Annotated in this window: 45 protein-coding genes, 1 tRNA gene and 2 pseudogenes; 25 read left to right on the forward strand and 23 right to left on the reverse strand. The window is 71.4% G+C overall.

What is annotated here, in order from left to right; genetic code table 11:
* Positions 1–83: 83 nt before the first annotated feature.
* Together ABZ714_RS25535 and ssd are read right to left on the reverse strand one after the other, a co-directional pair.
* Positions 84–902, reverse strand: a pseudogene (locus ABZ714_RS25535) (TadA family conjugal transfer-associated ATPase); the annotation flags it as partial.
* Positions 899–2,017, reverse strand: coding sequence for a septum site-determining protein Ssd (gene ssd, locus ABZ714_RS25540; RefSeq protein WP_358827659.1), 1,119 nt, complete (start codon positions 2,015–2,017; stop codon positions 899–901). The pseudogene ABZ714_RS25535 and the gene ssd, both read right to left, overlap by 4 nt.
* A 466-nt stretch (positions 2,018–2,483) precedes the next feature.
* Between ssd and ABZ714_RS25545 the strand changes: the two genes are divergently transcribed.
* The gene (locus ABZ714_RS25545) at positions 2,484–3,410 is read left to right on the forward strand and encodes an HAD-IB family hydrolase (RefSeq protein WP_358827660.1); all 927 of its coding nucleotides are present in this window, start codon (positions 2,484–2,486) and stop codon (positions 3,408–3,410) included.
* 364 nt (positions 3,411–3,774) lie between these two features.
* On the opposite strand, the gene ABZ714_RS25550 is transcribed toward ABZ714_RS25545, so the two are convergent.
* Positions 3,775–4,614, reverse strand: coding sequence for an oxidoreductase (locus tag ABZ714_RS25550; RefSeq protein ID WP_358827661.1), 840 nt, complete (start codon positions 4,612–4,614; stop codon positions 3,775–3,777).
* 101 nt (positions 4,615–4,715) lie between these two features.
* On the opposite strand from ABZ714_RS25550, the gene ABZ714_RS25555 reads away from it, so the two are divergent.
* On the forward strand, positions 4,716–5,711 hold the full coding sequence (locus ABZ714_RS25555; RefSeq protein ID WP_358827662.1) for an ATP-binding protein: 996 nt from the start codon (positions 4,716–4,718) through the stop codon (positions 5,709–5,711).
* Here ABZ714_RS25555 and ABZ714_RS25560 read toward each other — a convergent pair.
* On the reverse strand, positions 5,689–7,140 hold the full coding sequence (locus ABZ714_RS25560; protein ID WP_358827663.1) for a hypothetical protein: 1,452 nt from the start codon (positions 7,138–7,140) through the stop codon (positions 5,689–5,691). The genes ABZ714_RS25555 and ABZ714_RS25560 overlap by 23 nt on opposite strands.
* An 859-nt stretch (positions 7,141–7,999) precedes the next feature.
* On the opposite strand from ABZ714_RS25560, the gene acs reads away from it, so the two are divergent.
* The 5 genes from acs (at position 8,000) to ABZ714_RS25585 (ending at position 14,255) form a co-directional block, all read left to right on the forward strand.
* Positions 8,000–9,955 carry an acetate--CoA ligase gene (gene acs, locus ABZ714_RS25565; RefSeq protein ID WP_358827664.1) on the forward strand — a complete coding sequence of 652 codons (1,956 nt, stop codon included), beginning with the start codon at positions 8,000–8,002 and terminating at the stop codon, positions 9,953–9,955.
* Between the two features lie 463 nt (positions 9,956–10,418).
* Positions 10,419–11,987, forward strand: a complete 1,569-nt coding sequence (nhaA, locus tag ABZ714_RS25570; RefSeq protein ID WP_358827665.1) for a Na+/H+ antiporter NhaA — start codon at positions 10,419–10,421, stop codon at positions 11,985–11,987.
* 83 nt (positions 11,988–12,070) lie between these two features.
* Complete coding sequence (locus tag ABZ714_RS25575) at positions 12,071–12,538, forward strand: phage holin family protein (protein WP_358827666.1); 468 nt, start codon at positions 12,071–12,073, stop codon at positions 12,536–12,538.
* Between the two features lie 165 nt (positions 12,539–12,703).
* Positions 12,704–13,633 carry an alpha/beta hydrolase gene (locus ABZ714_RS25580; protein WP_358827667.1) on the forward strand — a complete coding sequence of 310 codons (930 nt, stop codon included), beginning with the start codon at positions 12,704–12,706 and terminating at the stop codon, positions 13,631–13,633.
* Positions 13,634–14,066: 433 nt separating this feature from the next.
* On the forward strand, positions 14,067–14,255 hold the full coding sequence (locus ABZ714_RS25585; RefSeq protein ID WP_358827668.1) for a hypothetical protein: 189 nt from the start codon (positions 14,067–14,069) through the stop codon (positions 14,253–14,255).
* Positions 14,256–14,607: 352 nt separating this feature from the next.
* Here the strand turns inward: ABZ714_RS25585 and ABZ714_RS25590 are convergent, their stop codons facing one another.
* The 3 genes from ABZ714_RS25590 to nth form a co-directional block, all read right to left on the reverse strand.
* Positions 14,608–15,807 carry a MarP family serine protease gene (locus tag ABZ714_RS25590; RefSeq protein ID WP_358827707.1) on the reverse strand — a complete coding sequence of 400 codons (1,200 nt, stop codon included), beginning with the start codon at positions 15,805–15,807 and terminating at the stop codon, positions 14,608–14,610.
* Positions 15,808–16,076: 269 nt separating this feature from the next.
* Positions 16,077–16,718 (reverse strand): CoA pyrophosphatase, encoded by a 642-nt coding sequence (locus tag ABZ714_RS25595; RefSeq protein ID WP_358827708.1) that lies wholly within the window; start codon positions 16,716–16,718, stop codon positions 16,077–16,079.
* 429 nt (positions 16,719–17,147) lie between these two features.
* Entirely contained in the window at positions 17,148–17,942 is a 795-nt protein-coding gene (nth, locus tag ABZ714_RS25600; protein ID WP_358827709.1) for an endonuclease III, read from the reverse strand.
* Positions 17,943–18,373: 431 nt separating this feature from the next.
* Here nth and ABZ714_RS25605 point away from each other — a divergent pair, with 431 nt between their 5' ends.
* Positions 18,374–19,048 (forward strand): Crp/Fnr family transcriptional regulator, encoded by a 675-nt coding sequence (locus ABZ714_RS25605; RefSeq protein ID WP_006347667.1) that lies wholly within the window; start codon positions 18,374–18,376, stop codon positions 19,046–19,048.
* A gap of 219 nt (positions 19,049–19,267) precedes the next feature.
* Here ABZ714_RS25605 and ABZ714_RS25610 read toward each other — a convergent pair whose 3' ends face one another.
* The 4 genes from ABZ714_RS25610 to ABZ714_RS25625 form a co-directional block, all read right to left on the reverse strand.
* Complete coding sequence (locus ABZ714_RS25610; protein WP_358827669.1) at positions 19,268–20,098, reverse strand: MBL fold metallo-hydrolase; 831 nt, start codon at positions 20,096–20,098, stop codon at positions 19,268–19,270.
* Positions 20,095–21,024, reverse strand: coding sequence for an NUDIX hydrolase (locus ABZ714_RS25615; RefSeq protein ID WP_358827670.1), 930 nt, complete (start codon positions 21,022–21,024; stop codon positions 20,095–20,097). Before ABZ714_RS25615 ends, ABZ714_RS25610 begins: the two co-directional genes overlap by 4 nt.
* 206 nt (positions 21,025–21,230) lie before the next feature.
* Positions 21,231–21,713: a RidA family protein gene (locus tag ABZ714_RS25620; RefSeq protein ID WP_358827671.1), complete on the reverse strand. Its 483-nt coding sequence runs from the start codon at positions 21,711–21,713 to the stop codon at positions 21,231–21,233.
* Positions 21,710–21,871 carry a DUF4177 domain-containing protein gene (locus ABZ714_RS25625; protein WP_358827672.1) on the reverse strand — a complete coding sequence of 54 codons (162 nt, stop codon included), beginning with the start codon at positions 21,869–21,871 and terminating at the stop codon, positions 21,710–21,712. Before ABZ714_RS25625 ends, ABZ714_RS25620 begins: the two co-directional genes overlap by 4 nt.
* Positions 21,872–22,047: 176 nt before the next feature.
* Here ABZ714_RS25625 and ABZ714_RS25630 point away from each other — a divergent pair, with 176 nt between their 5' ends.
* A complete protein-coding gene (locus ABZ714_RS25630; protein WP_358827673.1) occupies positions 22,048–23,064 on the forward strand; it encodes an ArsA-related P-loop ATPase in 1,017 nt (338 codons plus the stop codon).
* A complete protein-coding gene (locus ABZ714_RS25635) occupies positions 23,061–24,491 on the forward strand; it encodes an ArsA family ATPase (RefSeq protein WP_358827674.1) in 1,431 nt (476 codons plus the stop codon). Before ABZ714_RS25630 ends, ABZ714_RS25635 begins: the two co-directional genes overlap by 4 nt.
* A 256-nt stretch (positions 24,492–24,747) precedes the next feature.
* Here the strand turns inward: ABZ714_RS25635 and ABZ714_RS25640 are convergent, their stop codons facing one another.
* On the reverse strand, positions 24,748–25,092 hold the full coding sequence (locus tag ABZ714_RS25640) for a WhiB family transcriptional regulator (RefSeq protein ID WP_358827675.1): 345 nt from the start codon (positions 25,090–25,092) through the stop codon (positions 24,748–24,750).
* A gap of 493 nt (positions 25,093–25,585) precedes the next feature.
* Here ABZ714_RS25640 and ABZ714_RS25645 point away from each other — a divergent pair, with 493 nt between their 5' ends.
* Complete coding sequence (locus ABZ714_RS25645; RefSeq protein WP_358827676.1) at positions 25,586–27,928, forward strand: transglycosylase domain-containing protein; 2,343 nt, start codon at positions 25,586–25,588, stop codon at positions 27,926–27,928.
* Between the two features lie 150 nt (positions 27,929–28,078).
* On the opposite strand, the gene ABZ714_RS25650 is transcribed toward ABZ714_RS25645, so the two are convergent.
* Positions 28,079–28,543, reverse strand: a complete 465-nt coding sequence (locus tag ABZ714_RS25650; protein ID WP_358827677.1) for a GatB/YqeY domain-containing protein — start codon at positions 28,541–28,543, stop codon at positions 28,079–28,081.
* A 153-nt stretch (positions 28,544–28,696) separates the two neighbouring features.
* On the opposite strand from ABZ714_RS25650, the gene ABZ714_RS25655 reads away from it, so the two are divergent.
* From ABZ714_RS25655 to ABZ714_RS25675, 5 genes are all read left to right on the forward strand, one after another.
* The gene (locus tag ABZ714_RS25655; RefSeq protein WP_358827678.1) at positions 28,697–29,623 is read left to right on the forward strand and encodes a metallophosphoesterase; all 927 of its coding nucleotides are present in this window, start codon (positions 28,697–28,699) and stop codon (positions 29,621–29,623) included.
* A 77-nt stretch (positions 29,624–29,700) separates the two neighbouring features.
* Positions 29,701–29,774, forward strand: a tRNA-Pro gene (locus tag ABZ714_RS25660).
* Positions 29,775–30,185: 411 nt separating this feature from the next.
* Entirely contained in the window at positions 30,186–31,043 is an 858-nt protein-coding gene (locus ABZ714_RS25665) for a hypothetical protein (RefSeq protein ID WP_358827679.1), read from the forward strand.
* A gap of 114 nt (positions 31,044–31,157) precedes the next feature.
* Entirely contained in the window at positions 31,158–31,859 is a 702-nt protein-coding gene (locus tag ABZ714_RS25670; RefSeq protein WP_358827680.1) for a hypothetical protein, read from the forward strand.
* A gap of 377 nt (positions 31,860–32,236) precedes the next feature.
* A complete protein-coding gene (locus ABZ714_RS25675; protein ID WP_358827681.1) occupies positions 32,237–35,569 on the forward strand; it encodes a S8 family serine peptidase in 3,333 nt (1,110 codons plus the stop codon).
* Between the two features lie 219 nt (positions 35,570–35,788).
* On the opposite strand, the gene ABZ714_RS25680 is transcribed toward ABZ714_RS25675, so the two are convergent.
* The gene (locus tag ABZ714_RS25680) at positions 35,789–36,958 is read right to left on the reverse strand and encodes a glycosyltransferase family 4 protein (RefSeq protein WP_358827710.1); all 1,170 of its coding nucleotides are present in this window, start codon (positions 36,956–36,958) and stop codon (positions 35,789–35,791) included.
* Positions 36,959–37,186: 228 nt separating this feature from the next.
* A pseudogene (locus ABZ714_RS25685) lies at positions 37,187–38,380 on the reverse strand (glycosyltransferase 87 family protein); the annotation flags it as partial.
* A 244-nt stretch (positions 38,381–38,624) separates the two neighbouring features.
* Here ABZ714_RS25685 and ABZ714_RS25690 point away from each other — a divergent pair.
* From ABZ714_RS25690 to ABZ714_RS25700, 3 genes are all read left to right on the forward strand, one after another.
* Complete coding sequence (locus tag ABZ714_RS25690; RefSeq protein ID WP_358827682.1) at positions 38,625–40,136, forward strand: histidine kinase; 1,512 nt, start codon at positions 38,625–38,627, stop codon at positions 40,134–40,136.
* Positions 40,130–40,795 carry a response regulator transcription factor gene (locus ABZ714_RS25695; RefSeq protein WP_358827683.1) on the forward strand — a complete coding sequence of 222 codons (666 nt, stop codon included), beginning with the start codon at positions 40,130–40,132 and terminating at the stop codon, positions 40,793–40,795. Before ABZ714_RS25690 ends, ABZ714_RS25695 begins: the two co-directional genes overlap by 7 nt.
* A gap of 69 nt (positions 40,796–40,864) precedes the next feature.
* The gene (locus ABZ714_RS25700; protein ID WP_358827684.1) at positions 40,865–42,118 is read left to right on the forward strand and encodes a hypothetical protein; all 1,254 of its coding nucleotides are present in this window, start codon (positions 40,865–40,867) and stop codon (positions 42,116–42,118) included.
* Positions 42,119–42,221: 103 nt separating this feature from the next.
* Here the strand turns inward: ABZ714_RS25700 and ABZ714_RS25705 are convergent, their stop codons facing one another.
* Together ABZ714_RS25705 and ABZ714_RS25710 are read right to left on the reverse strand one after the other, a co-directional pair.
* Positions 42,222–42,695, reverse strand: a complete 474-nt coding sequence (locus ABZ714_RS25705) for a hypothetical protein (RefSeq protein ID WP_358827685.1) — start codon at positions 42,693–42,695, stop codon at positions 42,222–42,224.
* A gap of 146 nt (positions 42,696–42,841) precedes the next feature.
* Entirely contained in the window at positions 42,842–44,200 is a 1,359-nt protein-coding gene (locus ABZ714_RS25710) for a hypothetical protein (protein ID WP_358827686.1), read from the reverse strand.
* Between the two features lie 218 nt (positions 44,201–44,418).
* Between ABZ714_RS25710 and ABZ714_RS25715 the strand changes: the two genes are divergently transcribed.
* From ABZ714_RS25715 to ABZ714_RS25730, 4 genes are all read left to right on the forward strand, one after another.
* A complete protein-coding gene (locus tag ABZ714_RS25715; RefSeq protein WP_358827687.1) occupies positions 44,419–46,020 on the forward strand; it encodes a chloride channel protein in 1,602 nt (533 codons plus the stop codon).
* A gap of 223 nt (positions 46,021–46,243) precedes the next feature.
* Positions 46,244–46,819, forward strand: coding sequence for a TerD family protein (locus ABZ714_RS25720; RefSeq protein ID WP_358827688.1), 576 nt, complete (start codon positions 46,244–46,246; stop codon positions 46,817–46,819).
* 152 nt (positions 46,820–46,971) lie between these two features.
* Entirely contained in the window at positions 46,972–47,754 is a 783-nt protein-coding gene (locus ABZ714_RS25725) for a 4'-phosphopantetheinyl transferase superfamily protein (RefSeq protein WP_358827689.1), read from the forward strand.
* 3 nt (positions 47,755–47,757) lie between these two features.
* Positions 47,758–48,075 (forward strand): DUF6191 domain-containing protein, encoded by a 318-nt coding sequence (locus ABZ714_RS25730; RefSeq protein ID WP_358827690.1) that lies wholly within the window; start codon positions 47,758–47,760, stop codon positions 48,073–48,075.
* Between the two features lie 110 nt (positions 48,076–48,185).
* Here the strand turns inward: ABZ714_RS25730 and ABZ714_RS25735 are convergent, their stop codons facing one another.
* Positions 48,186–49,016 carry a class I SAM-dependent methyltransferase gene (locus ABZ714_RS25735; RefSeq protein ID WP_358827691.1) on the reverse strand — a complete coding sequence of 277 codons (831 nt, stop codon included), beginning with the start codon at positions 49,014–49,016 and terminating at the stop codon, positions 48,186–48,188.
* A 69-nt stretch (positions 49,017–49,085) separates the two neighbouring features.
* Between ABZ714_RS25735 and ABZ714_RS25740 the strand changes: the two genes are divergently transcribed.
* Both ABZ714_RS25740 and ABZ714_RS25745 read left to right on the forward strand, forming a co-directional pair.
* On the forward strand, positions 49,086–51,005 hold the full coding sequence (locus ABZ714_RS25740) for a prolyl oligopeptidase family serine peptidase (protein WP_358827692.1): 1,920 nt from the start codon (positions 49,086–49,088) through the stop codon (positions 51,003–51,005).
* 27 nt (positions 51,006–51,032) lie between these two features.
* Entirely contained in the window at positions 51,033–51,947 is a 915-nt protein-coding gene (locus tag ABZ714_RS25745; RefSeq protein WP_358827693.1) for an SURF1 family protein, read from the forward strand.
* 43 nt (positions 51,948–51,990) lie between these two features.
* Here the strand turns inward: ABZ714_RS25745 and ABZ714_RS25750 are convergent, their stop codons facing one another.
* The 5 genes from ABZ714_RS25750 to ABZ714_RS25770 all read right to left on the reverse strand — a co-directional run bounded on the left by ABZ714_RS25750 (position 51,991) and on the right by ABZ714_RS25770 (position 57,463).
* Positions 51,991–52,350 carry a hypothetical protein gene (locus ABZ714_RS25750; protein WP_358827694.1) on the reverse strand — a complete coding sequence of 120 codons (360 nt, stop codon included), beginning with the start codon at positions 52,348–52,350 and terminating at the stop codon, positions 51,991–51,993.
* A 76-nt stretch (positions 52,351–52,426) separates the two neighbouring features.
* Positions 52,427–53,836, reverse strand: coding sequence for a hypothetical protein (locus tag ABZ714_RS25755; RefSeq protein ID WP_358827695.1), 1,410 nt, complete (start codon positions 53,834–53,836; stop codon positions 52,427–52,429).
* Positions 53,833–54,534, reverse strand: coding sequence for a SigE family RNA polymerase sigma factor (locus ABZ714_RS25760; RefSeq protein WP_358827711.1), 702 nt, complete (start codon positions 54,532–54,534; stop codon positions 53,833–53,835). Before ABZ714_RS25760 ends, ABZ714_RS25755 begins: the two co-directional genes overlap by 4 nt.
* A 506-nt stretch (positions 54,535–55,040) precedes the next feature.
* Entirely contained in the window at positions 55,041–56,195 is a 1,155-nt protein-coding gene (locus tag ABZ714_RS25765) for an aspartate-semialdehyde dehydrogenase (RefSeq protein ID WP_358827696.1), read from the reverse strand.
* Entirely contained in the window at positions 56,192–57,463 is a 1,272-nt protein-coding gene (locus tag ABZ714_RS25770; protein ID WP_358827697.1) for an aspartate kinase, read from the reverse strand. The genes ABZ714_RS25765 and ABZ714_RS25770 overlap by 4 nt, the downstream gene beginning before the upstream one ends.
* Positions 57,464–57,671 lie beyond the last annotated feature (208 nt).

The following is a 57,671-nucleotide window of genomic DNA, read 5'->3' on the forward strand; positions in this document are numbered from 1 at the left end:
AGAGGCGAGAGATCATCGACATGCTTCGCCTCGGCAGAAATGCCCGAAATAGTGCGTAAAAGTATTGGTGCTTAACAGGGGGTAAGCTCGGTCACCTCGGCGCCGCGCACCTCTCCCACGACGAGCCGGTCGGGGCGCATCCGCAGCGCCTGCCGGACCAGATCCCGCAGGGTGACCACGCCCGCGCCCTCCTGGTTGGCGGGCCTCGATTCGAGGCGCACCACATGCGGGTGGTCGGGCCGCAGCTCCGACGAGTCCTCGGCGAGTACGATCCGTTCCCGCTCGCCGACCAGCCCGAGCAGGGTCGACAGCAGGGTCGTCTTGCCCGTCCCCGTACCCCCGCTGATCAGGAACGAGAGCCGGGCGTCGAGCAGCGCCCGGAGGATCCGGTCGCCGCCGGGCGGTACCGTGCCCGCTGCCGTCAGCTCCGCCAGGGAGAAGGCCCGGGGGCGCGCCACCCGCAGCGACAGACAGGTCGAGCCGACGGCGACCGGCGGGATCACCGCGTGCAGCCGGGTCCCGTCGGGCAGCCGGGCGTCCACCCAGGGGCGGGCGTCGTCCAGGCGGCGGCCCGCGACGGCGGCGAGGCGCTGGGCGAGCCGCCGCACGGACGCCGCGTCCGTGAACGTCACCCCGGTCCGTTCGAGCCCCCGGCCCCGGTCGATCCAGACCCGGTCGGGCGCCGACACCAGCACGTCCGTCACGGCGGGGTCGGCCAGCAGCGGCTCCAGCGGTCCGGTGCCCACCAGTTCGCACCGGAGGGACTCCGTCCCGCCGAGGATCTCCGCGTCGCCGAGAAGGGCGCCCTGGGCCCGCAGGGCGGCGGCCACCCGGGCCGGGGTGGGGTCGGCGCCGCTCTCGGCGAGGCGCTGCCGCACCGCGTCCAGCAGTCCGGAGCTCATCCGGTCACCTCCCCGGCGAGGGCGCGGTCCCAGAAGGCGGTACAGAACCGGGCCAGCGGCCCGTCCGTCCCGCCGGGCGGCACGGATGCCTCCCGGCCCGGCGGCGGGCCGGGCTCGCCCGGCAGCTCACCGGCGAGGGGCAGCCCGAGGGCGGCGGCGATCCACTCCTCGTCGAGCCCGGCGGCGTACGGCCCGCGGGCGACGATCCGCAGGTCCTTCAGGGCCGGTCCGACGGCCGCCGCCACCCGGCCGGCCGCGGCGACGGCCCGCGGCTCGCCGGGGACGACCAGCAGTCCGACGTCCAGCTGGGCGAGGGCCTCGGCCGTGCCGTCGTCGAACCGGCGCGGCAGATCGACGACGACGGCGCCCCCGCGCCGCCTGGCCGCGGCGAGGACGGACCGCATGGCCTGCGGCGGTACGGCGACGGACTCGCCCCGGTCCCAGCTGAGCACCCTCAGGCCGTGCAGCTCGGGCAGGGACTCCTCCAGCGCGCCACCGGCGACCCGGCCCTTGGAGTCGACGAAGTCGGGCCAGCGCAGGCCCTCGGCCCGCTCGCCGCCGAGCAGGACGTCGATCCCGCCGCCGAGCGGATCGCCGTCGACCAGCACGGCACGCTCCCCGGCCCGGGCCGCGCGGATCGCGAGCGCACAGGCCAGGGTGGAGGCCCCGGCGCCGCCCCGGCCGCCGACGACCCCGACCGTGAGCGCCTGCCGCCCGGCGCCCTCCACGACATCGGCGATCCGCCCGACCAGCCAGCTCTCGGCGTCCGGCAGCCGCAGGACGGAGTCGGCGCCGATCTCCACCGCCCGCCGCCAGACCGACGGGTCGTCGAACCCGGCGCGGTCCCCGCGGTCCCTGACCACGAGCAGTACCCCGCTCCGGCGCGCCGCGCCCCGGCAGCGGGCCGCCGCGTCCTCCCCGACGAGCACCAGCGGGGCGTCGTCCCAGCCCCCGCCGCGCTCCGGCGTCCCGTGGTGGACTTCGGGCTCGGCCCCGGCGGCGGCGCACAGCCGCAGCAGATCGTCGAGCAGTTCCCCGTCCTCGGTGAGGATCAGGGGCCCCGGACGGCGTCCTTCGGCGGCCGGCCGCCGATGCGATGTATGAGATCCGGCCACGATCTTCCCCCTTGATTGCCGCGATCCCGCAGCGATACGGGATCGGTGATTCCTGAAGCCGCGAACTACGCGGGTGGAATCACGGTCCGGCACACCGGAAAAACGTGTGGATCTTGCTGAAAAACTGTGGACAACTCACCACTTGTGAATAACTCGGTCGCCCATACCGGTGACTCCCCCTACGCACCTCTTCCATCACGGACAGTGACGATGCAGAGTGGTCCCAGGAGCCCGCCGCCGCGGGGGACGAGAGAGAAGGATCGAGGCGGTGGATCTTGCCGTGGCGGGAAAACCCGTCCGGACATGCGACGACCCCCGCCGGGGGGGAGAGCGGGGGTCGCCTCTCCGGCCGACTCGGGGGGGGGGAGGAGCCGGACCGGGTTAGCACGGTCGCGAACGATCCGTGACTTCCATGGTGTACCCGAGAGCCTTCTCAGGCAAACCCACACGCCCGACGGTACGCCGAATGGAGGCCACCTATGCTCAGGGCGTGGAAAACCACTCCTTGCCCCGCACAGCCGCGTTCTTCGACCTGGACAAGACGGTCATTGCGAAGTCTTCGACGCTGACCTTCAGCAAGTCCTTCTACCACGGCGGCCTGATCAACCGCCGGGCCGTACTGCGGACCGCGTATGCCCAGTTCGTTTTTCTCGCGGGCGGCGCCGACCACGACCAGATGGAGCGGATGCGCGAGTATCTCTCCGCCCTCTGCAAGGGCTGGAACGTCCAGCAGGTGAAGGAACTCGTCGCCGAGACCCTTCATGAGCTGATCGACCCGATCATCTATGACGAAGCCGCCTCCCTCATAGAGGAGCACCACACCGCCGGGCGCGATGTCGTCATCGTCTCCACCTCCGGCGCCGAGGTCGTCGAGCCCATCGGCGAGCTGCTGGGCGCCGACCGGGTCGTCGCCACCCGGATGGCCGTCGGCGACGACGGCTGCTTCACCGGAGAAGTGGAGTACTACGCCTACGGCCCGACAAAAGCGGAAGCCATCCGGGAACTGGCGGAGTCCGAGGGATACGACCTCTCGCGCTGCTATGCCTACAGCGATTCCGTCACCGACCTTCCGATGCTGGAGGCCGTCGGCCATCCGTACGCGGTCAATCCCGGCCGGTCCCTCCGCCGGGAGGCCACGGCCCGGGAGTGGCCGATTCTGGTCTTCAACCGGCCGGTACGGCTGAAGCAGCGGCTGCCCGCCCTGTCGATGCCGGCCCGCCCCGCACTGGTCGCCGCGGCGGCGGTGGGCGCGGCGGCGGCGACCGCCGGACTCGTCTGGTACGCCAGCCGCCGCCGGAGCGCGGCCCGTACGGCACTGCTCTCCGGCCCCGGTGCCGCCGCCCGGGCCGCTACCCAGGCCATCGGCGACCCTGACCGTTTCCTCCGTATTTGAAGACAAAAGTAAAGAAGTGCGGCCAGGGGTTCCGCTTCCCATCGCCCTGGAGTACAAAGGATTCAACGGCCCGCGAGACCAAGGACATCCGAAAGGATCACCTGAGAGAACGCAAAAAGGCCCCACGGACCGAGCATGAAAATCGGGCACCCACGCGACGTCGACCCGTCGAATACGGGCCAGCCGCACCAGGCGAAGGGCAGAAGTTCCCCGCCTGATGGGCACATCATCGAGGACGCTTGGTAACCCGGCGGACATGCCAGCGGCGGTACCGGATCCGGTACCGCCGCAACCCTTTTCCGGCGCCGCAACCCTCCCGGTCACCCGGGGGCGGCCCGGTCGGCCCGGTTCCCCGGGCCCGCTGTCAGGCCGCGCCGCGCTGCAGCGCCTCGCAGACGGCGGTCGACTCGCGCACTCCCAGCTCGACCGCCCGCCCGCAGTGGGCGATCCAGGCGCCCAGACCGTCCGGGGTCCCGGAGAGATAGCCCTCCAGCGCCGTCGCGTAGGCGTCCCGGCCCAGCTCCGCGTGGCCGACCTCCGCCGGACAGATCGCCTTCGGGTCCAGTCCGCTGCCGATCAGCACGATCCGCTCCGCCGTCCGGGCCACCAGCCCGTTGTACGAACCGAAGGGGCGCAGCGCCATCAGCTCCCCGTGCACCACGGCCGCGTTCACCAGCGCCGGAGCCGACCCGCCCGCCACGATCAGCCCGGCCAGCCCCTCCAGCCTGCCGTTCACCTCGGCGGCGTCCGGCAGCGGCGCCCGTACCAGCGGCTCATCGGTCCGCTCGCCCGCCAGCCGCGGCCTGCCCACGACGCCGCCGTCCGCCGCGCCCCCGGCGGCGACCAGATGCAGCCGGGCCAGGACCCGCAGCGGCGACTGCCGCCAGACGGAGAGCAGTTGGCCCGCCTCCGCGGAGAGCCGCAGCGCCGCGCCGACCGTCCTCGCCTCGGCGTCCGCCCCGAAGTCCGTCCGCCGGCGGACCTCCTCCAGCGCCCAGTCGGCGCCGGAGAGCGCCGCCGAACCCCGGGCACCGCGGAGCGCGGCCTCCGCCGTCACCTCGATGGCGCGCCGCCGCATGACCCGGTGGCCGTAAGCCCGGTCGACCGCCTTGCGTACGGAGGCCACGGCCTCCGGGACGCCCGGCAGTGCGCCGAGGGCCGCGAGCGGATCGGTCGAGGGGGCGGGCGTGGCGTTCGTCCTCATAGAGGGGAGGCTACGCGCCCCCGGCGTACGTCCCCCCTTGGAGTGGTCTTCTTCACCTGGCTTGACAACAGGGGGCAACCTCGGCACTACCCTAGGTGAACATGAAGATCGCTTTCGTAGGGAAGGGCGGCAGCGGAAAGACGACGCTGTCCTCGCTCTTCATCCGGCAACTGGCCGCGGGCGGGGCTCCCGTCGTCGCGGTGGACGCCGATATCAACCAGCATCTGGGGACGGCCCTCGGACTCGACGAGGCGGAGGCCGCGGCGCTGCCCGCCATGGGCGCCCGGCTGCCGCTGATCAAGGACTACCTCCGGGGTACGAACCCCCGGATCGCCTCCGCGGCCACCATGATCAAGACCACCCCTCCGGGTGAGGGCTCACGGCTGCTGCGCGTCCAGGAGCAGAACCCGGTCTACGACGCCTGCGCCCGCCCGGTCCGGCTGGACGACGCCGAGATCCGGCTGATGGTGACGGGCCCCTTCACCGAATCCGACCTCGGTGTGGCCTGCTACCACTCCAAGGTCGGCGCGGTGGAGCTCTGCCTCAACCATCTCGTGGACGGCCGGGACGAGTACGTCGTGGTCGATATGACCGCGGGCTCGGACTCGTTCGCCTCCGGGATGTTCACCCGGTTCGACATGACGTTCCTGGTCGCCGAGCCGACCCGGAAGGGCGTATCGGTCTACCGGCAGTACAAGGAGTACGCGCGCGACTTCGGCGTCGCCCTCAAGGTGGTCGGCAACAAGGTGCAGGGGGAGGACGATCTGGACTTCCTGCGGTCCGAGGCCGGTGACGATCTGCTGGTCACCGTCGGCCATTCGGACTGGGTCCGGGCGATGGAGAAGGGCCGCCCCCGGCCGTTCGGCCAGCTGGAGGCGGAGAACCGGGCCGCGCTGGAGACCCTGCTGACGACCGCGGCGGAGAGCTACGAGCGGCGCGACTGGGCCCGGTACACCCGCCAGATGGTCCACTTCCATCTCCGGAACGCGGAGAGCTGGGGCAACGCGAAGACGGGCGCCGACCTGGCGGCCCAGGTCGACCCCGCCTTCGTACTGGGGGAGAGCTCCGCGGACGTCAGCGCGCCGCTGCCGGCCTGACCACCGGCGCGACGGCCGGGGCCGCGAGCACCCCACCGGCACCGGACTCCGGCGCTCCGGAACCATCGGCCCCGGAAGCGGAATCCGCGGCTTCGGCTTCCTCGCCGGAGTCCGCCCCGGTCCCCTCGTCCGAACCGGATTCAGTGTCCTCGGCCCGGGCCTCGGTCCCGGGTTCCGCGTCGGCCCCGGGTCCGGCGGGCCTGCCTGCCGGACCCGCCTTCACGCCGCCCAGGAAGGCGGGCCAGCCGGCCTTGGGCGCCTGTCCGACCGGAAGGGTCCGCAGCTCGGCGATCACCTTCGGGTCCTGGGCGTCCAGCCAGTCCGCGAGCTGCTTGAAGGAGACGCACTCGACGTCCTTCTTCACACAGACGGTCGCGATGGTGTCCTCGATGGCCCGCATATACGTGCCACCGTTCCACGACTCGAAGTGGTTGCCGATGATCAGCGGCGCCCGGTTGCCGTTGTAGGCCCGGTCGAACGCCTGGATGAGCCCGTCACGCATCTGGCCGCCCCAGTAGTCGTGCTGCGCCGGGTCGCCCTTGACCGTGCCGGACTGGTTGACCATGAAGTTGTAGTCCATGGAGAGCGTCTCGAAGCCCCGGCCCGGGAACGGCACCATCTGGAGCCCCAGATCCCACACCCCCAGCTCCTTCTCGGGCCAGATCTGGTCGTTGATCCCGCTGGTGTCGTAGCGCAGGCCCAGCTCGCTGGCCGCCTTCACGAAGTTCTTCCGGCCTTCGAGACAGGGCGTACGGCCGCCGACCAGCTCCTTGTCGTAGTCGAAGGGGAGAGACGCCTCGTCCTTCAGTCCGGAGTTCGTACGCCAGTTCTTCACAAAGGACTTGGCCTGGCTGATCTCGCTCTTCCAGTCCTCGACCGACCAGCTGTCGCCGCCTTCGGGCCCGCAGAAGTGGCCGTTGAAGTGGGTGCCGATCTCATTGCCCTCCTGCCAGGCGCCGCGCAGCTCGCGCACGGTGTCCTTGATCCCCGTGAGGTCGTTGAAGCCGATGTCCGAACGACCGGCGGCATGCTTCGGCGGCAGATAGAGGGAAGCTTTCTCCTCGGGCAGCAGATAGACCCCGCTGAGGAAGTACGTCATCGTCATGTCGTATTTCCGGCCGACGGACCGGAAGTGGGAGAAGAGCTTCTGGCTGTCCTCGCCCGCCCCGTCCCAGGAGAAGACCACGAACTGCGGCGGCTTCTGACCGGGCTTCAGCCGCTTGGGCTTGAGCTGCTTCGGCTGGGCCCCGGTGTACGACGTCGAGCCGTCGCCGATCAGCTGTGGCGCGGCCTCGGGCGCGGGCGCCTTCTTCGCGCCGGGCGCGCCCTCCTTCGCGGACGGGTCGCCGGAGAGGGAGCAGCCCGCAAGCCCCGCGATCAGCGCCGTGGCCACCGCGCCGACGGCGGCCCTCTGTGTGGCGGCCTTCATCCGCCCACCCACTTTCGTATGACTTTGTGTTTTTACGACCGGCTTCTACCGGTTCGACAAAGTCACACCGCGACGGCCCGCAGCCGTCGATGACGGGCCGCATTAACCGCATTAATCACTGGAACGGGTGAAAGTCCGCCCCATATGCCCGGACTGTCCCGCCTCGATCTTTACTCTCCATTACGATTAATTTACTGAGAGTTGAGTCTTGTTCCGGAGCCTCCTGACGTAACCCCGCCCCCGCACGCCGTGGCTCACGACCGCGTCCCCCGCGTTCCGCGACCGCGTAGCCCCGGAGGAGACGGGTGTTCATGTCCGCCTGCGCCCCCGTGGCTCGTACCGGCACACCGTCCGACGGCCCTCCCCACCCCCACGGCCCGCCGTCCGAGGCCGCTCCCGGCCCGCCTTCCGGTCCCCCATCCGCCGGACTCCGGGCCGGTGACCTGCCGTCGCGCCGACCCGAAACCGACCCCAAGCCGGCCCGAAGACATGCCGGGCGGGACGGGCGGGCCGGGCGGCTGCCGGGTTGAACCGAAGCCGTGCCGCGTCCGTGCAGGAGGGTGACGGTCCCTCCTTCCCGCCGCCCGGGGAGGAGGGTCCGTCGGATTCGCCCCTGCCCTCCCCCGGCCCCGCCCCGTACCCCCCGGCCCATGACTCGGCACCCGTCCCGACACGCCCATCGCCACCAGCCGTTTCCGGCGGAGGGTGGTGGAGCCCGGCAAGGCCGGGCAAAATCCGGCCCCTCGACCCCACAGGTCTAAACCATTTATCCGAAGGCTCTTGTCACCCGGGCCCGTGGCTGATGAGCTATGGCCCGGGACACACAGCTATTGAGGACGCCCTGGGAAAGGGAGATGTCGTGAGCAACGAGAGCCTGGCCAACCTGCTGCGTGAGGAGAGGCGGTTCGCGCCGCCCGCCGCACTGAGCGCGGACGCCAATGTCACGGCCGATGCCTATGCGCAGGCCGAGGCCGACCGGCTCGGCTTCTGGGCCGAGCAGGCTCGCAGGCTCACCTGGGCCACCGAGCCGACCCAGACGCTGGACTGGAGCAATCCGCCCTTCGCCAAGTGGTTCGCGGACGGCGAGCTGAACGTGGCGTACAACTGCGTCGACCGCCATGTCGAGGCAGGCCACGGCGACCGGGTCGCGATCCACTTCGAGGGCGAGCCCGGCGACAGCCGTACGGTCACCTACGCCCAGCTCAAGGACGAGGTCTCCAAAGCCGCCAACGCCCTGACCGAGCTGGGCGTCGGCAAGGGCGACCGGGTCGCCGTCTATCTGCCGATGATCCCCGAGGCCGCGGTCGCGATGCTGGCCTGCGCCCGGATCGGCGCGGCGCACTCCGTGGTCTTCGGCGGCTTCTCGGCCGACGCGGTGGCCTCCCGGATCCAGGACGCCGACGCCAAGCTGGTCATCACCGCCGACGGCGGCTACCGCCGGGGCAAGCCGAGCGCGCTCAAGCCCGCCATCGACGAGGCCGTGAAGAAGTGCCCGCAGGTCGAGCACGTCCTGGTGGTCCGGCGGACCGGTGAGGACACCGCCTTCACCGAGGGCCGCGACGTGTGGTGGCACGAGATCGTCGACCGCCAGTCCACCGAGCACACCCCCGAGGCGTTCGAGGCAGAGCAGCCGCTGTTCATCCTCTACACCTCCGGCACCACCGGGAAGCCGAAGGGCATCCTGCACACCTCCGGCGGCTACCTCACCCAGGCGGCCTACACCCACCACGCCGTCTTCGACCTCAAGCCGGAGACCGACGTCTACTGGTGTACGGCCGACATCGGCTGGGTCACCGGCCACTCGTACATCGTCTACGGCCCGCTGGCCAACGGCGCGACCCAGGTGATGTACGAAGGCACGCCCGACACCCCGCACCAGGGGCGGTTCTGGGAGATCGTCCAGAAGTACGGCGTCACCATCCTCTACACCGCGCCGACCGCGATCCGGACGTTCATGAAGTGGGGCGACGACATCCCCGCCAAGTTCGATCTGTCGAGCCTGCGGGTCCTCGGCTCGGTCGGCGAGCCGATCAACCCCGAGGCGTGGATCTGGTACCGGGAGCACATCGGCGGCGGCCGGGCGCCCATCGTGGACACCTGGTGGCAGACCGAGACCGGCGCCATGATGATCTCGCCGCTGCCGGGGGTCACCGAGACCAAGCCCGGCTCCGCGCAGCGCCCGCTGCCCGGTATCTCCGCGACCGTCGTCGACGACGAGGCGAACGAGGTGCCGAACGGCGGGGGCGGCTATCTGGTGCTCACCGAGCCGTGGCCGTCGATGCTCCGCACCATCTGGGGCGACGACCAGCGCTTCATCGACACCTACTGGTCGCGTTTCGAGGGCAAGTACTTCGCGGGCGACGGGGCGAAGAAGGACGACGACGGGGACATCTGGCTGCTCGGCCGGGTCGACGACGTCATGCTGGTCTCCGGTCACAACATCTCCACCACCGAGGTCGAATCGGCCCTGGTCTCCCACCCCAAGGTCGCCGAAGCGGCGGTCGTGGGCGCCGCGGACGAGACGACGGGACAGGCCATCGTGGCCTTCGTGATCCTGCGGGGGTCGGCCTCCGAGGACGACGACCTGGTCGCCGAGCTGCGTAACCATGTCGGCGCGACCCTGGGCCCGATCGCCAAGCCCAAGCGGGTCCTGCCGGTCGCGGAGCTGCCGAAGACCCGCTCCGGCAAGATCATGCGCCGGCTGCTCCGCGATGTCGCCGAGAACCGTCAGCTCGGCGATGTCACCACCCTCACCGACTCCTCGGTGATGGATCTGATCCAGACGAAGCTGCCGAGCGCGTCCGCCGAGGACTGAGCGGCGGGCCGCCGGCCTTCGGCGCCCCGCGTACGCGATACGGGCGGTGGCCCGCACCCCTTCGCCGGGGTGCGGGCCACCGCCCGTTCGGTTCGGCCCCGCGTTCGCCTTCGACCCCCCGTTCGGTTCCGGCCACCGCTCGTTCGGTTCCGGACGCCGCCCGGGGGTCACGGGGGTCACGGGGGGCGCCGGGAAGCGGCCGCGGCCGGGGAGACGTACCGCCGTGGACCGTACGACCGCTCCGCCCGAATCATCCGCACAACCCCTCCGACATGCGAAAACTCCCTTAAGCCCTAGAGTGGGAGGACGCCGGATCCCCCCTCGCGCACCTCGGGGCACAGCTCGCGTACCTTGGGTAAAGTAAGGAAAGCGTCAAGGACGCAACAAGAAACCTCAGGTGCGCCGGGAAGTCTGGTCGGCATGTGCTTCGCCCTGCCCGACCGACCACCGGAGGTCTGCCCCGATGCCCGCGCCCACCCCCACGCCCACCCCCCGTAAGTTCCTCGGACGTCTCTCCCTGCCCGAGCGCACCTTCGTGGTGGACGCCCTGCGGACCGAGACCGTCGGCGGCGTACTGCTGCTGGTGGCCGCCGTCGCCGCACTGATCTGGGCCAATACCCCCCTGGCCGACAGCTATGAGTCCGTACGCGGCTTCCACATAGGCCCGGAGTCCCTCGGCCTGGATCTGTCGATCCAGCACTGGGCCGCCGACGGACTCCTCGCGATCTTCTTCTTCGTCGCCGGTATCGAGCTGAAACGCGAACTCGTCGCCGGTGAGCTGCGCGACCCCAAGGCCGCCGCGCTCCCCGTGATCGCCGCGATCTGCGGTATGGCGATCCCGGCCCTCGTCTACTTCGTCACCGTCACCGCGGGCGGCGGCTCCACCAAGGGCTGGGCCGTCCCCACCGCCACGGACATCGCCTTCGCCCTCGCCGTACTCGCCGTCATCGGCACCTCGTTGCCGTCGGCCCTGCGCGCCTTCCTGCTCACCCTCGCCGTCGTCGACGACCTCTTCGCGATCATCATCATCGCGATCTTCTTCACCAGCGATCTGGACTTCGCCGCCCTCGCCGGATCCGCGATCGGTCTCGCGGTCTTCTGGCTGCTGCTCCGCAAGGGGATCCGCGGCTGGTACGTCTACGTACCCCTGGCCCTGGTGATCTGGGGGCTGATGTACAACAGCGGCGTCCACGCCACCATCGCGGGCGTCGCCATGGGCCTGATGCTCCGCTGCCACCGCCGGGAGGGCGAGGAGCACTCCCCCGGCGAGCACATCGAGCATCTGGTGCGCCCGGTCTCGGCCGGTCTCGCCGTCCCCCTGTTCGCCCTGTTCTCGGCCGGGGTGATGCTCTCCGGCGGGGCGGTCGGGAAGGTCTTCACCGAGCCGGAGACCCTGGGTGTGGTCCTCGGTCTGGTGCTCGGCAAGGCCCTCGGCGTCTTCGGCGGCACCTGGCTGGCGGCCCGCTTCACCCGGGCCGAGCTGAACGAGGACCTGGCCTGGCCGGACGTCTTCGCGGTGGCCACCCTCGCGGGCATCGGGTTCACGGTCTCCCTGCTCATCGGTGAACTCGCCTTCGCGGGCGACCCGGCCCTGACGGACTCGGTCAAGGCGGCCGTACTGGTCGGGTCGCTGATCGCCGCCGTGTTCGCGGCCGTGCTGCTGAAGCTGCGGGTCCGCAAGTACAGGGAGCTGTACGAGGCCGAGGAGCGCGACGAGGACGAGGACGGCATCCCGGACGTCTACGAGCTGGAGAACCCGGAGTACCACCTGCGGATGGCGGAGATCCACGAGCGGAAGGCGGCCGAGCACCGGCGGCTGGCCCGGGTCGCGGCGGCCGGATCCGAGCCGGGCCCCGTACCTGCCTCCGGGCCGGATTCCGGGCCGGTCCCGCCCGTCGGCGATGGTGTCGCCGCGCCCGCGCCGGGTACGCGTACCGACATTCGTACCGACGCCGGAACCGGGATCGGCACCGGTACGGAACGGGAGCCGGGCGACGGCACCGCACCCGGACCCGGGGGCGTCGCGCGCTGACGACGGTGGTCCGGCATGATCTGATGACGGACTCCGGACCGACCGGACTCCGGCACACACGGGAAGCACAAGAGGGAGCAGCGATGAGCGACCCCGGCAGCGGCGCCGAACGCAGTATCGGTCAGCTGGTCGCATCGGCGACCGCGGAGATGTCGGCGCTGGTGCACGACGAGATCGCGCTGGCCAAGGCGGAACTGCGGCAGGACGTGAAGCGCGGCGCCACCGGTGCGATCGCCTTTGTCGTCGCCGGTGTGTTCCTGCTGTTCTCACTCCCCGTCTTCAGCTTCGCGGCGGCGTACGGCATCCACAATCTGGGGCTCGGCCTGGCCTGGTCGTTCCTGATCGTGGGCGGGGCGTACGTCGTCCTCGCCGCCCTGCTGTCGCTGCTGGCGATCGCCAAGTTCAAGAAGGTCAAGCCGCCGGAGAAGTCGATCGCCTCGGCCAAGCAGACGGCCGCCGTCCTCCAGAACGTCAAGCCGCATCCGCGGCTGGAGAAGGGGCGGGTGCCGGAGCTCTCGGCGGCGGCGCGGCAGGCGCTCACCGAACGCTGACGGAGCCGGAGCCGGGGCCGCCCGGGCCGGGCCGTACCGCTGCCGGACTGTGCCGAACCATACTGTGCCGTGCCGTCCGCGCCCGGCCCGTCGTCGCGTGCTGTCCGCCGTTCGGGTGACGGGTGCGGGCGGCACCGGGTCCGCCGGTGTGGCACGCTCATGAGCATGACGGCCCCTGAATCCGGTTCCGGCAGCCCCGTACGCGTCGACGGTCCCTGGACCCACCGCGATGTGGCGGCCAACGGTGCCCGCTTCCATATCGCCGAGATGGGCGATGGTCCGCTGGTACTGCTGCTGCACGGGTTCCCGCAGTTCTGGTGGACCTGGCGGCATCAGCTCCCGGCGCTCGCCGACGCCGGTTTCCGGGCGGTGGCGATGGATCTGCGGGGCGTGGGCGGCAGCGACCGTACGCCCCGGGGCTACGACCCCGCCAACCTCGCCCTCGACATCACCGGTGTGGTGCGGTCGCTCGGCGAGCCGGACGCGGCGCTGGTCGGCCACGACCTGGGCGGCTATCTGGCGTGGACGGCGGCGGTGATGCGGCCGAAGCTGGTCCGCAGGCTCGCGGTCTGCTCGATGCCGCACCCCCGGCGGTGGCGTTCGGCGATGCTCTCCGACTTCGCGCAGACCCGCGCCGGTTCGTACGTCTGGGGCTTCCAGCGCCCCTGGATCCCGGAGCGCCGGCTGGTCGCGGACGAGGGGGCGCTGGTGGGCGAGTTGCTCACCGACTGGTCGGGGCCGAAGCCGCCGGACGAGATCGTGCTGGACACCTACCGCCGGGCGATGCTGATCCCGTCGACCGCGCACTGTTCGATCGAGCCGTACCGCTGGATGGTGCGGTCGCTGGCCCGGCCGGACGGCATCCAGTTCAACCGGCGGATGAAGCGGCCGGTCCGGGTGCCGACCCTCCATCTGCACGGATCGCTGGACCCGGCGATGCGGACCCGCAGTGCGGCGGGTTCCGGCCAGTACGTGGAGGCGCCGTACCGCTGGCGGCTCTTCGACGGGCTGGGGCACTTTCCGCACGAGGAGGACCCCGTGGCCTTCTCCACCGAGCTGATCGGCTGGTTGCGGGACCCGGAACCGGACCGCTAGTGCTGTGGCCGGAAGGGTTTGCCGGGGCCCGCGGCGTCAGGTGCGGTGCGTCGCGAGGCGGAGGTCCACGGCTCGTACTGGACGTACTCGCGTGGTCCGGCAACGCGGCGCGGGGGAACTGCCCGGGCCGCCAGGCCCAGGGGGAGCGCCGTGCGGGGCGTCGCGGACCGGTGAACCCTTCCGGTCACAGCACCAGTTCCTCTTCCGGATCCTGCCGGGGCTCTACGGGCCCGGCCGCACGGCCGCCCAGAACAGGCCCAGAACGGGCCCGGAACAGGCCCCGGAATCGGACCCGGACGGCCCGGCGGGAACCTTTCTCCGGAGAGCGCCGCACCGAACCGGGGGCGTACGGCGGACGACACGCCCCGGACGGCGACCAATTGGCCGCCCCGGGCACGGTTACCGACCTTGGGGCCCGGGCAGACGTCCCGGTATGGGCTGGACGTACGACTATGGCGACGTGACGCGCGACCGTCGCCCGGCCGGTGGGCCGGGCTCCCCCGACAGTGATGGCCCAAGGGGCCGGGGACACGGCCGCTCCCCACAGGACATCGGCATTCCCCGGATCCTGCGGCGCCGGGCCCGCTGGATGTCCGCCCGGCTGCGGCATACCCGCAGCTGAACTTCCCGGCTGACATCCGCGGTACGTCCGCGGCCGATCCTCGTGGCATGTCCGCGGCCGACAACCGCGGCCCGCCCGCGAGCGGCGAACCGCCCCTGGCGCCCGCGGCATTCCCCGGCCGGCTCTCCCCGGTGTGTCGGCCGGCTCTTTCCGCCGATGCCTGCTGCCTGCTCCCTATGGCGTGTGGACTGTTGCGGCACCCGGGGCGAGGCGGCGCGGTACGCCCTCGGCATGCCCACGCCTGCCCGCGCCCGCGCGGCTGCCCGTACCGGCGCCTGCGCCCGTACTCGCGGCCGGACATCCCCGTTCCCGGCCCCGGGAACGGGCCGGGAACGGGCCGGGAACGGGTCCGTCAGAGCGCGCAGCCGTCCGTGTCGACCTGCTGATCGGCCGCCAGACCGGCCTTGATGTCATCGGCGATCTCGTCCACGGTCAGCGCGTAACCGGTGTTCTTGTCGTCGAGCGAGCGGGCGAAGATGACGCCGTACACCTCGCCTTCGGGAGTGAGCAGCGGCCCGCCGGAGTTGCCCTGTCGGACCGTCGCGTAGAGCGAGTACACATCGCGGTGGACCGTGCCACGGCGGTAGATATCGGGCCCGTCGGCGTCGATCCGGCCCCGGACCCGGGCCGAGCGGACGTCGTATCCGCCGTTCTCCGGGAACCCCGCGACGATCGCGCTGTCCCCGCTGCGGGCGTCGGTGTCGGCGAACCGCAGTGGCTCGGCGCCGAGCCGGGGCACGTCCAGGACAGCGATGTCACGCCGCCAGTCGTAGAGGACGACCTTGGCGTCGTAGAGCTTGCCCTCGCCGCCGATCTGTACGGTCGGCTCGTCGACCCCGCCCACGACATGGGCGTTGGTCATCACCCGCCGCTCGCCGAAGACGAAGCCGGTGCCTTCGAGGACCTTGCCGCAGCTGTTCGCGGTGCCGACGACCTTGACGATGGACTTCTTCGCGCGGGCCACGACCGGGCTGCCGACGAGCGCCTGGTCCGGCGGGCTGACTTCCTTGATGGGCTCGTTCGAGAACGGGCTGAAGACCTGCGGGAAGCCGTTCTGCGCGAGGACGCCGGAGAAGTCGTCGAAGAGGACGGACGCCTGTTCGGGCATCACCTGGGAGACCCCGAGCAGCACCTTCGAGCTGCGGACCTCCTTGCCGAGGGTCGGCAGGGTGGTCCCCGCGAGCGCCGAGCCGATCAGCCAGGCGACCAGCAGCATGGCGACCACATTGACCAGCGCGCCGCCCGTGGCGTCCAGGGCGCGGGCGGGCGTCCAGGTGATGTGGCGGCGCAGTTTGCCGCCGAGATGGGTGGTGAACGCCTGGCCCACGGAGGCGCAGACGATCACGACGACCACGAAGACCACGATCGCGGTGGTGGACACCTCGGATTCGTTCGTCAGCTCGTCCCAGAGCACGGGGAGGGCGTAGACGGCGAGCAGGCCGCCGCCCAGGAAGCCGATCACGGAGAGGACGCCGACGACGAAACCTTGCCGATAGCCGACGACCGCGAACCATACGGCCGCGACCATCAACAGGATGTCCAGCACGTTCACCGTCATTTGCCTCGCAGTCGCTAGTCGCTGGTCGCCGGTCGCGGATCGCGGGTCACCGGCGGTTCACCGGCGGCTCTTCCGCCACCGGTGGCGGGTCGCCGGTCGCGATCCCGGCTTCGGCCCGCCGTACGGCCGCCGCGAACAGCCGTCCGGCGGTTCGCGGCCCTCGGAGGGCCGGGGGTCAATAGGGGGCGGTGGAGTCGTCGTCGGAGGTAGGGGCGGGTCCGGAGGTACGGAGGGTGCCATACGGGAACGCGGGGTTCAGCCTGTCATGACCGCCAGTCGAGGGGGACCCGCCGGGTCCGGTCCCACGGCCGTTCCCAGCCCGCGAAGTGCAGGATCCGGTCGATCACTCCGGCGGTGAATCCCCAGACCAGGGCGGATTCGACCAGGAACGCCGGGCCCTGATGGCCGCTCGGGTGAACCGCTATGGCCCGGTTGGCGGGGTCCGTGAGATCCGCCACGGGCACGGTGAAGACCCGGGCCGTCTCGGCGAGGTCGACCGCGTCGACCGGGCTCGGCTCCCGCCACCAGCCGAGAACGGGGGTGACGACGAAATCGCTCACCGGGATGTAGAGCCGGGGCAGGGCACCGAGGACCTGGACTCCGGCGGGTTCGAGACCGGTCTCCTCCTCGGCCTCCCGCAAGGCGGCCCGCAGCGGTCCCGTGGTCTCGGGGTCGCCGTCCTCGGGGTCGAGGGCGCCGCCGGGGAAGGAGGGCTGTCCGGCATGGCTGCGCAGTCCGCCCGCGCGCTCCATCAGCAGCAGTTCGGGGCCGTCGGCGCCGTCGCCGAAGAGGACGAGGACGGCGGCGGGTCTGCCGTGGCCGCCCGCGGGCGGGAGAAAGCTGCTGAGCTGGCGGCCCTGGACCGTGTCGAGCAGCCGGGCGACGGGGGCGAGCCAGCCGGGCAGTCCGGCCGTGGAGACCGCGACCGCGCCGCCCCGGCCGTCCTCCCCGTCCGCCGTACTTCCTCCGGCTCCACCGGCCGCACCGGATGCGCCGGCCGCACCGTTGGCACCGGCCTCACCCAGCGCGCCTGACGAGCCGTTGACGCCGCTCATGCCGTGGACGCCATGGACACCGTTCGTGCCGTTCGTGCCGTTCGTACGGTCGCCCCCGCCCCCGCGGCTGCTGATGTGTCCGCCGGGCCCGGTGGCGGAGCCGCCGCCCGCGCGCCCGCGACCGTACGAGCCCCCGGCCTCTTCCTGCACCTCGGCCTCACCGCCCCCGCTGGTCGTCGTGTCCTGTGCGCGCATGAATACCCCCTTGAGCACCCCTTCCTCACAACGCGCCCGGGCGGGCCGATCGTTCCGCCCGTCCCCCGGCCCGCTCCGCGGGGCTCACTCCGCCGCCCGGGTCTTCCCGGCGGGCGCGTCCGCCCCGGCGCGTCCGGCGGCCGCCAGTGGTGGGGCCGGGGTTCCGGGGTAGTCGGCGGGCGGGTTGAGCCGCTGGCCGGGCTGGCCTCCCAGCTCGTACTTCAGCAGCTTCCGCGCCTTCTCGGGATCGGTCTCGCCCTCGCCGTACGAGGGGCAGAGATGGGTGATCGGGCAGGCGCCGCAGGCCGGTTTGCGGGCATGGCAGATCCGGCGGCCGTGGAAGATCACCCGGTGGGAGAGCATGGTCCACTCGGACTTCGGGAAGATCTCGGCGATCTCGGCCTCGACCTTCTCCGGGTCCTCCTGTTCGGTCCACTTCCAGCGCCGGACGAGCCGTCCGAAGTGGGTGTCGACGGTGATTCCGGGGACCCCGAAGGCATTGCCGAGAACGACGAAGGCGGTCTTCCTGCCGACGCCCGGCAGCTTCACCAGATCGTCGAGGCGGCCGGGGACCTCACCGCCGAAGTCGTCCCGGAGCGCGGCGGAGAGCCCGAGGAGCGAGCGGGCCTTGGCCCGGAAGAAGCCGGTGGGGCGGATGATCGCCTCCAACTCCTCGGGCACGGCCGCGGCCAGCTCCTCCGGCGTCGGATAGGCCGCGAAGAGAGCCGGAGTGGTCTGGTTGACCCGCAGGTCGGTGGTCTGGGCCGAGAGCACCGTCGCGACCAGCAGCTCGAACGGATTACGGAAGTCCAGTTCGGGATGGGCGTACGGGTAGACCTCGGCCAGCTCACGGTTGATCCGGCGGGCCCGGCGGACCATGGCCAGCCGGGATTCGGGCTTCGCAGCGCCGTTCCGGGCCTTCCGCACCGTCGACCCTCTGCCCTGCTTTGCGGCATTTCGGGTATCGATGGGAGCTTGTTCGCCCATAGCGGAATTTTGCTTTCCGGACACTCTTCCGGCCCCCTTGGCCTGGGCGCTCACCGGCGAATTGGACACCCGGCCAGCCTACGGCCACCGCACCCGTCCGCCCCGGCCAACCGGTGATCCGGACCCAATCGGGCCCCTGGAGCACGAACAGGTGCTCCAGTGAGTCAAACTTGTTGTGATTGATCGCACGAATATTTACTTGCCAGGTCCGCCGCGGGGAAGCTGTCCTACGCGTCCCGCCCGCGGTGTCCCCCGGACGGGCACGGTGCGGTCCGGCATCATGGGGGCCACGGTCCCTGAGCAGGTCGACAAGGAGAGAACTCGTGGACGACGTTCTGCGGCGCGCCCCGCTCTTCGCGGCGCTCGATGACGAGCAGGCGGCGGAGCTGCGCGGCTCGATGAGTGAGGTGACGCTCGCCAGGGGTGACGCGCTCTTTCACGAGGGCGACCCCGGTGACCGCCTCTACGTGGTCACCGAGGGCAAGGTCAAACTCCACCGCACATCCCCCGACGGACGCGAGAACATGCTCGCCGTCCTCGGCCCCGGTGAGCTGATCGGCGAGCTGTCCCTGTTCGACCCGGGCCCGCGGACCGCCACGGCGACCGCCCTGACCGAGGTGAAGCTGCTGGGCCTGGGCCACGGCGACCTCCAGCCCTGGCTGAACGCCCGGCCCGAAGTTGCGTCGGCGCTGCTGCGCGCCGTCGCCCGCCGACTGCGCAAGACCAATGACCAGATGTCCGACCTGGTCTTCTCCGACGTGCCGGGCCGGGTGGCCCGGGCGCTCCTCGATCTGTCGCGCCGCTTCGGCGTCCAGTCGGACGAGGGCATCCATGTCGTCCACGATCTGACCCAGGAGGAGCTGGCCCAGCTGGTCGGCGCCTCCCGCGAGACCGTGAACAAGGCGCTGGCGGACTTCGCCCAGCGCGGCTGGCTGAGGCTGGAGGCGCGAGCGGTCATCCTGCTCGACGTCGAGCGGCTGGCGAAGCGCTCCCGCTGAGCCCGCCCGAACCGTCCGTTCCCGGGGCCGCACCGGCCCCGGGAACACCGTGAAGGGGCGCCCCGGCAGCCGGGGCGCCCCTTCACGCGTACGTACCGCCCCGCCCGGCGCCGTAGCGGCGCTCCAGGGGCCGTACGCGCCCGTACGCCCGGCCTCCCCCGGCCGAACCGCCCGTACCCGCCGGTAGGGCCTGTACGCGCCCGTACGCGCCGCCTGCGGTCAGATCAGCCCGTGGTCCCGCAGATACTCCAGCTGAGCCCGTACGGACAGCTCGGCGGCGGGCCACAGGGACCGGTCCACATCGGCGTAGACCGCCGCCACCACCTCCGGGGCCCTCCGGTGGCCGTTCTCGACGGCCGTCTCGACCTGGGCGAGCCGATGGGCGCGATGGGCCAGATAGAACTCGACCGCGCCCTGGGCGTCGTCCAGTACGGGCCCGTGACCGGGCAGAACGGTCCGTACGCCGTCGTCGACGGTGAGGGACCGCAGCCGTCGCAGGGAGTCCAGATAGTCGCCCAGCCGCCCGTCGGGATGAGCCACCATCGTGGTGCCCCGGCCCAGCACGGTGTCGCCGGTCAGCACGGCGGCGTCCGCGGGCAGATGGAAGCAGAGGGAGTCGGAGGTGTGTCCGGGCGTGGGCACGACCCTCAGCTCCAGCCCTCCGATGTCGATCACATCGCCCGTGCCGAGACCCTCGTCGCCGAGTCGGAGCGCCGGGTCCAGCGCGCGGACATGCGTCCCGGTCAGCTCGGCGAAGCGGGCGGCGCCTTCGGCGTGGTCGGCATGGCCGTGCGTGAGCAGGGTGAGGGCGATCCGCTGCCCCGCGCGCTCGGCGGTGTCGATCACCCGCCGGAGATGGCCTTCGTCGAGCGGTCCCGGATCGACGACCACGGCGAGCCCGGAGCCGGGTTCGGAGAGGAGCCAGGTATTGGTGCCGTCGAGGGTCATCGCGGACGGGTTGGGCGCGAGGACGTTCACGGCCCGGGCGGTGGCCGCCCCGGAGAGCACTCCGCCCCGCGGCCGGCCCGGCAGCGCCTTAGCGTCGGTCATCGCGGTCCTCCCGCCGGAACGCGCCGGGTGAACTCCTCATGGCCCGGCCAGCTCAGCACGACCGCGCCGTTCTCGTAGCGGGCCTTCGCGAGGACCGGGGCGAGGTCCCGCCCGGCCGCGGCGGCGACCGCGTCGGCGGAGGCGGCGTACGGTACGAGATCGCGCAGGGTCGAGATGGTCGGCGGCATCATCAGCAGCTCGCCCCGGTCGTATCCGGCGGCGGCGTCGGCAGGGGTGATCCAGACCGTACGGTCCGCCTCGGTGGAGGCGTTACGGGTCTGCTGCCCGGCCGGGAGCGCGGCGACGAAGAACCAGGTGTCGTAGCGGCGGGCCTCGAACTCCGGGGTGATCCAGCGGGCCCAGGCCCCCAGCAGATCGGAGCGCAGCACCAGTCCACGCCGGTCGAGGAAGTCGGCGAAGGCGAGTTCGCGGTCGACCAGGGCCTGTCGGTCGGCCTCCCAGCCGCCGTCGTCCGGCTCACCGTCCGATCCGGCGGACCCGGCCGCCGCCACCTCAGTGGGATCCGTCCGGTCGCCGCCCACCGCGCCCAGGACCGTATCGGCGGTACGGCCGGCCAGCAGCACCCCCGACTCCTCGAAGGTCTCCCGGACGGCGGCACACACCACGGCCTGTGCGGTGGCCTCGTCCGTACCCAGCCGTACGGCCCATTCGGCGACCGAGGGCCCCGCCCAGCGGACCGGCCGGGAGTCCCGGGCGTCGACTCCACCACCGGGATAGGCATAGGCACCACCGGCGAAGGCCATGGAGGCACGGCGGCGCAGCATATGAACGGCGGGGCCGTCCGGGGTGTCGCGCAGCAGCATCACCGTCGCCGCCCGCCTCGGCTCGACGGGGACGATCTCACCGGCCGCGAGTGCGCGAATCCGGTCGGGCCACTCCGGGGGGTACCACTGACCATCGGGCATGGCCGGATGCTATGCGGAACCGGTGCGATGTTCGAGAGGGACCGGGACGGGCCGGGCCCGTTTCACGTGGAACGAAGATGGCCGCTACACCGGCCGGTCGTCGGCCGGGTTCGGGGCCCTGGGGCCCGGAGGAGAGGCCCGGGAGAAGGGCCGGGGGGCCGAGCCGTACGCCTGCTGTCCCGTACGGCTCCCGTCCCGCTCGCCGGTTACTCCCGTACCAGCTCGATCTGGAACTCGACCTCGACCGGCGCGTCGAGCGGCAGCACCGCGACGCCGACCGCGCTCCGGGCGTGGACGCCCTTCTCGCCGAGGACCTCGCCCAGCAGCTCGCTCGCGCCGTTGATCACGGCGGGCTGGCCGGTGAAGTCGCTCGCCGACGCGACGAAGCCGACGACCTTCACCACCCGGGCGATCCGGTCCAGATCGCCGACGACCGACTTCACGGCGGCCAGACCGTTGAGCGCGCAGGTCCGCGCCAGCTCCTTGGCCTCCTCGGCGGTGACCTCGGCCCCCACCTTGCCGGTGATCGGCAGCTTGCCCTCCACCATCGGGAGCTGGCCCGCGGTGTAGACGTAACCGCCCGAGACGACGGCGGGCTGGTACGCGGCGATCGGCGGTACGACCTCCGGCAGGGTCAGCCCCAGCTCGGCGAGCCGGGCCTCGACCACCCCGGCACCGGCCGTGGTCACGCCGACTTCTCCCGCTTCAGGTAGGCCACCAGCTGCTCCGGGTTCGGGCCGGGCACGACCTGGACGAGCTCCCACCCGTCTTCGCCCCAGGTGTCGAGGATCTGCTTGGTCGCGTGCACGAGGAGGGGCACGGTGGAGTATTCCCACTTCTTGGTCATGGGCCCGACTGTAGCCGCCCGGGCCGGCGCCCAGGATCCCGCCCGCCTTCGAACCCGGCGGCCCCGGCCGCACCCGCCTTCGAACACCGACCCGCACACCTGTCCATGGGGCACGTGACGCAGCCCGCACACCGCCTCGTGCGTAGGGCGCCCCCCGACTGGTTAGGCTCGAATGCGTGAGCAGGCTCCAGGTCGTCAGCGGCAAAGGCGGTACCGGTAAGACCACGGTCGCCGCCGCCCTCGCGCTCGCCCTCGCGACCGAGGGCAAGCGGACACTCCTCGTGGAGGTCGAGGGAAGGCAAGGCATCGCCCAGCTCTTCGAGACGGAGGCGCTGCCCTACGAGGAACGGAAGATCGCCGTCTCCTCCGGCGGCGGCGAGGTCCACGCCCTGGCGATCGACGCCGAGCGCGCCCTGCTCGACTACCTCCAGATGTTCTACAAGCTCGGCAGCGCCGGACGGGCCCTGAAGAAGATCGGCGCGATCGACTTCGCCACCACGATCGCCCCCGGCGTCCGGGACGTCCTGCTCACCGGCAAGGCGTGCGAGGCCGTCCGGCGGCGGACCAAACAGGGCGCGTACGTCTACGACTACGTGGTCATGGACGCCCCGCCCACCGGCCGGATCACCCGCTTCCTCAACGTCAACGACGAGGTGGCCGGGCTGGCCAAGTTCGGCCCGATATACAACCAGGCCCAGGCCGTGATGCGGGTCCTGAAGTCACCGGAGACCGCGGTGCACCTGGTGACGCTGCTGGAGGAGATGCCGGTCCAGGAGACCGCGGACGGAGTGGCCGAACTGCGGGCCGCCGACCTCCGGGTGGGCCGGGTGATCGTCAATATGGTCCGGCCGCAGCTCCTGGACGAGACGGCGGTACGGAGCGCGGCCCACGGCCGCCGCAAGGAGATCGCCGCGGCGCTCACGGCCGCCGGGATCGGCGGGGCGCGCACCCTGGTCGGCCCGCTGCTGGAGCAGGCGTCCGACCACGCCCGCCGGGTCGCCCTGGAACGGGAGCAGCGGGCCGCCCTGGAGCGGCTGGGGCTGCCCTCGTACGAGCTGCCGCTGCTGAGCGAGGGCGTCGATCTCGCCGGGCTCTACCGGCTGTCGAAGGAGTTGCGCGCCCAGAACGGCGGGCACGACGGACGCGACGGATACGACGACCGGCCGAGCGCCGGGCAAGGGACCGGCTCATGACCCTGGAATCAGCGGCCACCCCGCTCCATGTCGACCCGCTGATCGACGACCCGGCGACCCGGATCATCGTCTGCTGCGGCGCGGGCGGGGTCGGCAAGACGACGACCGCGGCGGCGCTCGGCGTCCGGGCCGCCGAACGGGGCCGCCGGGTGGTGGTCCTCACCATCGACCCGGCCAAGCGGCTCGCCCAGTCCCTGGGCATCGACTCCCTCGACAACACCCCGCGCCGGGTGAAAGGGATAGCGCCGGACGGCGGCACCGGCACGGCGGGCGAACTGCACGCCATGATGCTCGACATGAAGCGGACCTTCGACGAGATCGTCGAGGCCCACGCGGACGCCGAACGGGCCCGCGCCATCCTGGAGAACCCCTTCTACCAGTCCCTGTCGGCCGGCTTCGCGGGCACCCAGGAGTACATGGCGATGGAGAAGCTGGGGCAGCTCCGGGCCAGGGACGAGTGGGATCTGATCGTCGTCGACACCCCGCCGTCGCGCAGCGCCCTGGACTTCCTGGACGCGCCGAAGCGGCTGGGGTCGTTTCTGGACGGCAAGCTGATCAAGCTGCTGGTGACCCCGGCGAAGGTCGGCGGCCGGGCGGGGATGAAGTTCCTCAACGTCGGGATGTCGATGATGACGGGCACCCTCGGCAAGCTGCTGGGGGGTCAGCTGCTGCGGGACGTACAGACCTTCGTCACCGCGATGGACACCATGTTCGGGGGCTTCAGGACCCGGGCCGATGCCACCTATCGGCTGTTGCAGGCCCCGGGGACGGCGTTCCTGGTGGTGGCGGCGCCGGAGCGGGACGCGCTGCGGGAGGCCGCGTACTTCGTGGAACGGCTGGCGGCGGAGCGGATGCCGCTGGCCGGGCTGGTCCTCAACCGGGTACACGGCAGCGGCGCCGACCGGCTGTCGGCCCAGCGCGCCCTCGCGGCGGCCGAGGCGCTGGAGCCCGAGGAGCCCGAAGCGGTCGATGAGGCAGGTGAGTGGGCCGAGTCCGATGAGTCGGAAGAGACTCTGGTGGAATCCTCAGAAAATCTTGCCGCGGCCCGCATTGTGGATCATGCGGCAGGGAAGACTGGTGTTCGTGAGGCCACGGGCGCCTCTCCCGAACCCCCGCCCGTGGACCACTCCCCCGAGCACTCCACCCCTCTTGAGGCCCACCACGAACACACCACGGAAGTACTGACGGCTGGTCTGCTGCGCCTGCATGCCGAACGGATGCAGGTGCTTGCGCGTGAGCAGCGCATGCGGGACCGGTTCACCGCCCTCCATCCCGAGGTGGCGGTGGCACAGGTGGCCGCACTGCCCGGTGACGTACACGATCTGTCGGGCCTGCGGGCCATCGGCGAGCAGTTGGCGACCGGTGGCGCGGGCGGCGACGAAACATCATCAGCGCCGTCAGCACCGCCAGTACGGAACGATCGGTAAAGATCGGAAATAGGCAGGTAGGGCACTAAAGGCATTATCGGATGGCTGATTTCGGCGCATGCGGACGCGCCACCTCAACCTCTCGGCGCCATGACTCGCCGCCACCCGCGCGAATACGCGGATGCGACGGTTCATACGCCGTACTGTCGCGTGCCGCCGTACCGGCCGACGTACCAGAACGTCACGCCCGGCCCACGCACCATAGGAGTCGGTCCGATCGGAACCGGCTCCGGTGCCTCGCCGACGTGGCTACGGCCTAGCCCACCGCCGCGAACGCGGCATAGGTCTCGTCGTCGTCGAGCCCGACCGGCAGCATGCCGGTACCGCGCTCGTACTCCGTACGCGCCGTCTCCAGGAGTCTGCGCCAGGAGGTGACCGTGGGACGCCTGCGCAACAGTGCGCGCCGCTCCCTTTCGGTCATTCCTCCCCACACGCCGAACTCCACGCGATTATCGAGGGCATCGGCCAGACATTCGGTCCGCACCGGACATCCGGTACACACCGCCTTGGCCCTGTTCTGCGCTGCCCCTTGTACGAACAGTTCATCCGGATCGGTAGTGCGGCAGGCTGCCTGCGCACTCCAGTCGGTTACCCAGCCCATCCCGGCTGCCGTCCTCTCCCGAATCGAGGCTCCCCCACGGCGGTAGCGGCATATTCACCGCTACCAGTTGAGGACGTTACGGAAGGCGGGCGCGACGCAACACCCCCTGCGGGCCCAATCTCGAATGGCCCGAACGGACTATGCGTATCCGACAGGTCACCCAGGGGAGTGACTCAGGAACATAGCCACCCAACCCGTCAAACCGGGGCACAATCATCAGATCATCTACGTCGATCCACGGCACAGAAGGCAGATAGGCGGCGATTTCCGGCATCAGGCCGAGCCGCCGAACATGGAACGGTGGACTCCACTTTCCCCTTCACCGGGCCCCGATGACTACGGGACACGCCAGGAAGGGAGATGCGGACTTCCGGTGAATTCCGGGAATGATCCGTGATTGCCTTGATGCAAAACCGCACTGCTGTGACAGTTGGGAGCAGCTTAGGCCAATGTCCGCACCCGTGTCCGGCGAATGAGAACGTAGGCTGACTTCATGCCAAAGACGCGCTCCGGCGGCGGTCTGTCAGGGACCCAGCAAGCCGCCAAGTTCCTCGGGGTCAGCGTGCTCGCCGGAGCCGTGCTGGCGGGGATCGCCCTGCCGGCCGCGGGAGCACTGGGGCTGGCCGCAAAAGGCACGGTCCAGGGATTCGACGAGATCCCGGCGAATCTGAAGACCCCTCCGCTGAGCCAGCGGACCACGATCCTCGACACCGAGGGCGGCACGATCGCCACGGTCTACTCACGCGACCGTACCGTGGTCCCGCTGACGGATATCTCCCCCTATATGCAGAAGGCGATCATCGCCATCGAGGACTCGCGGTTCTACGAGCACGGGGCGATCGACCTCAAGGGCGTACTGCGCGCCCTCAACCGCAACGCGCAGTCCGGCGGGGTCGCCGAGGGCGCGTCGACCCTCACCCAGCAGTACGTCAAGAACGTCTTCGTGGAGGAGGCGGGCGACGACCCCGACAAGGTCGCCCAGGCCACCCAGCAGACCCTCGGCCGCAAGATCCAGGAGCTGAAGTACGCGATCCAGGTCGAGGAGGAACTGGGCAAGAAGAAGATCCTGGAGAACTACCTCAACATCACGTTCTTCGGGCAGCAGGCGTACGGCGTCGAGGCCGCGGCCAAGCGCTACTTCTCCAAGTCCGCGAAGGATCTCGACCTGAAGGAGTCGGCGCTGCTCGCCGGGCTCGTCCAGTCCCCCAGCCGGTACGACCCGGTCAATGACACGGAAGAGGCGAAGAAGCGCCGGAACATCGTCCTCCAGCGGATGGCGGACGTCCGGGACATCACCCAGGCCGACGCCGACCGGGCGAAGTCGGCCCCGGTGGCGCTCGAGGTGAGCACCCCGAAGAACGGCTGCATCACCGCCGTCCGGGGCGCGGGCTTCTTCTGCGACTACGTACGGAACGTCTTCCTCGGCGACCCGGTCTTCGGCAAGTCCCGCGAGGACCGGGCCAAGCTGTGGAACCGCGGCGGGCTCACCGTCCGGACGACGCTCGACCCCAAGGCGCAGGAGTCCGCCCAGGACTCGATCAAGGAGTACGTCTACCAGGGGGACAAGGTCGCCACCGCGGTGACCATGGTCGAGCCGGGGACCGGCAAGGTGCTGGCGATGGGCCAGTCCAAGCCGTACGGCTTCGGCAAGAACGAGACCCAGATCAACTACTCCGTCGACAAGCGGATGGAGGGGTCGAACTACGGCTTCCCGGTCGGGTCGACCTTCAAGCCGTTCGTGGCGGCGGCGGCCATAGAGCAGGGGACGTCGCTGGCGCAGTCGTACCCCTCTCCGTACGAGATGCCGTATCCGAGCCCGATCCAGACCTGCGACGGCAAGCCGTGGGTCAACAACGAGAACGCCACCGTCGAGAACGAGATGGAGTCGGAGGTCGGCCCGTACAGCCTCAAGGAGGCGATGGAGAAGTCGGTCAACACCTACTTCGTCCAGATGGTCGGGGACATCGGGCTCTGCCCGGTGAAGGAGATGACGGACAAGCTGGGCCTGATCGTCGGCAACGGCAAGAACCTCGCCTTCACCCCGTCCGGTATGACGCTCGGCTCCGAGGGCATGTCCCCGCTGACCATGGCGTCGGCGTACGCGGGCTTCGCCAATCGCGGTACGTACTGCACCCCGGTCGCCATAGAGTCGATCCGGACGGCCGACGGCCGGAAACTGGACGTCCCGGAGAGCACCTGCCGCCGGGCGATGGGCGTGAAGACCGCGGACACGATCAGCTCCCTGCTCAGCGGGGTGGTCTCCGACTCGGGCACGGGTTCGAAGGCGGGGCTCTCGGGCCGGGACAACGCGGGCAAAACCGGTACGACCGACGGCCGCCGCAACGCCTGGTTCGTCGGCTACACCCCCAACCTCGCCGGAGCCGTCTGGGTCGGCAGCCCCACCCAGCAGGTCAAGATGTTCAACATCACCATCGGCGGCCGCTACAAGCCCAAGGTCTTCGGCGGTGAGGTACCCGGCTCCATCTGGCGGATGGCGATGACCGGCGCCCTCGAAGGCGAGGAAGCCCCCACCTTCAACCGGGTCCCCATCCCGGACATCAAGAAGGAAGAGCCCGGCGACCGCCCGGGAGAGGGCGACGGAGACGGCGACGGCCCCTCCGACGGCAACAACGGCGACCAGGACGGTAACTGGGGCAACGGCGGCGGCTGGGACGCGAACGGCGGCGCCGACGGTGACACCAACGGCAGCTCGAACGGCAGCGGCGAAGGCGATGGAGAGGGCGATGCGGGCGGCGGCCCGATCCCCGGCGTCTCGATCGCCCCGGGCGTGATCGGTGGAGGCCAGAACCGCGGCGCGACGGGCGGCGGCCGGTAGCGACAGCGGAACGAGGTGGGGCCCGGGCGACGGATATCGCCCGGGCCCCACTTCGTATATATGCCTGTCCGGGCTATCGCCCGTCCACGCCACCCGGCGCCGTCACCGCATCACACATCAGTCGCCAGTCGTCACAACCGACGACGGATCTCATCCGGCGAGGAGCTGCTTCACCGCGGCGGCCACCCGGCCGCCCTCGGCCCGTCCGGCGACCTTCGGGTTCACGATCTTCATCACGGCCCCCATCGCCCGCGGCCCCTCGGCCCCGGCGGCCTTCGCCTCGGCGACGGCCTCGGCGACGATGGCGCGCAGCTCGTCGTCCCCGAGCTGCTGGGGCAGATAGGCGTCCAGAAGCTCGCCCTCGGCCAGCTCCCGCTCGGCCTGCTCGGCCCGGCCGCCCTTGCTGAAGGCGTCGGCGGCCTCGCGGCGCTTCTTCGCCTCGCGGGCGATCACCTTCTGCACCTCGTCATCGGAGAGCTCACGGGCGGTCTTGCCCGCGACCTCCTCCTTGGCGACGGCGGAGAGGGTGAGCCGGAGCGTCGCCGAGCGCAGCTCGTCACGCGCCCGGATGGCGGCGGTGAGGTCGTCATGGAGCTTGGCCTTGAGCGTGGTCATACGGAGAGTGTGACAGGTACCGGTCGGCGCCCGCCCACCCATTTCGCCCCCGGGTCACGCTCCGCACCGGCTCCGGCACCGCGCGAATCCCCCGAAAGCCTTCTTGATCACTCCGCCGTCGGCCGACCTGAGCGGGTCTGCGACGATGGAACCATGCGCGCACGCTACGGAGTCCCCCTGGCCGTCACGGCGGCAGGCGCCGCCGGAATTCTCTACGCCGCGGCCTTCGAGGCCCGCTCCTTCCGCCTCCGGAGACTGACCGTCCCCGTACTCCCCAAGGGCATGCGCCCCCTGCGCGTCCTCCAGGTCTCGGACATCCACATGGTCAGCGGCCAGCGGAAGAAGCGCGCCTGGCTCCAGTCCCTGGCCGGGCTGCGCCCCGACTTCGTGGTCAACACGGGCGACAACCTCTCGGACCCGGAGGGCGTACCGGAGGTCCTGGACGCGCTCGGCCCGCTGATGGAGTTCCCCGGCGTCTACGTCTTCGGCTCGAACGACTACTACGGCCCCACGCTCCGCAACCCGGCCCGCTATCTGCTGGAGAAGACCCAGGGCCGCCACGGTCTGAACGGGAACGCGCCCGCGGTCGGCGTGGTCCACAACCCGTGGGAGGAGCTGCGTGACGCCTTCGACACGGCGGGCTGGGTGGACCTCAGCAACACCCGCGGCCGGCTGAAGCTGGACGCCGGCGAGATCGCCTTCACCGGCCTCGACGACCCCCACATCAAGCGCGACCGCTACGAGAAGGTCACCGGCGGCCCCGAACAGGACGCCGATCTCTCCCTGGCCGTGGTCCACGCCCCGTATCTGCGCGCCCTCGACGCCTTCACCGCCGACGGCTACCCCCTGATCTTCGCGGGCCACACCCACGGCGGCCAGCTCTGCATCCCCTTCTACGGCGCCCTGGTCACCAACTGCGACCTCGACACGGACCGCGTCAAGGGCCTCTCCACCCATACCTCGGGCGCCCACACCTCCTACCTCCACGTCTCGGCGGGCTGCGGCACCAGCCGCTACACCCCGGTCCGCTTCGCCTGCCCCCCCGAGGCCACCCTCCTCACCCTCGTCGAGCGGCCCTAGCCACCCCCCGAAACCGGATTTCGTCCAGGGCCGCGGGTGGGCTAAAGTAATCGATGTCGCCGCGACAGTGGCGGCATCGGGGTGTGGCGCAGCTTGGCAGCGCGCTTCGTTCGGGACGAAGAGGTCGTGGGTTCAAATCCCGCCACCCCGACAGCTAAGTAGCAGGTCAGAGGGCCCTTACCTAATCGGTAAGGGCCCTCTGGCGTTGCTGTGTGTGTATCTGCGTGACTGTCGGTTCCCGAGTGTCCAGCGCTGCTGCCGGTTGCTGCCGATGCACTCAGGTCGCGGAGCTTCCGCGCGCCAAGAGACGTGATGACCTGGTTCGGGCTGAGCCGGGTAACAAGTGTCGAGGGTGCCGGGGTCAAGACCCGTACCCAGCGGTATCCGTCCGGATGCCTTCGGGATGACGCAGGCTCCAGTAGCGCGCGGTGCGCAGGTCGCCCCAGACAGCCTCCTTCACGATATGGCGCGGGAGAGGCATGCCCGGACCACACCAATAGCCACTCGTCCCTCTTGGCTCGGATGCCCTCGTAGCACCGGAGCCCGCTGTTACGGTCCCCGCATGACGCACTCGGTCTCCACTGTTCGCACTGTTGACTTGCGAGTTGAGCCGGTCGACGAGTTGCTTGATCGCGTCGAACGTTCCCTTCAGACGCGCTTGGATCCGAACACGGTGGTGCGCAAACGCCGGTCTGTCGGCGCCAGGACCGGGCGCGATACCTGGGTACGGCTGGAGCGGCGCCCGCTCGACAAGATCACCGACCAGGGGTGGAACGGTACGGAGAGCGCCGCCCGGCTGGAAGGGGTGGTACAGCCGGCGTGGCAGGGGTGTGTGGTCTGGCGTGACGCGGACGAGCCGGTGATGTGGCGGGCCGACGAGACCGGACTCCTTCCCGGGGCGCCGGTCGGGACCGCCGTGCTGAGCGCGGAGCCTGCGCTGCCCGGGGAGTGGTGGCGGGCCTTCGGGGCCTCCCTGGACGCGCTCACGCGAAACACGACCCGGCGAGTGGCGACCCCGGACACCGTCACGATCACGCAGGGGCTGGTCACCGAGTCGATCCGCGGCGTGTTCCCCGAGGAGATCGACACGACCGTCGAGCGGTGGATACCGGCCCACGCCGACCTGAACTGGGCCAACATGAGCGCGCCCGGCTTCTCCCTCTTCGACTGGGAGGACTGGGGCAACGCCCCCCGGGGCCTTGACGCCGCCACCCTGTGGGCCGCATCCCTCGCCGTCCCAGCGCTCGCCGAACGCGTACGGAGCGAGCGGCGGCACGACTTCGGAAGCCGGGACGGCAAGTTGATGACGCTCTTCGCGGCCTCGAAGATCCTCGGGCCGGGCGCTCACCAGCACGACCCCCGGATCGAACCCGCCCGGTACAGGGCACGGCAGGTCATTACGGAGCTTCAGACGGGCTGACCACTCGGATGCCCTAGGGGGGCTCGGCACCGGTCGCTGAGGCGAGAGTGACGGGGCCGACAGCGAAGCGCTGCGTGACTCTCGGCCGACCTACCCTCCCGTGAGAGGACTTCTGTGAGCGATCAGATCCCCCCGATTCCCGAGCAGCCGCCCACCGCCCCCCGGGCCGTCAGAAACCCTTGGAAGATTGCCACATTCTGTCTCAGCGGTGCCCTTCTGGTGACCTCCGCAGCACTCGGCTACACCATCGCGGACGACAAGAGCTCCTCCGCCGGTACAGCCGCCGATCCATCGCCTTCGATCTGGCAGGACGACCGCCCCCGTATCAACCCCGAACCGGTCAACCCTGAACCCGTCGAGCCCGAACCCTCCAGCCCGAGCCCGTCAGCGGGATTCAAGCTCGGAGAAGAAGCCCGCAGCGGTGGCGCGGTCGTCACGGTCAAGAAGGTCAGGGAAACCGACTCGATCGTCATGGCGGGCGCCACGAAGAAGGCAGGCAGCGGAGCCAAGTACGTGGTCCTGGAAACAGTGGTGTTCAACGACACCAAGGCCAGTATGGATCTCACTTGCAGCCTGCCCATCATCAATAAATTGCTGGACAAGGAAGATCGCCGTTACGACACCATTGACGACCTGTACGAGGTAGCAGGCAACCCCGAGTGCAACGAACAGCTGCAACCCGGCTTCAGAAGCAAGATGCTCTTCGTCTATCGGGTCCCCGAGAGTGCGAAAATCACGTCCTGGGAGTTCTCCGAGTTCGACCTGACCTCGGACCACGAGCCCTCCGTGGTTCAACTGAAGGGCATCACCGCCTGAAGCAGGGGTCCATCGCCTGTCCCTCCGGCGAAGCCGGATGACGCCGTAGCGCCCTACCGGTCCGTTATCGACGAGATCGAGCGCCAGCTGTTCGGAGCCTTGATTCTCGAACGGATTCGGCGGGTGGCTCGGCGGGGAACGCGTTGTCGTTCGCGGCAAAATGTGCGCTGTGTGCTCGCTTCCTTCTGTCTGCCGGCTGACACCGCGATGGCCTGCGGATTCGCCGGGGCTGCGTTCGCACTCCGGTTTCCCTTCCTCCGTTGAGTGGCGCGAAGTTGCATGCGCATACTGCGGGCTTCCGTGGCCGTGCAGGTTTCCCGGCGGCCCGGGGCAGGCCGGGACAGGTCCGGTCGAATTACTCCTGTGCAGGGGGAGACTTGCGCAAATCAGCAAGGAATTCATATGCGGCGGTGGCATGCGCCGTGGCGCTGGCGGCGGGGCTGAACGGCCCGGGCGCGGTGGCGGCGGAGAGCGAGGGGCGGGGTGTTGCGCCTCCGGCTGTCGGCGGGAAGGCCGCGGGGAAAGGCGGGGGCGGGCATACCGTCACCCTGATCACCGGTGACCGGGTTCGGGTGGATGCCCGGGGCCGGGTCGGGGGGATCGAGCGGGCCGAGGGGCGGGCGGATATCCCGTTCTTCACCGAGGTGGACGACGGGCGGACCTATGTGGTGCCGCGGGACGCCCGCAGGCTGATCGCCGACGGGACGCTGGACCGTCGGCTCTTCGACGTCACCGAGTTGGCCAAGCCGGAGAACCGGGCCGCGTACCGGGGCGGGCTGAAGGTGATCGTCGAGTACCGGGGCGCCGCCGCCGCGACGGCTCGGGCCGGGGTGCGCGGGGCCGAGGGGACGACCGTGCGGCGGAGTCTGCCGGTACTGAACGCCGATGCCCTGACCAGTGCCGATGGCGGTACGGGTCAGCTGTGGGACGCCCTGACCCGGCCGGGGCGGGGCGGGGCCGCCGCCATGACCTCCGGGATCTCGCGGATCTGGCTGGACGGCTTGCGGAAGGCGACGCTCGACCGCAGTACGGGGCAGATCGGCGCGCCCGCGGCCTGGAACCGGTCGTACGACGGTACCGGGGTGAAGATCGCCGTTCTGGATACCGGTATCGACTCCACCCATCCGGATCTGGCGGGCCGGGTCGTGGCGGAGCGGAACTTCAGCGCCTCTCCGGACGCGCGGGACCGGGTCGGGCACGGTACGCATGTGGCCTCCATCGCGGCCGGGGCCGGGGTGAAGGACAGCCGGTTCAAGGGGGTGGCGCCCGGGGCGCGGCTGATCAACGCCAAGGTGCTGGACGACCGGGGCGGTGGCCACGATTCCGCCGTACTCGCCGGAATCGACTGGGCCGTGGCCCAGGGCGCCGACATCGTCAATATGAGCCTCGGGGGCTTCGACTTCCCCGGGATCGATCCGCTGGAGGCCCAGGTCAACAAGGTCTCGGCGGAGAAGGGGGTGCTGTTCGCGATCTCCGCTGGCAATGAGGGGCTGCGCGGGGGCAGGGTCGGTTCGCCGGGCAGCGCCGACGCCGCCCTGACCGTCGGCGCCGTCGACGACAACGACGTACTCGCGGACTTCTCGTCGCCCGGTCCCCGCAATTGGGACAGCGCCGTCAAGCCGGATGTCTCCGCGCCCGGGGTGGCCATAACGGCCGCGGCGGCGACGGGTGTCGGCGGTCAGAACCCGGCCGGTTATCTGACCCAGGACGGTACGTCGATGGCGGCCCCGCACGCCGCCGGTGCCGCGGCGATCCTCAAGCAGAAGAACCCGGGCTGGACGGGTGAGCGGCTGAAGGCGGCGCTGATGGCGTCGGCCAAGGGCGGCGCCCATACGGTGTTCCAGCAGGGTACGGGCCGGATCCAGGTCGACAAGGCGATCGACCAGACGGTGGTCGCCGAGCCCGCGTCGGTCCATCTGGGCGTCCAGCAGTGGCCCCATCACGACGACACACCGGTCACCAAGCGGGTCACGTACCGCAATACCGGTACCGCCGATCTGACCCTGGACCTGTCGCTGGCCTCGCCCATCGGCTCCGACGGACAGCCCGCCCCGGCCGGGTTCTTCACCCTGGGGGCGCAGCGGGTCACGGTCCCGGCGGGCGGTACCGCCGCGGTGGAGCTGACGGCCGATACCCGTATCGGCGGTACGGTCCATGACTCGTACTCGACCACGGTCGTGGCGACCGGCGGCGGTCAGACCGTCCGGACCGCCGCCACGGTGGACCGCGAGGTCGAGTCGTACGACGTCACCTTCGAGACCCTGGGACGGGACGGCGCGCCCGCCAACGGCTGGCAGGCGCACCTGTCGGGTTATGCGGGCGTGGCCGAGGGCCGGCGCGTGATACCGGATCTTTCTTCGGGGCCGGTGACGGTACGGGTGCCGCGCGGCACCTACGCTCTCAGCGCCGACCGGCTGGTAGACCCCGCGAATCCGGGGAGCGGAATGGATCTGATCGACGATCCGCAGCTCTCCGTCACGGGTCCCGCGACGGTGCGGCTGGACGCCCGGACCACCCGTCCGGTGACGATCACGGTGCCGGATCCGGCTGCCCGCCAGACCAGGGCCGGGATGTCGTACTCGTTCGATCCGGCCGGAGTGGGCCGGGTGATCGACTTCAGCAGCCTGGAGAACGTCCGTACGGCGTACCAGGGGCCCCGGCTCCCCCAGGGCTCCCTCAACCAGACCTGGGCGGCGCGCTGGGAGCGGGGCGGCGACGAGTACCACGTCCTCACCGGCGGGACGGTCACCGAGTTGGCCACCGGTTTCGCCAAGTCGTACGGGATCGGGGACCTGGCCCTGGTGAAGGCGGGTATCGGTGCCTCCGCGCCCGGTGTCGACGGCGTCCTCGCGGTATCCGGTGCGCTGCCGCACGGCGCCGGTGTGATGGGGCCCTTCCACAAGCGGCCCGCCCCGGAGACCCGGAATGTCCATCTGTCCACGGACAGCGGGGCCGTCTGGGCCCTCGAAGGGGGAACGCTCAGCGCCCCGGACGCGGCGGGCGACCAGTACTTCGATACGCAGTACTACGCGCCGGAACGGCCTTACACGGCGGGGAGGACGTACACCGAGGAGTTCAATACCGGTGTGGCGGGGCCCTCGCTGACCGCGGATACCGGGATCGTCCGTGACGGCGACACCATCCGGGGCACGCTGGACCTGGTGAGCGACGGCGCCGGTCACAGTGGTGGGATCCGGTACGCCGGGGCGAGGACCACCATCCACCGCGACGGGGCGCCGTACGCGCAGGAGGACGTGGCGTTCGACGCGAAGGCGTTCACCCTGGCGCCGGAGTCCGCCCGGTACACGGTGGCGACCACGGTCCACCGGGATCCGGTCGTCAACCGGGCCGGGACCCGGATCGACGCCTCGTGGACCTTCACCTCGGCCCGTACCGCCGCCCCGACGGCGCTTCCGGTCTCCATGGTCCGGTTCCAGCCGCGAACGGCGCTGGACTCCACCGTTCCGGCGGGGAGCAGGCAGACGTTCCCCGTCGAGGTGCAGGGCGCGGCGGCGGGAACCGGGCTCAAGTCGCTGAAGGTCAGGGTGTCGTACGACAGCAAGAAGTGGCATGAGGTTCCGGTCGAGGCCGGGAAGATCACGGTACGGGCGCCGGACGCGGGCAAGGCGGTCTCGCTCAAGGCCGTCGTCGTCGACAAGCAGGGCAACAAGTCGACGGTCGTGATCCACAACGCCTTCCTCGGGAAGTAAGGCACCCCGGGCGGCGGATGGGACGTCGTAAGGCGAGTTCCGTAGGGCCGATGCCGTAAGGCGGGTGCCGTAGAGCTGGTGCCGTAGGACGAGGACGGTCGTACGGCGGATGGCATAAGGCCGGGTGCTGCCTCGGGGTGGTGGATCGGTGAATGAGGTGGCTCAGGGGTACGGGGTTGGTAGTCCGGGCCCCTGAGCCACGGTCGTTGTCGTACGTGGTCACCGGGGTGCCGCGGACGCGGCGGGATCGAGGAGGGCGGTGAGGCGGGTGTGGGTGTGGTGCCAGGTCCAGGCGGATTCGATCCGCTTACGGCCCTCGCGGCCCATCGCACCGGCCAGTTCGCGGTCGGTCAGCAGCCGGGTCAGCCGGTCGGCGACCGCGGCGACGGAACGGGGATCGACCACATAGCCGGTCCTCCCGTCCGCGACCGTGTCCGGGGCGCCTCCCGACCGGCCGACCACGGTGGGCAGGGCGCAGGCCGCGGCTTCGAGGAAGACGATGCCGAGGCCCTCAACCTCCAGACCGGCCCGACGGGTGCGGCAGGGCATGGCGAACACATCGGACGCGGCGTAGAAGGCGGGCATCTCCGAATGCCGTCGCCCGCCCGCGAAGACCACCCGGTCGTCGAGGCCGAGGGCTGCGACCAGGCGCCGGAGCCGGGGTTCACCGGGGCCCGCGCCGACCAGCAGGAGGGTGGCTCCGGGAACCGTACGGTGGATCAGCGGCAGGGCGCGGACCAGGGTGTCCTGGCCCTTGCGTGGCACCAGGCGGGCCGCGCACAGCACCACGGGCGCGTCGGGAGCGATGCCGTAAGCGGCCCGGAGCGCGACCGCCTCCGGGGTCGGGACCGGGCCGCGCGGGGTGAATTCCGACGGTTCGACACCGGGTGCCAGCCGTCGTATCCGGGCCGAGGCGGCGGGGTCCAGTGCCGGGGCGATTGCCCGCCGGGTGTAGTCGCCGAGACAGGTCAGGGTGTCGACGGTCGCGCCGATCCGGCGCAGGGCGCGGCGTGCGCCGGGGGCGCGCGCCCACCACACCTCGTGGCCGTGGGTGGTCGCCACGATCCGGCGGACGGGGGTACGGCGGCGGAGCGCGGCGGCCATCAGTCCGAGTGGCGCGGCTGCACCGAACCAGACGGTGTCGCAGTCCAGTTCGCGGATGAGGGCGGCGGCGCGGGCGGTGGTACGGCGGGTGGGGAGGAGGGTGCGGGCGGTGTCCCGTACGACGGGGAAGGGGAGGCGGGCGTCATGAGCGCGGGCACCGGGCTCCGCGGAGGTGTAGACGGCTACGTCAGCGGGTGGAAAGCGGACGGCCATGGCATGGACGAAGGTCTCGATGCCGCCCTGGCGGGGCGGGAAGTCATTGGTGATGATCAGGGTCCTGGGCATGGGTGTCGGCTCACCGTTCGGTCGGGGGCGGGGGTGGTGTCGGGGGCGGAGGGGGGGGTGAGGTGTCGGTGATGCGGCTGGTGTGACTGATGGGGGGCCGGTGGCGGGTTTCGCGGGTGGGGCCGGACGATGTGCCGCGAGGGCGAGGAAGGCGAGGACGAGGGGGTAGAGGAGATAGCCGTAGCGGCTCGCGGGGGCCAGACCGAGGGCCAGGAGCAGACCCAGGGCCGTACGGTTCGCGGCGGCTCGTACGGTCGTGGGTGGACGGGCCACCAGGGAGACCGCCATCAGCAGCGCAGCCGCGCACAGCAGTGCCAGTGCCACCACCCGGCCGGAACCGCCGGGCAGATAGTCGGCGATCAGCCTGCCGGGGAGCGGGCTCGCGGCCGGTGACGGGGTGTCGGCGAGGCCGAGGGGGAAGGCGACGGCATGCCGGAAGAAGGCCGCCGGATCGCCGATCAGTACGGGTACCACGAGGGCGGTGACCGTCGTGATGGCGGCGAGACCGCAGCGGAGCGCCGTCCGGCGGCCGTGGGTCGCCGCGAGCGCGGCACAGGCGACCGCGAGGCCGGGCCAGGCCGTCCATTTCATGGCGGACGCCAGGCCGAGCACGAGGCCCGCCGCGCCGGGGCGCCCGCGCACGGCGAGAACCGTGCCCAGGCACATCAGTCCGATGAGGGGGAGATCGATACCACTGACGGCCAGGGACATCGCGACCGGCGGGCAGGCGAGGAGAAGGGCGGGGTGAAGGCTGCCTCCGGGGGGTCGGGTGTTCGGGGAGGGGTTGTCGGGGGCGACGCGACGAAAGGCGCTGGTCAGGGTGATGACGAAGGTCAGAGCGAACCAGAGCCGCGGGTCCGTGAGCGGTCCGCCGCCGGTCAGCGCGCTCGGCAGGCCGAACAGGGCCATCGCCGGGAGGTACGGGTTGAAGTCGGCGGTCCTGGCGGGGTCCGGGTGGTACGGGCTGCCGGATTCCAGCAACCGGGCCGCCGCCTCCTCGACGACCCCGACCTCCAGTTGGGCCGTGCCCGCGACGACGAGGACGGCGAGCGGGAGGGCCGCGGCAAGCGCGGCGGCCGGCGCGGCGGCCCGAACCGGCGCGAGGCGCCCGGGGGCGACCGCGGCGATCAGATAGCCGACGGCGGCGGTCCCGCCCCAGAATCGGTGCGTCGCGACATCCGTGACCAGGGCGAATCCGCCCGCGAACCCGGCGAACAGCAGCCAGACGGCCCGACTCGGCGGCACGGCCGTGAGAAGGGCGTAAGGGGACACGCGGATGGCGGTGCCGGTGCGGCGGGCCTCGGCCCGGGGCGCGGTGGAATCGGCGGCGGCACCGCGCACCGGACGAAGGCCTCCGGACCGGGCGCGGATTCGGGTATCGGTACCCGTACCGATACCGATACCGGTACCGGACTTCGACATGTGCGGCGGCAGCGGCACGGCCTGCCTCCCTGCTGGTGGGTGTCGTGACGTGGGTGGTGTGCATGGGTGATGCGGGCCGGGTACGGGTGCACCGACCGCTTGACCAGCAGGTTAGGAATGCGGGGCCGGTGGATTCGTCACACCGGGGGCCGGTGTTCGGGCTCGAACCGAGGGGTGAGTGGAGGTCGGAAATCAACCCGTGCTCCGACGCGTCTCCACCCTCGTGGCCCGCAGAATTGCGGGTATGAAAGGACAGGAAGACCGACTCCGTGACCGGCCTGCTCGGCGGCTGCCGCGGTTCCTGCTGCTCTCTCCCGAGGAGCACGGGGTGCGTACGGCTTCGCCGTCCCGGCTGCCCGGCACCGACGCGATCGGCCGGGCCGGGCTCGCGCGGCGGATAGCGGAATGGGTGCGGACACCCGTATATCCCTGGATCAGCGGGGGGCTGCTGGCGGCCGGGGCGATCGCGGAGGTGCTGCGGCTGGACGCCGGGACCACGGTGGCCGTGGTGATCGCCGTAGCCGCCGTGGCGACGGCGCTCGCGGCGACCCTGCCTCTGATGTGGCGTCGGGCCTGCCCGGCGTTGGCGGGGTATCTCGCCGTCCTTGCCTCGCCGTTGAACTTCCTGTTCCGGCCCGCCCTGTTCCTCTCCGTCTGCATAGGCGGGCTGATCGGCTTCTACACCCTCGCCCGCCATCGGGTGCACCATCCGGTGGCGCTGGCCGCCTCCGGTGTCGGGCTGATGGCCGTGGTCGATCTGCTCCATGTGACGACCGACGTCTTCGACGGGCCGTACTCCGACCCCTTGGCGCTCGGCTCCCGGGGATCGCTCGGATACTTCGCCGAGTCGTTTCTGATCGGACTGGCGATCGTGGCGGCGGTGAGCGCCGGGGACGCGGTCCGCAGTCGCGAGGGGGCCCGGCGGGAGCGGGCGGCGGCGCAGGCCGAACTGATACGTCTGGAGCGGCACAAGGCGGCGGAGGCGGAGCGCCGGGCCATCGCGCGCGAGCTGCACGACATCGTCTCGCACTCGGTGTCGGTGATCGCGGTCCAGGCCGAAAGCGCGACCTATACGACACCGGGGCTCTCGCCCGAGGGCCGTGACGGCTTCCAGCAGATAGCCGGATCGTCCCGGGAGGCACTGAACGAGCTGAGACAACTGCTCAATGTGCTGCGCTCCGACGAGGTCACGGGGCGGCGGACGGCCGCCGAGGCTCCGCAGCCGACCCTCGACCGGCTGGACGAGCTGCTGGCCCGCCACCGTGACGGCGGGGGCAGCGCCCGGCTGACCGTCTCGGGGCACCGGCGGCGGCTGCCGGGGTCGATCGAGCTGACCGCCTATCGGATCGTGCAGGAGGCCCTGACGAATGTCCGTCGGCACGCACCGCGGGCCACCGCCGAGATCGGGCTGGAGTACGGGGTGAACCGGCTGGCGGTCCGGGTCCTGGACGACGGGCCGGGGCCCGAGGTGGGAGCGACGGCGCCCGTGCGGGGGCATGGGCTCATCGGGATGACGGAGCGGGTGACGCTGGCGGGTGGACGGCTGGCCACGGGGCGCGGGCCGGACGGAGGCTTCCTGGTCGCCGCCGAACTGCCCGTCGCCGTCGAAGGCCGCGGCGAGTGGGGCGGCGGGAAGGGCCGGCCGGCCGCACCGGAGGAGAACGGTTCGCCGGCGGTAGCGGTGGGTGTCATGAGCGGGGACGCGACAGCCGGCGGCAGTGCCGGGCGGCGTGGTGGAAAGGGGCGGGGATGGTGATCCGGGCCGTGGTGGCGGACGACCAGGCCATGGTCCGGGCCGGGTTCGTCAACCTCCTCTCGACCCAGGACGACATCGAGGTGGTCGGTGAGGCGGCGGACGGGGCGGAGGCGGTCCGGATCGTGCTGGAGCGGCGGCCCGATATCGCGCTGCTCGATATCAGAATGCCGGTGATGAACGGGGTGGACGCGGCCCGGCGGATCGTCTCGGAGGCCGACAGCGCCACCCGGGTCCTGATGTTCACCACTTTCGGACTCGACGAATACATCTACGAGTCGCTGGCGGCAGGGGCCAGCGGATTCCTCCTCAAGGACGCCACCTTTCCCGAACTGCTGCACGCGGTAAGGGTGATCGCGGCGGGTGAGGCGCTGCTCGCGCCCGCGGTGACCAAGCGGCTGATCGCCGAGTTCGCCCGGCTGCACCGGCCGGTGCTCGCGGGGAAGCCCGCGGTGGATCTGACACCACGGGAGATCGATGTACTGGTCCTGATCGCCCGGGGGCTCTCCAATGCCGAGATATCCACCGCCCTGTCGATCTCCGACCATACGGTGAAGACCCATATCAACCGGATCTTCGCCAAGACGGGGCTCCGGGACCGGGCTCAGGCGGTGATCCTGGCGTATGAGACGGGGTTGGTGACACCGGAGACCGTAGGGTGACGCTCTGACCGCCGGTGTATCCCTCTCCCGGAGGGGTGCCGGGTGGGCGCTCCCGTACAGGAGAACCCCGTGCCCCAGTTCTCGCGCAGGTTCGTCGCCGTCTCGTGCACCGTACTGATCACCTTGTATGTCTCCCGGGCCGGAGGCGTGGACGGCCCGACGGGTGGCGAGGCGGGCAGGACGGTCACCACCGCGGAGCCGCCTGCCCGGCTCTCCGCCTCGGCCGCCGCTGGAGCGGAGCCGGGGTCGGGTGCGGGGTCGGCGGCCGGGCCCGGGGGCGATACCGGGGGTGACGGGAAGGCAACGGGGGATCAAGAGGCGGCTGATCCGGGTGTGATGGGGCGATCGGGGCTCGCGGAGGTGGCGGCCCGGGTGCGGGTGCTGGCGGGGCTGGATATCGACGCGGGGCAGCAGCCGGAGGGCATCGCCGTCGAACCGGACGGGTCGACGGTGGTCACCTTCGCCCATACCCGCCAGATCGCCCGGATCTCCCCGGCCGGGAAGGTACGGGTTCTGGCGACCCTGCCCGCTCCCCCGCCGTCGGCCGAGACTCCGGCCGTGGGGGAGCCGTTCCTCGGCGGGATCGTCCGGGCCGGCGACGGAACGCTCTATGTCACCTACGGCACCGGTACCGCGGAACTCACCGGGGTGTGGCGGTTGTCGCCGGACGGCGGCGGTATGCGCCGGATCGCCGTCCTGCCCGCCGACGGGCTGCCGAACGGGATCGCGCTGGACTCCCGGGCCGGGCAGCTGTATGTGACCGATTCCGTCGCCGGGGTGATCCTGCGGGTGCCGCGGGGCGGGGGGCGGGCGGTGGTCTGGAGTTCGGATCCGCTGCTGGCCCCGGATCCGGCGGGGTTCGCCGGAGCCAATGGGATCAGGGTGCACCGGGGCGCGGTCTGGGTGACCAACCACGACCGGGGGACGGTCCTCCGGTTCCCGGTGACCGGGTCAGCGGAAGCTCCCGCTGCCGGGCGGCCCGGGACGGTGGCCGAGGGGCTGGGCGAGATCGACGATCTGGAGTTCACGGGGGACGGTGACACCCTGCTCGTCACCGGAGTGACCGACAGCCGGTTGCTCCTGATCCGCGGCAGAGACGGGGGCGGCGGCGGGGACCGTGACGGGGGCGGCGGGGGCGCGTCAGCGGGGCGAGCGGTCGTACCCGTACTGGACGAGGACGACGGGCTGCGGAACCCGTCGGCGCTGGCCCGGGACGGCGCCCGGATGTGGATCGCCAACTCGGCGCACTACACGCTGGCCGAGCCCCGCGTCCTGGTGATGCCCGTACCCCGGTGGGCCGGGCGGCTGACGGGCGACGGGTGACGGGTGACGGGCAACCGTGAGGGGCGGCCGACCAGGGTGTGCGGTCGGCCGCCCCCGTAACACCGGACGGAATGTCGGTCCTTCGGCGGAAGCGCCGTACGGCTCAGAGCAGCGGCTCCTCGTCCGTGGAGCGGTACACCGCCAGGGCCCAGATGATGAACACATCGATCGCGATCATGATCAGTGCCCAGACCGGCAGATAGGGCAGGAAGAGGAACTGCGCGATCAGGCTGATCGAGGCCAGGAAGATACCCAGCCAGCGCGCCCACTCCATGTTCTTGAGCACCCCGTAGCCGGTGATCACCAGCAGGATGCCGAGAATCAGATGGATCCAGCCCCAGCCGCTGAGGTTGATCCGGTAGACGTAGTCCCCGACCGCGCCGTAGACCACGTCCTTGTTGATGGCCGCGATGCCCTGGAGGATCGCCAGGACGCCGTTGCACAGCATCAGGACCCCGGCGAAGACGACCCCGCCGACCGCCCATGCGCTGTTGCCCGGTGAACCGGAGCCCGCTCCGCGGCCGGTCCGGGACCTGTGCGGCGGCGGGGCCCCGGTCGGCTGTGATGCCTGGGTCATGGGACTCTCCTTCGTCATCCCGTACGCCCGACGCGCACAGGGTTCCGGATTCGAGCGTCGGACCGGACCTCGCGTACCGCTATTCGGATGCACCCGTTCGGGTGATGTCCGGAATGACGACCCGGGCGGGAGGACGGTCCGGCGGGTCAGCCGGTCCCGTCGGCGGACCGGCCTTTTCCGGCCACCCGGGGCCGCCGGGGGTCCTCGGAGCCTTCAGAGCCCTCGGGGTCCTCCGGCGGGTCGGCGAGGAAGTCCACGATCGCCAGGGCGAGCAGCAGACAGAGCACGATGCCGACCACGACCCATGCCGTGGGATAACTCCACAGCAGATAGCTCAGCAGTGCCAGGGCGACCAGGACCCAGAGGATCCAGCGGCGGTAGCGGCGCAGCCAGGGGCCGACCGGGCCGGTGCGCAGCCCGGCGTGGTCGGCGGAGGACCGTACCGCGCGGATACCGGAGTGCCAGAATCCGCGGACCAGGGCGGCCCGCCGCCCCCGGCCGGTCAGCCAGGCGCCGAGAGCGATCACGATGCCCAGGGCGACGACCATCCGGATGGTGGTCCGCATCAGCCGGACCATGGCGTCGTAGACCGCGCCCGCGGCGGGACGGGAGGCCGAGGCCGGGAGCGCGTCCAGATAGACCGCGCGGAAGACGGTCAGTCCGAGGCCGAGGACCAGGGTCGCGAAGGCGACTCCGAGCACCGCGGCGACCAGGGTCCGGCGGCGGTGGACGGCGAGCAGCACTCCCGCCGCGACCAGGACCAGGGCCAGGACCGGCAGCCAGAACCCGGCCAGCTGAAGCAGCCGGAAGCCGGTCTTCAGCTTTCCGATGTCATCGGATTTGACGACCGTGAACTGGGTGTGGATCTCGGGGATCTTTCCGGCGACGGTCAGCCCGTCGGCCACCAGATCGGCCTTGACCTGCTCGATCACGGGTGCCAGGTCGATCTGGACGGCATTGTCGGTGAGCTGGATCGCGCCGCCGCCGCTGCCGGTCAGGGCTTTGTCCACAGCGTTGTGGATCTTCCGGTTCGCGTTCACCCAGAAGGTCTGGAAGCGGTCGGAGGCGACGATCTGCCGCGTCTTGTCGTGGACGAAGCTGCGGACCGCTCCCTCCAGCGCGCCGCCCAGCTTGCCGAGGGCGGCCGCCACCCTCGGCCGTTCCGCCGGGGCGACGCCCTCCAGCAGGGTGTTGAGGTCGATATGGGCCATCACGGCGTCGGTCACCCGGTTCGCCACCGCGTCCTGGACGTCGGCGTTCGCGGCGATGGGGGCGATTGTGGAGACATAGCGGTCCGTGTCACCGACCTCCTGGGACGCCCAGGCGGCGACGACGCTCAGCGGGGCGAGCAGACAGCCGATCACGATCAGCAGGGCGGAGAAGAAGGCGCGGACGCGGTGGTGCCCGGCGGGCGGGCGGGTCCGCTCCAGCGCCGCGACGCGCTCGCGGAGGCGGTGGAGTTCGTCGTCGTGGGGGTCGGCGGGGCCCGGGGTCCCGTCAGCCATGAGCGCCTCCTCCACCACCGGGCCTCGGGGCCGTTCGTGCCGGGCGTCCGGATCGGGCGTCCGTACCGTCCCGTCCCGAATCCGCGGGAGGGGGCCGTCACCGCCAGCGAATCGGTAGTGCGCCGGGCGGGCGAGCGTTGGTGACCCGTACGGGTGCGGGATCACCCGTACGGGCCCGTCCCCGCGCCGGGGGTCCGGCGGGGGCTTTGAGTGGAGGCATGCGTACGGACGACGGAACGGCGCCGCCCGGCGGAAGCGGCGGCCCCGGTTCCGGACGGGGCTCCGGTTCCGGACCGGGCTCCGGGTCGGGCCGCGACGGCGCGGATCCCGGGCCGCGAGACGGGCCGCGCGACGGGTCCGGGCCGAGTGCCGGGACGGGTGCCACAGCGGGCGGGGACGAATCGGCGCGGGCACCGGGGGCGGCGGCGCCCAGCGGGCCCGGTACGGCGAGTGATGTCCCGCTGGGGAACGTCCTGCGCAGCCGCGGCTATCTCGTCCTGCTGCTGTTCTCGGCGGTCATCGGCGCACCGATCGCCTTCCTCTCGTTCCTCTTCGTCACCCTCCAGCACGAACTCCAGCACGCCGTCTGGACCGAACTCCCGCAGGCCGTCGGCTACTCGGAGCCCCCGTGGTGGTGGCCGCTGCCCGCGTTGCTGCTGGCCGGGCTGATCCTGGCGCCGGTCGTCACCCGCTTCCCGGGCGGTGGCGGCCACCGGCCGGTGGACGGTCTCGGCGGGCCGCCGCTCGGGCCCGAGGCGCTGCCCGGGGTGGTGCTCGCGGCGCTGGCGACCCTGCCGCTGGGGGTGGTACTCGGCCCGGAGGCGCCCCTGATGGCGCTGGGCAGCGGGCTGGCGCTGCTCGCCCTGCGGGCGGTCCGGAGCGCCGCCCATCCCAAGGCGGGTCTCGTCCTGGCCATGAGCGGTTCGACGACCGCGATCTCCACCATCTTCGGCGGGCCGCTGGTCGCGGTCGTGATGATCGTCGAGGCGGCGGGGCTCGCGGGCACCCAGCTCTTCGTCCTGCTGCTGCCCTGTCTGCTGGCGAGCGGGGTCGGCGCGCTGGTCTTCACCGGTTTCGGGCAGTGGACCGGGCTGTCCACGGGCGCCCTGTCGCTGCCTTCCGTACCGCCGGACGCCACCCCGGACGCGGGTGACTTCCTCTGGGGCGTACCGGTCGCCGTGGTGATCGCCGTGATCGTGTTCCACGCCCACCGGCTGGGTTCGGTCACCGCCGTGTGGACCCGGACGAGGACCGGGCCGCGCACGGTGGTCTGCGCCGTCGCGGTGGGGGTGCTGATTTCCGCGTACGCCCTGATCACCGGCCGTTCCCCGGCGGAGGCGGCGCTCTCGGGGCAGGCCACGCTGGGGGTGCTGGCGGCCGACCCGGGGGCCTGGCCGGTCGCGGCGCTGCTGGCGCTCGTCCTCTGCAAGGGGCTGGCCTGGGGGATCGCGCTCGGCGGGCTGCGCGGCGGGCCGATCTTCCCGGCGGTGCTGCTGGGCGCGGCGATGGGGGTGGCCTGTTCGGGGCTGCCGGGGCTGGGGGTGACAGCGGGTCTCGCGCTCGGGGTGGTGACCGCGACGGCCGTGGTCACCCGGCTGCCGGTGACCAGTGCCGTACTGGCCGCCCTGCTGCTCGGTCCCGACGCGGCGAATCAGATGCCGCTGGTGGCGGTCTGCTCGGTGATCGGCTTCGTCGCGGCCCAGGTGCTGGAGGGCATCGGCGCCTCGGCCGGAAAGACCGAAACGCAGACCGGGAAGACCGGGAGGCAGCCGGAAAAGCAGACCGGGAACGGGACCGGGGCGGAACCGGCGGCCGGCTGATCCGGAGGCGCGCGAGTGGTCCGGAGACGCCCGGGCGGTCCGGTGGTCCGGTCCCGGTGGGGCCGTTCGGGTGGCCTATAAGCCAGGGAGTACGGCGTACGGGACAAAAGTTCACGGACTTTGCCGGAGCCGGGAACCGGGGCCGGGGTCGGCTCGTTGGACACATTGGGCAAAGGAAACGTCAAGGAAGGCGCGGCCCGCGCCGGATTGCGCAGGGATTTCCATGGGTGTCAGCCTTTCCAAGGGCGGCAATGTCTCGCTGACCAAGGAGGCCCCTGGCCTGTCCGCGGTCGTCGTGGGCCTCGGCTGGGACGTCCGGACGACCACCGGGACGGACTTCGACCTCGACGCGAGCGCGCTGCTGGTCGACGGCAACGGCAAGGTCGTCTCGGACCAGCACTTCGTCTTCTTCAACAACCTCAAGAGCCCCGAGGGCGCCGTGGAGCACACGGGCGACAACCTCACGGGTGAGGGCGAGGGCGACGACGAGCAGATCAAGGTCAACCTGGATACCGTCCCGGCCCAGGTCGAGAAGATCGTCTTCCCGGTCTCCATTCACGAGGGCGAGAGCCGCGGCCAGTCCTTCGGCCAGGTGCGCAACGCGTTCATCCGCGTGATCAACCAGGCCGGCGGCGCCGAGCTGGCCCGCTACGACCTGAGTGAGGACGCCTCGACGGAGACCGCGATGGTCTTCGGCGAGCTGTACCGCCACGGCGCGGAGTGGAAGTTCCGGGCCGTGGGCCAGGGGTACGCCTCCGGGCTGCGCGGCATCGCCCAGGACTTCGGCGTCAACATCTGACCCGGTCGGGTTCGGCGAGAACCGGGGATCCTCGATACAGGGGATCCGCGAGCAACAGAGGACAAGGGTCCGCCACTTCGACGTGGCGGGCCCTTGCCCGGCTCCGGGGGCGGTGATCCACTGGTTGCCCCGTCGTACGCACCATCACCCCGATGAACCGGTTCGCCGGAAAGCCGGAAACCGGAGAGGACGAGGCAGCTGTGGCCACGACCGCCGAGCATCTCGCACCACCCCCGGGCATCGACCTGGTCTGGTACGGCCGGGTGGCCGAACTGGCCGAGGAGGCGCTCGCCCACCGCCATCTGCTCGACGCCGAGGAGTCGTCCCGGCTGGACGCCTTTCTCCGGCCCGTGGACCGGCACGCCTACGCGGTGGCGCATGTGACGCTCCGTCGGCTGCTGGGGGCGCGGCTGGGTATCGACCCCGCGGCGGTGACGATGGAGCGCCGCCCCTGCGGGCAGTGCGGCGGGCCGCACGGCCGTCCGGCCGTGCCGGGCGACCGGATCCACTTCTCCCTCTCGCACACCAGCCGGACGGCCGACGGCCGGGTGCTGATCGCGCTGGCCGAGGCACCGGTGGGGGTGGACGTCGAGGCCGTGCCGAACGCGAGCACGGTCGCCGAGGTGAGCGGCCAGCTGCACCCCCGTGAACGGACGGAGCTGAACGCGCTGGCGCCCGGGGACCGCCCGCTGGCCTTCGCCCGCTGCTGGACCCGTAAGGAGTCCGTCCTCAAGGCGACGGGTGCCGGGCTGGGTGAGGGCGTGGCCGGTATCCATGTCGGCGCCGGGCCTCTCCCCCGGCCGGACGCGATGGGGCCGGGGCTCCCCTGCGCCCTGTCGGATCTGCCCGCGGGGCCGGGGTACGCGGCGGCGGTGGCCCTGCTCGGGGCGGGGTCGCGGGACCTCGGCCGGGCCGCGATACGCGCCGGGGGCTGAGCCGTGCAGTTCATCGTCTTCATGACGCTGCCGGGGCTGGTGATCCTGCTGACCGTGATCGCCTTCGTGGACTACGCCCTGCGGGCCACCGGGCGCGGCCGGCGGACCGGGCGGGTCTCCGCGACCGGCTTCGAGCAGTTGCACGCGTCCTTCTCGCCGGGGAAGGCGACGGAGCTGAGGGAGCGGCACAGCTCCCTGCTGATGAAGGACGACGACGAGGACGGGGCGCCGCCGAATCGTTCCACCGTGGATCTGGACGGCGGGGTCGCGGTGGTACGGCTGCCCTCGGAGCCGGGGAGCCGTACGGCGCGGGAACGCTGACCCGGGCCCGGGCCGGAGCCCGGCGATGTGTGCCGGTCCCGGGCTGCCGGATCTCCGGGCCGAGCTCCCGGGCGGCCGTGGTTCCGGGCCGCCCGGGAGCCGGGCACCGGTCAGGCCGGGCGGGTCGCCTTGAGGGAGTACATCAGGGGGATCCGGGGCTGTCCGGCGGGGAAACGGCGGTAGCCGTCCCGTACTTCCAGGGACGCGAACCGGTCCCAGAGCGTCATGTCGTGCTCGTGCAGGAACTCCAGCCGCAGTCCGGTCGCGCAGATCGCCGAGACGACCCGCCCGATCGGGTGCTGCCATTCCACCGTGCGGTTGTGGGCGGTGGTGGCGGCCGGGTCGGTGTACGTGCCCGGCTCGTCCTCCTCCCACGGCTCGCGGCTGAAGTAGTCATGGACCACCCGGGTCCCCGTCTCGTCGTCGAGGACGTCGGTGATCGGGTGGAACTCGGCGAGATAGAGGAAGCCGCCGGGTGCCACGAAGGACGCCGCGACCTCGGCCCAGCGGTCGATGTCCGGCAGCCAGCTGAGGGCGCCGAGGCCGGTGTAGACGATGTCGTACGGGCCCGGGGGCACGGTGTGGGGCGCGTCGTACACATCGGAGGTCACGAACGCGGCCCGCTCGGGGCCGAGGCCGATCTCCTCGGCGATGGCGCCCGCGGCGGTGACGGCGGGCGCGGAGAAGTCGAGGCCGACGACGCGCGAGGCGCCGCGCCGGGCCCAGCTCAGGGTGTCGAGACCGAAGTGGCACTGGAGATGGAGCAGACTGCGGCCGGTGACGTCGCCGACCTCCGTCAGCTCGAAGTCGCGCAGCCGGTCCTCACCCGCGCGAAAGGCGTCGACGTCGTAGAAGTCACTGGCCACATGGATGGGGACCCGCTCGTCCCAGTTGGATCGGTTGGCGTCGCGCCAGTCGTCGGGGATCGTGGATGCTGACATGGCCCGACGTTATCCACAGGCTGAGGACGGCGCGAACGGTTTGTCGGCGTCCCGGCGCAGAATGGGGTCATGACTGAGACCACGCAGCCGAATCAGCCGCAGGCCCCGGCCTGGGAGCAGCGCTTCCGGGCGCCTCGTGTCTCCCTTCCCGACTGGGCCAGGGACGCCCCCGACCGCTCGTTGTTCGTCTCGAACGCGACGGGGACCTACGAGCTGTACGCCTGGGACCGGGCCACCGGTGAGCAGCGGCAGGTCACCGACCGGCCGAACGGCACGACGAGCGGGACGCTCTCCCCGGACGGCGAGTGGATCTGGTGGTTCTCGGACACGGACGGGGACGAGTTCGGGATATGGCTGCGGCAGCCCTTCGGCGGCGGGCCCGACGAGCCCGCGGTGCCGGGGCTGGCTCCTTCCTATTCGGCGGGTCTGGCGATCGGTGCGAACGGGGTCGCGGTGGTCGGGCGGTCCACCGACGAGGACGGTTCGACGATCCATGTCGTACGGCCGCCGGGGCGGGACGCCGCGGATACAGCGGGTGCCGTCGGTGAGGGCGGGGCCGGGGAGCCGGTCGCGGGGCCGGTGGAGATCTACCGGCACCGGGAGTCGGCGGGGGTCGGTGATCTCTCGCACGACGGCACGCTGATCGCCGTCGAGCACACCGAGCACGGCGACGCGATGCACTCGGCGCTGCGGGTGGTCCGGCTCGACGGGAGTACGGTCGCCGAGCTGGACGACACCCGGGGCGGCACGGAGGAGCTGGGTCTGGAGGTCCTCGGGTTCGCCCCGGTGGACGGGGACACCCGGCTGCTCGTGGGGCATCAGCGCCGGGGCCGCTGGGAGCCGATGATCTGGGACGTGGCCTCCGGTGCGGAGATCCCGCTGGCGATCGATCTGCCGGGCGATGTGGCCGCCGAGTGGTTCCCCGACGGTTCGGGACTGCTGATCGCCCACAGTTTCAAGGCCCGGGGCGAGCTGTGGCGGTACGATCTGGCAACCGGGGAGCCGACTCGGATCGACTCCCCGGCGGGGTCGGTCTCCGGGGCGACGGCGCGGCCCGGTGGCGAGGTGGAGTATCTGTGGTCGTCGGCGGCGCTGCCGCCGCAGGTGCGGTCGACGTCGGGCGGGGTGGTGCTGGATCCGCCCGGGCCGAAGGCGCCGGAGTCGGTGCCGGTGGAGGACGCCTGGGTGGAGGGGCCGGGCGGTACGGTCCACGCCCTGGTGCAGCGGCCCGCCGGGGCGAGTGGTCCGCTGCCGACGGTCTTCGAGATCCACGGCGGCCCGACGTGGCACGACAGCGACGCCTTCGCGGCGGGTCCGGCGGCCTGGGTCGACCAGGGCTATGCGGTGGTCCGGGTCAACTACCGGGGCTCGACGGGCTACGGCCGGGCGTGGACGGACGCGCTGAAGCACCGGGTGGGGCTGATCGAGCTGGAGGACATCGCGGCGGTCCGCGAGTGGGCGGTGGAGTCCGGGCTGGCCGACCCGGAGCGGCTGATCCTGGCGGGCGGCTCGTGGGGCGGCTATCTCACCCTCCTCGGTCTCGGCACCCAGCCCGATGCGTGGGCACTCGGTCTGGCCGCGGTGCCCGTCGCCGACTATGTGACGGCGTACCACGACGAGATAGAGGCGCTGAAGGCGATGGACCGGACGCTGCTGGGCGGGACGCCGGAGGAGGTGCCGGAGCGGTTCGAGGCGTCGTCGCCGCTGACATATGTGGACGCGGTCCGGGCGCCGGTCTACATCTCGGCCGGGGTGAACGACCCCCGCTGCCCCATCCGCCAAGTGGAGAACTATGTGGACCGGCTGGCGGCCCGGGGCGCGGTCCACGAGGTCTACCGCTATGACGCGGGCCATGGGTCCCTGGTCGTGGAGGAGCGGATCAAGCAGGTGGCGATGGAGATCGCCTTCGCCGAGGCGCATCTGCCGAAGCCTGGTCACGGCTCGGCCGGCGCTGGCGGCGCGGCCGGAGAGGGGGGTGCGGCCGAATAGCCCGGACGCGTTCCGTACCGTGGAGGGGTGTACAGGTTCCTGCTGACGCCCCGGTGGCTGGGCATCAATCTCTTCGCCGTGCTGGCGATCCCGCTGTGCATCTTCATGGGGACCTGGCAGCTCGGCCGGTTCGAGGACCGCGCCGAGGCCCAGAAGGAGGCGGAGCGGGCGCCCACGGCGGAGGAGCTGAAGCCGACGCCGCTGGACCGGCTGCTGCCGGTGGACAAGGAGACGTCCGGCCGGACGGCGACCGCCGAGGGGCGTTACGGCGAGCAGTTCCTCGTCCCGGGGCGGAAGCTGGACGACCTGACCGGGTCGTATGTCCTCACCCTGCTGAAGACCGACGGGGGCCGGGTGCTTCCGGTGATCCGGGGCTGGCTTCCGGAGGGTGCCGAGGCGCCCGCCGCGCCGACGGGCCGGGTCGCGGTCGCGGGCGCCCTCCAGGCGTCGGAGACCGTCGGCAAGGACGGGGTGCACACGGCGGGCGGGCTGCCCGAGGGGCAGCTGGCGATGATCAGTGCGGCGGCGCTGGTCAATCTCGTCCCGGACGATGTGTACGACGCCTACATCACCCTCAGCCGGGCGGACGCGGGGCTGAAGGCGGTTCCGGCGACGCTGCCGGAGGGCACCGGGCTGGATCTGAAGGCGTTCCAGAACCTGGGGTACTCGGGCGAGTGGTACGCCGGGGTGGCGTTCATCCTCTTCATGTGGTTCCGGTTCTTCCGGCGGGAGGTGGAACTGCAGAAGGACGCGGCCCTGGGGCTGATGCCGGAGACCGGTTCCGGTCCCGGGCCGGGCGGGGAAACGGGCGCGGTCCCGGACCCCGACAAGGGCCCGGACACGGACGCGGGCCCCGACGCGGAGCCGGACGCGGGTCGGGAGACCGGTGCCGCCGAGGTCAGCGCCGGGGCTGAGGCCGGGGCCGGGCGGGCGTCGGGCTGAGGCCGGGCGTTCCCGGAGCCGGTACGGCGGTCCGCGGGGCCGGTCAGGGCGACGGGTAGGGCGTCCAGCGGGGCGAGGCTTCGCGGTCGTAGTGGGCGAAGGTGCCGGGGACGATATCCGTCAGGGTGATCCACTCGTCTGCGGGGGACCAGTCGGGGTCGCCCACAGCCTGGGCGGCGATGGGTGAGTACTGCCAGCCGAGCAGGGCGCGGGGCGGGGGCGTGTCACCGGGTGGCGGATCGTCCTCTTCCCAGTCCTCGGGCCGGTACTCGGTGCCGTCCGTGTCGAGTTCCAGGATCCGGCCGAGGAAGTCCCGGCCGTCGCGGAGGGTGAAACCCACGGTCTCCCGCCGGTCCGCGCGGATCCGGAGATGGCCGCAGAGGGCCCGGATCGTGTCGTCCACGGCTCGTACTCTCGCGCCTCTCGGGTACCGGTCGGCCCGGGAGCCGGGCCGTCATGGTCGTCGCGGGTGCGGCGGGTCAGCCGCTCAGGAGGCCCGTGCGGTAGACCGTACCGGCGCAGACGTCGTCGATACCGGTCGCGGCCACCGCACCGGCCTGGGAGATGTGCTGGACGTGGATCATGGCCCAGTCGGGTGTGGGGTTGCCGGTGCCCGGTTGGCTCTCGCCCCCGGCCGGGGGCGCGCCGCCCGGGTTCTCGGCGCCGCCGCCGGTGGTGCCCTCGGTGGCCGTGGGGTCGGGAGACGGATTGCCGGTGGAACAGGACTCACCGGGGACGAAGGCGAACTTCACCTCGTACGCCTCCCCGGGCTCCAGCAGGACCGAGGCCAGCTCCGTCGACGGGTCGGGCAGCCCGGGGGCCGCGTCACCGGCGACGTGCTCGACCACCTGGAGCTTGGACATATCCGCGGCGCCGCTCCCGTGAATGTCCACATCGCCGTTGTCCGTGACCACACATGAGGTGTCGGAGCGGTTGGCGATCCGGAAGGAGCCGTAGACCGTACCGCTCGCGTCGGGCGCGTCCGCGCTCTCCGAGACGGTGCGAAGCTGGCCTTGGCCGCAGATGGGCGGGGGCACGGAAACGCTGCCGCCGTCGCTGTTGCCGGGGTTCTGGGGGCCCGGGGCACGGGTCTGGCCGCCGGGCTCGCCCTTGGGGCCGCCGGGCCGCTGACCGGGCGCGGTCTCCTTGCCCTTGCTCGGGGTCGGCTGGGGCCGGGCGGGGCCCTCGCGGTCGCCCGTGGTGCCCGGGCTGCCGCCCTCGTTGCCGCCGGTGGGCCGTTCGTGGCCGGCGTTCGCGGTGTTGGTCCGGTTGTCGCTCTTGGCGTCGGCCACATGCAGCAGCGCCGGTACGGCGGTCCCCGTGAGGACCACGGCGGCGACCGCGCCGATCAGCAGTTGGCGCTTCCGGGCGCGGCGCGCCGGTACGGCCGTCCGCAGCCGGTCCAGGGCGTTGTCGGCGGGCCGGAGGTCGTCGACCGCGCCGTGGAGCAGCCGGCCGAGGTCCAGCTCGGGTCCGGCCGCGAAGACGGGGACCACCGGTGCGGTGTCCGGCGTGGCGTCCGGTGCGGTGTCCGGCGTGGCGTCCGGTGCGGTGTCCGGCGTACCGACGGTGGCGACCGGAACGGTCTGGTCGGCCGGGTCGACCGGGGCGGCAGAATCCGACGCATCGGCAGGGTCCGCCGGCTCAGTCGAATCAGCCGGCTCAGTCGAATCAGCCGGGTCAGCCGGGTCAGCCGGGTCCGTCGCGGCCGGGTCCGCGGCCGGGGTCTCCGCGTCGGGGGTGTCCTGGGCGGTCGGAGGGACCGGGTCGCCCTGGTCGTGTTCGTGTTCCGGCCCGTTGTTCACAATTCCGTTTCCAGTCCGGTCGTCGAGGGGTCCGTCCGGCCCGTACCGGTCAGTTCGTATGCCGTCGTCGCGCGCGCCGCTCATTTCGTCGCCTCCATGGCGATCCGGAGCGCCGCTATGCCCCGGGAGCCGTACGCCTTCACCGAGCCGAGGGATATCCCCAGCGTCTGGGCGACCTGGGCCTCGGTCATATCCGCGAAGTAGCGGAGTACGAGCACCTCGCGCTGACGGCGCTGGAGTCCCCGCATGGCCTTGATCAGGTCGTCCCGTTCGAGCTGCTCGTACGCCCCCTCCTCCGCGCTCGCCATGTCCGGCATCGGCTTGGAGAGCAGCTTGAGCCCGAGGATCCGGCGGCGCAGCGCCGAGCGGGAGAGGTTGACCACGGTCTGCCGCAGATAGGCGAGGGTCTTCTCGGGGTCCCTGACGCGCTTGCGCGCGGAGTGCACCCGGATGAACGCCTCCTGGACGACGTCCTCGCAGGAGGCGGTGTCGTCGAGGAGCAGCGCGGCCAGTCCCAGCAGGGAGCGGTAGTGGGCGCGGTAGGTCTCGGTGAGGTGGTCGACGGTCGTCCCGAGCGCCACCGCGGGCACCGTCGCCGTCATGGTCGCCGACCCGTTCGGGCCCGTGCCGGACCCCGGCCCCCTGCCGTTCCCCGTCGCGGCCGGGGTCGCCGGTTCGGCGCCGTCACGCTGCGGGGGGATGGCCGGGGCCAGCGCCGGAGCGGCGGCCCGGGATCGGGGGGGCGTCGAGGGTGAGGACGGTACGGGCGCGATCACCGGCATGCCCCCCGGCAGGCGCAGCGGCCTGCGGAAGGGGCGTACGGGAACGCCGGGTGTCGCCACCCCTGCGATGTCGAGTACCTCTGCCACGTCTGTTGGACACGCTTCCCCCCGTCAGGGTTGTACGCGCACGCCACCGCTTTCGACCGTGGATTCTCTGCAGCCATGCGTACTCGCTCTTCCCCAATGCCCCTTTGTCGCGGCTGTCACGGCCCCGACCGGCGATGACCGCAGAGACGCTCCCGGCACGGCCGCTGGTTGCACCCTCGGGCCCTCGGGAGCGGATGACGGCCGTTCGTCCTGGCGCCCGGTCCGAGCCGTGTCCGGCGGATGACGGCGTCAGCGGCCGTACGGACCGTTTGACGTGCTCACGGGGCGTTCACAGATCCTACAAAGGCGAGGTGTCATTTAGACAGGCCGAACGGCCCGAAAAGGACAGGAAGGGCCGAAGAGGGGTCGAGGAGGGCCGAGGAAAGGTCGCGGAACAGTCGGGAAGGAGCAGGAACCGATCATGAATCGGTCCGGCTCCATGACTCCATGAGCGACTGGGCGACCGACTCGGCGATCTGGGCGGTGTTCAGGGCCGCGCCCTTGCGGAGGTTGTCGCCGCAGATGAACAGCTCCAGCGCGCACGGGTCGTCGGGCGACCGCCGGACCCGGCCCACCCAGGTCGGGTCGGTGCCCACCACATCGGCGGGGGTGGGGAAGTCCCCGGCCGCCGGGTCGTCGAAGAGGACCACTCCGGGCGAGGTCGCGAGGATCTCGTGGGCCCTGGCGACGGTCACCTCGGACTCGAAGCGGGCGTGGACGGCGAGGGAGTGCGCGGTCAGTACGGGGACCCGGACGCAGGTCGCGGAGACCGGCAGCCCCGGCAGATCGAGCACCTTGCGCAGTTCGGCCCGGAGTCCCAGTTCCTCGGACGACCAGCCGTCGTCGGCGGGTTCGCCGGTCCAGGGCACGACATTGAGGGCGACGGGCGCGGGGAAGGGCCCGAACCCGGCGGCCGCGGGGACACCGGAGACACCGGAGACACCGTCGGAGAGCCCGGCGCCCCCGTGGGTCCCGGTACCGGTGGTGTCCTCGACGGCCCGCCGGACGTCCCCGGGGGCCTGCCCGAGCTCCGTCCCGGCGACCAGGGCGAGCTGGGCCCTGAGGGTGGCGACCGCGTCCCGGCCCGCGCCGCTGACGGCCTGGTAGGAGGCGATCACCAGCTCCCGCAGCCCGAACTCGGCATGCAGCGCGCCGATCGCGGGCAGCGCCGTGAGGGTGGTGTCGTGCGGCCCGGCGACGATGCCGCGCGGCCGGAGCCGTACGGCGTGGGGGTTGATCTCGGGTACGACCAGGGGGACGTCCGGGTCGAGCCGGAAGGCGGCCGAGGCGTCCACGACGACCGCGCCCTTGGCGGCGGCGACCGGCGCCCACTGCGCGGAGACCGCCGGAGGGACCAGGAAGAGGGCTACGTCGACGCCGGTCAGAGCCTCTTCGGCGAGCGCGACGACCTCGCACTCCTCCCCGCGTACGGCCAGCTTGCGGCCTGCCGTGCGCGGGGAGGCGACGAGCCGGACATCGCCCCATACGTCTTCGTTGCGGGAGAGTATCTCCAGCGTCACCGCGCCGACGGCCCCGGTCGCCCCGACGACCGCGAGCGTCGGCTTACGGGTCATCGGCCGGTGCCTCCGTAGACGACGGCCTCGTCGGAGTCGCTGTCCAGTCCGAACCGGGTGTGGACGGCGCGCACCGCCTCGTTGACGTCATCGGCCCGGGTGACCACCGAGATACGGATCTCGGAGGTCGAGATCAGCTCGATATTGACGCCCGCGTCCGTCAGCGCCTCGAAGAAGGAGGCGGTGACGCCGGGGTTGGTCTTCATCCCGGCGCCGACCAGGGAGATCTTGCCGATCTGGTCGTCGTAGCGAAGGGATTCGAAGCCGATCCGGCCCTTGGCCTTCTCCAGCTCCTCGATCGCCCGGGCGCCGTCCGTCTTGGGCAGCGTGAAGGAGATGTCGGTGAGGGCGGTGGTGGCGGCGGAGACATTCTGGACGATCATGTCCAGATTGATGTCGGCATCCGCGATCGCCCGGAAGATGGCCGCCGCCTCACCCGGCTTGTCGGGCACCCCGACGACCGTGACCTTGGCTTCGGAGACGTCATGGGCGACTCCGGAGATGATGGCGTGCTCCATCTGCTGGTCTCCCTGCGGTTCGTTGCTCACCCAGGTACCGCGCAGTCCGGAGAAGGACGAGCGGACATGGATCGGAATGTTGTAGCGGCGGGCGTACTCGACACAGCGGTGGAGCAGCACCTTGGAGCCGGAGGAGGCCAGCTCCAGCATGTCCTCGAAGGAGATCCAGTCGATCTTCCGGGCCTTGGGCACCACCCGGGGGTCGGCGGTGAAGACGCCGTCCACATCCGTGTAGATCTCGCAGACCTCGGCGTCCAGCGCCGCGGCGAGGGCGACGGCGGTGGTGTCGGAGCCGCCCCGGCCGAGAGTCGTGATGTCCTTCTTGTCCTGGGACACGCCCTGGAACCCGGCGACGATGGCGATATTGCCCTCGTCGAGTGCGGTACGGATCCGGCCCGGCGTCACATCGATGATGCGCGCCTTGTTGTGGACCGAGTCGGTGATGACGCCCGCCTGGCTGCCGGTGAAGGACTGGGCCTCGTGGCCCAGGTTTTTGATCGCCATGGCCAGCAGGGCCATGGAGATCCGCTCCCCCGCGGTCAGGAGCATGTCGAACTCACGACCCGCGGGGATCGGGGAGACCTGCTCCGCGAGGTCGATCAGCTCATCCGTTGTGTCGCCCATCGCGGACACCACGACGACCACCTGATGGCCGTTCTTCTTGGCATCCACGATCCGCTTGGCGACGCGCTTGATGCCTTCGGCATCGGCAACGGAGGAACCCCCGTACTTCTGCACGACAAGGCCCACGTGGCGCTCCTTGCTCGGTCTTTTCCGCCGCAGGCCGGTGATGCTGCGGTCGGCTCAGTCTAACGAGCGACTTCCGGCCGATTCCGGACAGATCACATGCTGATACGCCCGGCTCGACTGGTGAACAGTGCCGCCCGGCTGACCTACTGCCCCGGAGTCCGCGGCGGTACGCACCATGTGGGCCGGGTCACAGCGGGTCGGGCGCCGT

This window comes from Streptomyces sp. NPDC006798 (assembly GCF_040635975.1).
In the GTDB taxonomy this organism is placed as follows: Bacteria; Actinomycetota; Actinomycetes; order Streptomycetales; family Streptomycetaceae; genus Streptomyces.

Bases quoted from the DNA above. Each gene is read 5' to 3' on its own strand.
- ABZ714_RS25545 (WP_358827660.1), top strand. From the start codon at position 2,484: ATGGAGGCCACCTATGCTCAGGGCGTGGAAAACCACTCCTTGCCCCGC.
- ABZ714_RS25550 (WP_358827661.1), bottom strand. From the start codon at position 4,614: ATGAGGACGAACGCCACGCCCGCCCCCTCGACCGATCCGCTCGCGGCC.
- ABZ714_RS25555 (WP_358827662.1), top strand. From the start codon at position 4,716: ATGAAGATCGCTTTCGTAGGGAAGGGCGGCAGCGGAAAGACGACGCTG.
- ABZ714_RS25560 (WP_358827663.1), bottom strand. From the start codon at position 7,140: ATGAAGGCCGCCACACAGAGGGCCGCCGTCGGCGCGGTGGCCACGGCG.
- nhaA (WP_358827665.1), top strand. From the start codon at position 10,419: ATGCCCGCGCCCACCCCCACGCCCACCCCCCGTAAGTTCCTCGGACGT.
- ABZ714_RS25575 (WP_358827666.1), top strand. From the start codon at position 12,071: ATGAGCGACCCCGGCAGCGGCGCCGAACGCAGTATCGGTCAGCTGGTC.
- ABZ714_RS25580 (WP_358827667.1), top strand. From the start codon at position 12,704: ATGACGGCCCCTGAATCCGGTTCCGGCAGCCCCGTACGCGTCGACGGT.
- ABZ714_RS25585 (WP_358827668.1), top strand. From the start codon at position 14,067: ATGGGCTGGACGTACGACTATGGCGACGTGACGCGCGACCGTCGCCCG.
- nth (WP_358827709.1), bottom strand. From the start codon at position 17,942: ATGGTCCGCCGGGCCCGCCGGATCAACCGTGAGCTGGCCGAGGTCTAC.
- ABZ714_RS25610 (WP_358827669.1), bottom strand. From the start codon at position 20,098: ATGACCGACGCTAAGGCGCTGCCGGGCCGGCCGCGGGGCGGAGTGCTC.
- ABZ714_RS25615 (WP_358827670.1), bottom strand. From the start codon at position 21,024: ATGCCCGATGGTCAGTGGTACCCCCCGGAGTGGCCCGACCGGATTCGC.
- ABZ714_RS25625 (WP_358827672.1), bottom strand. From the start codon at position 21,871: ATGACCAAGAAGTGGGAATACTCCACCGTGCCCCTCCTCGTGCACGCG.
- ABZ714_RS25635 (WP_358827674.1), top strand. From the start codon at position 23,061: ATGACCCTGGAATCAGCGGCCACCCCGCTCCATGTCGACCCGCTGATC.
- ABZ714_RS25640 (WP_358827675.1), bottom strand. From the start codon at position 25,092: ATGGGCTGGGTAACCGACTGGAGTGCGCAGGCAGCCTGCCGCACTACC.
- ABZ714_RS25645 (WP_358827676.1), top strand. From the start codon at position 25,586: ATGCCAAAGACGCGCTCCGGCGGCGGTCTGTCAGGGACCCAGCAAGCC.
- ABZ714_RS25650 (WP_358827677.1), bottom strand. From the start codon at position 28,543: ATGACCACGCTCAAGGCCAAGCTCCATGACGACCTCACCGCCGCCATC.
- ABZ714_RS25655 (WP_358827678.1), top strand. From the start codon at position 28,697: ATGCGCGCACGCTACGGAGTCCCCCTGGCCGTCACGGCGGCAGGCGCC.
- ABZ714_RS25665 (WP_358827679.1), top strand. From the start codon at position 30,186: ATGACGCACTCGGTCTCCACTGTTCGCACTGTTGACTTGCGAGTTGAG.
- ABZ714_RS25680 (WP_358827710.1), bottom strand. From the start codon at position 36,958: ATGCCCAGGACCCTGATCATCACCAATGACTTCCCGCCCCGCCAGGGC.
- ABZ714_RS25690 (WP_358827682.1), top strand. From the start codon at position 38,625: ATGAAAGGACAGGAAGACCGACTCCGTGACCGGCCTGCTCGGCGGCTG.
- ABZ714_RS25695 (WP_358827683.1), top strand. From the start codon at position 40,130: ATGGTGATCCGGGCCGTGGTGGCGGACGACCAGGCCATGGTCCGGGCC.
- ABZ714_RS25705 (WP_358827685.1), bottom strand. From the start codon at position 42,695: ATGACCCAGGCATCACAGCCGACCGGGGCCCCGCCGCCGCACAGGTCC.
- ABZ714_RS25710 (WP_358827686.1), bottom strand. From the start codon at position 44,200: ATGGCTGACGGGACCCCGGGCCCCGCCGACCCCCACGACGACGAACTC.
- ABZ714_RS25715 (WP_358827687.1), top strand. From the start codon at position 44,419: ATGCGTACGGACGACGGAACGGCGCCGCCCGGCGGAAGCGGCGGCCCC.
- ABZ714_RS25720 (WP_358827688.1), top strand. From the start codon at position 46,244: ATGGGTGTCAGCCTTTCCAAGGGCGGCAATGTCTCGCTGACCAAGGAG.
- ABZ714_RS25725 (WP_358827689.1), top strand. From the start codon at position 46,972: ATGAACCGGTTCGCCGGAAAGCCGGAAACCGGAGAGGACGAGGCAGCT.
- ABZ714_RS25735 (WP_358827691.1), bottom strand. From the start codon at position 49,016: ATGTCAGCATCCACGATCCCCGACGACTGGCGCGACGCCAACCGATCC.
- ABZ714_RS25740 (WP_358827692.1), top strand. From the start codon at position 49,086: ATGACTGAGACCACGCAGCCGAATCAGCCGCAGGCCCCGGCCTGGGAG.
- ABZ714_RS25755 (WP_358827695.1), bottom strand. From the start codon at position 53,836: ATGAGCGGCGCGCGCGACGACGGCATACGAACTGACCGGTACGGGCCG.
- ABZ714_RS25760 (WP_358827711.1), bottom strand. From the start codon at position 54,534: ATGCCGGTGATCGCGCCCGTACCGTCCTCACCCTCGACGCCCCCCCGA.
- ABZ714_RS25765 (WP_358827696.1), bottom strand. From the start codon at position 56,195: ATGACCCGTAAGCCGACGCTCGCGGTCGTCGGGGCGACCGGGGCCGTC.